The organism is Psychrobacter sp. AOP7-C1-14, assembly GCF_052376135.1.
In the GTDB taxonomy this organism is placed as follows: domain Bacteria; phylum Pseudomonadota; class Gammaproteobacteria; order Pseudomonadales; family Moraxellaceae; genus Psychrobacter.
In genome coordinates this window covers 1-57,671 of sequence record NZ_JBQSVH010000019.1, presented here as the reverse complement: position 1 = coordinate 57,671, position 57,671 = coordinate 1, and the positions used below count along the sequence as shown (strand labels likewise).

Sequence of the window (57,671 nt, the reverse complement as noted above, 5' to 3'; positions counted from 1 at the left end):
CAGCTTATCAAAAAACTATAAAAGCCAGTGCCGCATGTCAGTCTTAATAGCTAGGTCACTTGCTCCGATAGTAAGGTCTGTAAAGCAGTCAAATATTCAACAGGCCTTAGTATTAACAATTTTGACAATCAACGCTTAGCAATAAGCAATAAGCAATTAGTGACAAGGATGTCTTTTATGTCTTCTATCCAGCATACAGATACTGTACAACAAGTGACGTTTCGTTTGATGCGTGAACTTAATATGACGACAGTATTTGGTAATCCCGGCTCTACTGAGCTTAATTTCTTGAATAACTTTCCTGAAGATTTTGAATATATATTGGCTTTACAAGAATCATCTGTTGTGGCGATGGCGGATGGCTATGCTCAAGCATCTGGTAATGCTGCTTTTATAAATCTGCACTCAGCAGTAGGGGTTGGCCATGCCTTGGGAAATATATTCACAGCATATCGAAATCACACACCTTTGGTCATAACGGCAGGCCAGCAATCTCGTAGCATTTTACCATTTGCACCTTATCTTGGCGCAGATCACGCTGCCGACTTTCCAAAACCGTATGTTAAATGGAGCATCGAGCCTGCGCGTCCTGAGGATGTGCCATTGGCAATCGCTCAAGCGTACCATATTGCGATGCAGCATCCACGTGGTCCAACCTTTGTATCGATACCTTCTGATGATTGGGATAAAACGACCTGTATGCCTCACTACTCAAAAGTGATTGAGGGTACAATACCAACGCCCGAAGCTATTAATCAGCTCTTGGAGGTACTCAAAAACAGTCAAAATTTAGCTATAGTTGTTGGTGCAGATGTCGATAGGCAGGGCGCATTTGATAATGCTGTTAAACTGGTTGAGCGGCTACAAGCACACGTTTGGGCAGCACCGTATTCGAGTCGAGCCAGTTTTCCAGAAGATCATCCTCAGTTTGCAGGGTTTTTGCCTGCGCTTCCTGAGCAGCTGTCAGAAAAATTGTCTGGGTATGATGTAGTTCTAGTGATTGGCGCCCCTGTGTTTACGCTACACATTGCAGGAGATGTGACGATATTTGATTCAGCAGTCAAAATATATCAAATTACCGACGACCCAAAGTATGCGGCATTTGCCTCTGCAACCACCACTTTATTCGGTTCAATCAATCACAGTATTAGTGCCATGTTGGATAAAATCCTTCCTTTATCTGACTTTCAGAGTGACAAATTTGTCATGCCACTGCGTCCTGCTGCGCCCAAGGTAACTGGAGCGACCCCTATTCCAGTGGAATATGCCATTGATCTGCTGTCGCATGCACGACCATCTGAATCTATCGTCGTCGAAGAAGCGCCTTCTCATCGCTCTGTTATTCAACGTTTTTTGCCCATTACACAAGCGCAAGGCTTTTTTACGATGTCCAGTGGCGGTCTTGGCTATGCACTACCAGCATCAGTAGGAGTCGCATTATCCACCAATAAACGGGTTGTATGTTTAATTGGTGATGGTTCTTCTATGTATTCCATTCAAGCTGTTTGGACGGCCGCGCAGTTGAATTTGCCGGTGACATTTATTGTGCTAAACAATTTTGGGTATGGTGCCATGCATTCTTTTGGCAAAATTATGAGGAGTCAGGCTGTACCAGGGCTTGATTTGCCCAATATCGATTTTGTGCAATTGGCCAATAGTATGGGGTGTGAAGGTGCCCGTATCAAAGAGCATGAAAATCTGCCCGAAGCAATCCATAAAGCGGTCAATGCATCGGGCTGTTATCTGTTAGAAATTATTGTTGATGCGGATACTGGCAATATTTAGCGGCTATTTGTAATGTTGTGAGTTCCATTTAATAAAAAAGTATAATTTTAGACTTATACCTATATAAATATGAGTGTGAAAAGTTTTTTGGATTACTTGAGTTAGGTGGATAAACTTAAAGCCATTAAGAAGTAATAATTCATTGATAAGGAAATAGAAATGAAGAATGTTATTCCAGTATTAGGTATGATTGCTTTAAGTTGTAGCAGTCTTGTGCACGCTGATACATATATAGTTAATAATTATGCTGATGATAATTCACAAGGAACACTACGCTGGGCAATTGAACAGTCTAATACTAACAACACACAAGGAAATGAGATCTTAATCCAAGCTGTTGGTAGAGCACCTTATATAATTAAAGCTAGTAAACCATTGCCACCAATAACATCCTCAGTGAAAATTGTTGGAACGGAGTGGGCTAAAACAGGAGAGTATATTGCAATTGATGGTTCGCAATATATCAAGGGCGAAGGCGCGAAAGCGTGTCCGGGAGCTAATCCTAAACAATATGGAACAAATGTACGTACTACAACATTACCAGGATTGGTTATACAAGATGTTGATGAGGTGACGTTAAAAGGTTTAGATATCCATCGTTTCTGTATTGGTGTGCTAATTAATCGTTCAAGTAACAATCTAATTCAACACAATCGCATAAGTAATAATTATGGTGGTTCTGGTGTTATGCTTACTGGTGATGATGGTCAAGGTAATCCAACTTCAACGACAACTAATAACAATAAAGTGTTGGATAACTTGTTTATCGATAACGGTGACGGTTTGGAGCTTACACGTGGTGCGGCGTTTAATCTTGTGGCAAACAATATTTTTACTTCCACTAAATCTAATCCAGAGCCTTCGCAAGGTGTTGAGATTTTGTGGGGCAACGATAACACTGTAGTTGGTAATAAGTTTGAAAATTATTCTGATGGGTTACAAGTTAACTGGGGAAAACGTAATTACATCGCATATAATGAACTAACCAACAATTCAATTGGTTTCAATTTATCGGGTAATGGTAATATTATTGATAGTAATAAAGTGCATGGTAACCGTATAGGTATAGCAATACGCTCAGAGAAAGATAGTAGCGCACGTACTACCTTAACTAAAAATTTAATTTGGAACAATAGTAAGGATATTAAACGTTGCGAAGCGGGTGGTTCTTGTGTACTGAACCAACATTTAGGCGCAATTATTTTTGAGGTTCCTGGACTGGAGCATGCTGATTTTATTGGGTCTCGTGGTGGGGGTGTAGTAATTGAAGATGCGAATCTTCAAAAAACTTGTGCTAAGTCAGATAAGGATAATTGTAACAGTATTCCCAATCAAGCAATTCAAACACCGAACTTAAGTGTAAGTAAAGGGGAGATTGTGGCAGAGATTAAGGCACAACCAAACCAGCGTTATCAGCTAGAATTTTTTGCTAATAGTCGAGTAGGTTTTCAAGAGGCCGAACAGTATCTTGGATCAAAAATGGTAGTAACTAATGCTAGAGGAAAAGCAAAGGTGTCTTGGAAGCCTATAACTGGCGTAGCAACAGTGACAGCTACATTAACTAATCACCTAGGTGCAACTTCCGAACTTAGTCCTGCTGTAGTTGTTCCTTAATGTCGTATTTTTTACTTAGAAACCATTATAAGCTTTGATTTGAAAGCTCTCACCTAGGTAAAATTCACGGTTTTCAAAACCTTTCAAGATATCAGTTATAAAGCTTGAAAGGCTTTTTTGTATTTTTAGGATGGTGGATTATTTTTATATCTTGAGGAGGTATCGAGATTCTAAGTACTTTGAAATAAAAATCTTTGGCTTACAATATATTTTTTAATAACATGAATATTATTAACTGTTGTACGTAATATAGTGAATAATATTAAAATAAAATCAAAAGCTTCTAGTGTCAAGTAAGAACATTCTAGTTATCCATAATCATGCTTGAAAGGCTTTTAATATTTTGCATCAATTTAGATCGAAAACATCGGATACTAATATGCATGTTTTGAATGATTATTATCATCAGATTACGTGACTAAAACCTCCCAAGTTTAATTATACGGATTTGACGGCAGGGATCACTCCAAAAAAAGTAATCTAGTTAAAGCTATAACGGGTATTACACAGCAGATTAAAACTGCAAAATCAATAATCGAAGGTATAGAGCAAGAGATAGACGATCTTTCGCAGATACCAACTAATACTGTAACGGCGGTTCAGGATATAAATGCTTCATTATTTTCTTTTGGTTTTACTGGATTTAGCATACAGCCTTTTAAGCAAAACAGGTATCAAACCTCAATTTTTACAAACTCGCCTGAGTAAATTTCCAAACCCAAAAAGGGTACTAACAATATGCCGTATATATCGTTAGCATCTTTTTTCTACTACCTATATCTAATCATTATCGATGTTTATTTATTACGCTAATAACCTTAAACCCTCGTTAACAAGACTATAAGCATCTAAAAAATTACTACTTAATCCATAAAATAATTTCACCAAAAGCGTAATTATTAGTGAGCTTTAGCACTAGTCAGATGTTCAAAGACTAATAAACACAATGATAAATACTAAAAGGGCGGCTAATGCGCCGAAGCGAATTAGTGCAAGATCACTATGATTAAACCCGTCAGTATGAATTTATGTCGTAAATTATCGATTACGATAGTAAGGATATAGAGCAGCTAACTTTCTATGCTCGCCATTTGCAACCTATGCTACGTAAGAGGCTCGATAATGATGAGGTTTATCTCAGTAATATTATCATGAGTCACTACCGCTTTTCCAAGCTACGCCAACAGGGTTTAAAGCTGTAGGAGGGTAGTTTCTATCCGCTAAATACTAGTAACGGTGGAGCTGATAATGCTAAGAATAAACAAGAGGGCTGGCTATCAAAAATAGCCGCAAGGTTGAATGAGCTATTCGATAATGAAAATCTGACCGATAGATACCTAATGACTTACTCGCATACTATCTGGAATAAAGTTAACGAAAACCAAATCGTCAAGAACACGAATAGAGTTAGTGTTTTAAGTGAGAGGGATTTATTATGTCAGATAAAAACATCAGTTTTTTAGCTGAAATTAGATCTGATCATTTATTTGCTAATAAAGTCACTTCTCCTCATAACATACTGCAAAAAATCAACAATCTTTTGTCCGTATTAGGCGATATCAATAGGACAGGTGCTCCTACAATACTCATAGCAAACATGGCATTGGCTTATAGTTTCAAAAAATGTTTGCGATCTAATATGGTGTTTTTTGACAAAGCATACGCACATAATCTAAATAGTTGGTTTTATGATCATAGACCCAATAATTTTCACAGATCATTTAACAACATTGCAGAGGTGCTAGTAGGTCTTAACAAGCATTTAATAAAGATATAAAAACTATGTATGATAGGTTTTTAAAGGGCTTGAGGTAATGCGAGGTTATGTCTAAATACAATGATTGGTGCGCCCACCAAGACTCGAACTCGGATCGATCGCTTAGGAGGCAACTGCTCTATCCTGTTGAGCTATAGGCGCATCATGGAGTGACATTGTAGGAAAAAGCAGTCATAAAAGCAATCAACAAAAGATAAATAAAGACAATTTATTCTTACTCACCATTACTAAGCGCGTCAGTGACATCTACAGCATGATTACCTGACGCATTTTTTGCCTGTGAGGTTGGTTTAAATAAGTCATTTACACTGTTCTGATAACCACTGATATTTTTATAATCATATTTTTTTAATATATCTTGACCTGTACTCGACAATAAAAAACTACGGAAATTAATGGCAGTCGTATTGTCTGTCAAAATGACACCTTCAAGAGCTTGTTCATCTTTTAGAGCATATTTGAAGGGATTTAGAGTCTGTATCTCTTTATATTCATTGTTTTTCTGACTCTGAATATTTCTATCTTGAGCTTGTTGCAATTCTGACTGTAGGAGTGATATCCGCTCTGTAGACAGACTATCGTCATTGGTAATAATCAGATCTGTATTAAAAACAAAATTAGAATTTTTGTCTTCGTCATGGTTACCGCTTGATACTGTGAGAATGTCGTTAGAAGGTACATAGCTCGCTAAAACCTGCACATGCGGATAACGAGCCTCAAAGCTCACAATGACATCATCCAAAGGTATCTGTAATTTCTCCTCTGCTTGAATATATAGCACACTGTCAGCAATTTCTCTTGGCTCATCACTCTTCGTATTAGAATTTGATTCACTTTCATTTGCCATGATTGGCAATGGGTCTGTGTTTTTGCGATTATTGGTCCATAACCAAATGCAAACCGCGATAAAGATTGTGAGCAGCAGCAAGACTAGCCCAGCTAGCAGTAGTTTGTAGTCTTTCATATATTACTGCTCTTTTATTAATTGGTTCATGGCAAAGTTTATATACAATGTGTTATCTATTTTTTAAAGCTTTTGTTCTAGTACTTCATCGGTTAACTCAGCCAGCATATCAGCAAAGATATCTGTGTCTGCAGAAGGGATCGATGCTTGTTCTTCATTATTTTTCTCAGCATGGTTATCGGATTGGCGATCTATTACAGAGTCAGGTTGGTCATTCAATACCTTAGCAGGCGTAGTAGTTTGTTGCGCTGCTAACGGCGATTCACCTGCTAATAGTCTGTCTTTTAACCATTCAAACCCATGCGCTTCCCACCATGCTTCAAAACGTGGCAGCGTGCTACCACGTACTGCTATAGGTAAATCTAGCGTTCTCAGTTTCTGCGCAAGTACAGGATCGCTAATAGCTTGATGGATACTCAGATAAAGTGAGCTACTATCATCCTTATAGGGTCGTCTATTCTGCCATGACCTGTCATCGATCTTCATACGTGGCAGTCGCCACAACTCACCGCGATAATACACGACGTATAAACGTTGTTTTGGGTGGACAAAAACAGCATCAATGGGACGCAATGGCATAGTATTAAGTAATCCCGTCAATAGAAAGTGTAATTTAGATACAGGTTGTAAAGGTCAATTCAAAAACCGTAATGAAACTTATTTCCTAGTATATATGAGTGATAGTATAAAACGACACTAAATGTCGCAAGCTTATTATAATATCGGCATCTACACTAGTAAACGATAACCATCAATGGCACACTGATAGCAAATTCGGATGTCAAAATTATGAGTGGGTATGTAGAATTTGCTACTATGGTTTTTTTTATTTGTGGCGTTCATGCTAGCAGAAATGCATCATCGTAACGACCACCAAACATGGATTTATGAGTAGCGATTTTTGTTTTGTCTAGACGTTTTATAGCATTTTTGACATTGGATACAGACATTCCATCTATAATTGAAGCCTTTTTTTATCAGTCCTAATATCTCACCTTTATTGCAATCAGATTATTGTCTATGTTCACTATTATTCAGTCGCACCGTACCGAAAACCTCGTTGATCAATTGCTTGTACAATACCAGTCCAAGGATCAGCCGGTTTTTGAACCTTTTATTGTCATTGTTCCGTCAATGGTATTGGGTGATTGGTTGGATAAAACCATTGCTAGCCGTGCTGGTATTAGTACCTTGGTGCGTACTAAATTTTGGGGTCAGTATCAATGGACGCTGATGCAAGATGTATTGACCCGCCATAATGCGTACTTACTGGCGCAAAACCCTCAGGCGACAACCCTAAACGTGCCTGAAGTGGCGGTGTTGTCACCGACAGTGATGCAGTGGCGATTGTTTGGGTATTTGACTTATTATCAGGAGTCGATCGTTGCAGAGGAAAAGCATCCAGTTCATCCGTTGCTAGCGTCTTTGATTGATGACCCACAGGTCATTGAGCAACAAGACAGCTTACAACAGGACAGTGTTCGACAGGATAAGGCGCAACAAGATGCGCGTATTTGGCAGCTGGCAAGTGATTTGGCGAGAGTATTTAACCGTTACTTGACCCACCGTGAGGATTGGCTAGCATTATGGTCGCACAACAAGCCGCTGAATGTAGATGAGTTGATAGCGGATAAAGATGCCTTGTCCCTTCGCTTTGATAAATATGCGCGCGGCACGCCTGAGTGGTTGGTTGAGCATTATGTTGAGTTAGAAATTGCCCAACGATTTTTATGGTCGCATTTATTCGCCGATGTTCATCTACATCGTGTAGCACTGGAGCGTGAGTTTTGGTCGGCTCTAAAAGATAACAAGGCCAATGAGCGCGACCAGTTACCCAAAGTACTGCGTATATTTACCATTCAACAGCTGCCACAGACTGAGCTTGATTTTTTGCAAAGCTTGTCAAAATACATGGATATCACGCTATTGCATTACAACCCATCAAAGCTGTTTTGGGCAGATATCGTCGATAAATCTTGGCTACAGCGCCAGCAGATTATCAATCCTGAGAGTGTGTTTTTACGTGATTATGGTCATAGTTTACTATCGCGTTTAGGCAAGCAGTCGCGCGATGCGTTTGCCATGCTTGCCAATTTATCAGGTAATGAACAATATGACGACGCGCTGGTAGAGTGGCAAGATAACTTCGATAGTGGTGTAGGTGATGCGCTCGTTTATGACATGTATGAAAGCGTCGCCCCTGTTGAAGACGCTGTCAGTACTCAAGATGCGCAAGGTGACCTGAGCTTATTAAAACGTTTGCAAAATGATGTGTTGATGCTTGATGAGCAATCTACCCAGCAAGCAACGGCTGCTACAGTCTCACAAGCGGTAAGTCAACAAGTAGAGCTAAGCTTTGATGAAGAGAAGCAAGAAACGGCTTGGTATGAAGATGAAGCGTTAGAGAATAAGCGTTTTGAGAAAGACCGTTTTTGGGCAATCTCCTCACAAGATAATAGCCTAAGCATTCATTCATGCCATAGTTTACAACGTCAGCTTGAAGTGCTGCGTATCATGATTGGCCGTTGGTTAAATGAACCTATCAAACCGGGCGAAAAAAAGCGCCATATCTCTGATATTGTGGTATTGCTACCGGATGTTGAGCGTCATCATGCTCTGATTGGCTCTATCTTTGTCAATGGTAGAGGTCAGGATGGTTTGACTTTGCCTGCCAAGGTGACGGGTGTTGTCGATGCGGACATTCGCCAGTTATGGGAAGCGATTATTGGTTTTTACAAACTATTGGGTAGTCATAGCGCTCGTTTTGAAGCGGCTGAAGTACTAGACTGGCTCATGTTGCCGCCTTTATTTGAAAGCTTTGGACTGACTCATGAGCAAATGAGCCGTGGTTGTGATTTGTTGGTAGAGGCAGGTTTTATCCGTGGTTTTGACGAGCTGCATCTCAAGCAAACGTTAGACAGTAATGATTACGACTATCGCTTTAGCTTTGCACAGGCACTAGACAGACTAACCCTAGGTTTAATCATGCCAGAGGCTGAGCTAAGCAACTGCTTATATGCTCTAAATGACGATGAATGGCCAAGTACGGCATTACCAGAAATGACCTTGCCATTGCCACAAGTTAGTCTAAATGATGCGTTAATTGTGGAAGCGCTCTGCCGCATTTATACCGGTTTGGTTGCACGTCGTGATGACCATACACAAAAAATGAAGGCGGAAGATTGGCTCGATCAAATTGAGACACAAGTTATCCATCGCTATTTTGGAGATGTAGATCAAACGCGTACCATGCGCGCCATCTACAATGCGATGAATGGTTTTAAATCAAGCCTACGAGCTAATCGTCATTATAGACAGTATTCTAGTGGTGCTATCGACAATAGAGAAGTAGAGCAGAGGCTGGCAGGTGTAGAGCAACTACCGCTCAAATTGAGCTTTATGCTAGACAGTATTGAAGCGGAGCTTGAGAGTCAGCAGGTCAGTGCCGAGCCCACCGGGGTAATCACCTTTGGTCGATTCGGTGCATTAAGAAATGTGCCGTTTGAGTTGGTAGTGATGCTCAATATGGATCTATCCGAGTTCCCTGCGCGTGATCGTGATAACCGCTATGATTTGATGAAAGCGACCAATGCCCGACGCGGCGATAGAGTTAGTGAAGATGATGACAATGGCGCATTTTTAGATGCGCTGCTGTGTGCGCGTAGTGCTTGCTGGATGTTTTATAACGGCCAAAGCTTGACGGACACTCATGAGCATCTGCCAGCCAATCCTGTGAGTGAGCTATTGCAGTTCCTGCAAGGAGAGGTGCAATGGCAAGTGAACTCGCTTGAAGAGTTAGCAGCATTGCCCGAGAGTATTGATCCAACCACCGAGAGTCTCAAGCGCTATCTGCCTAAATTAATTAAGCAGTGGCTAGTGACTGAGCATCCTGCATTACCTTTTCATGAGAGTCTGTTTGAGGCAGAAATTGAAAGTGATGATGTTTCTGAGCAAGCGTCTCTTAATAACAATGACAACGTTAATATTAGTGCTCAGGATACCAACCCAGTCGATATGATTGATGAGTTAGACGCGTTGTTAAATATGGCCATGCGTAAAACTAAGCTGGCTCAGAAAAAGCAGTTTCCGCCTGCACCGATTTGGCAAGCAGTTTTTGATACATTAAAAGGTAGAGTTTCTAGTGAGTACAAGGAGCTGGTTGGCCTGCCCACAAAAACACAGTATGAATCAATCGCGCAGGTGCTTGGTCAAGGCTTGGGACAGTTAGGCCAAGTAGATAGTCACACTTTGTCTGCATTGGTTGATCTGTTGACACTAGATACGGCTGCTGATGCTAGCGATGTCAATAGCATGACAGAATCGCTCGTCCAAGCACTATCTGATAGCGTATTTGATATTGGGGAAATAGATATTGAAGGGGCATTGGCTTACCAAGTGCGCCATCCTGCCAAAGCGTTCTTACGGTCTCAAAAGGTGCATGTAGTGCAAGGTGAAGAAGCATTGTCACACCAAGAGCCGCTATTTTTAGATAACCTAACTACCTATCAAATAAAAGATCATTTGATTAAACAGTTGGTTACTGATGAAAGTAAAAATAACAATACAGCGGCTGAAACCGTCACTCCAATTTTGATGTATCAAAAAATTATGCCAGCTGGTGTCGCTCGCCAAACCACATTACCCAATCAACAACAGAAACTGCAACAGCAATGCGTAGAGTTTAAAGAACAATTAATTGCTAATGGCTTTGATGAAAGTAATATTCTCGACGAGAGTGAAGCAGATAGCGCTAGAGTATTACAGCTATTGACGCCAACTGCCGAGCACCCTGTTCAAATAGAGCTAAAAAACATACTAAATAGCACTAATAGCGATTCAAAAGACCAAACAGATATAGAAGTGCTTCTCAAGCTATTGCCAAAAATCATTAAAATAAAGGGCTCAGTACCGACATCCATACCGATAGATACGTACAGCAGCCACTCTCATATTAAGCCAGACGTGCCTTATGCTAAGCAATCACCTAAGCAGTGGTTGAATATCTTGCCCAATTCTGCCAGTCCTAGGCATTTACTTAAGTTTTGGTTGTCACATTTGTATTGGCAAGTGGCCAGACATACAACTGCCGAACAAGTGGCATCAAATGACGGTATGAGTATTTGGCGCTTTAATAAGGCCAGCTCACAAGTTGGTAACTATAAAGATATAATCGCATTTAAACTAAGCCCAATTGTCTACGAAGACGCAGTAATTGAGCTGATAAAATGGGCTGTTTTTGGCAAATTAACGAGTCAAGTTCCTATCACGTTACTGCCAGAATATGCACTGAATTACCTTGATAAGTACCTAGTAGCTGAAGCAGGTGACGGCAATAGCTACTGGCCAAAACGTACCGACTTCTCAGACTGGTTAAGACCTAACTATAACTCAGACACGGTATACGATACTTGCTCGCAGCATGCCATTTGGCAATATGTGCTACGTGACCAAGATGCGTTTAAGGCGTTATCAGCGGCGTTGACTACATTAGCCCAGCCACTGTATGAGCCGATGTTTGATGCGTTAGCTAACTTAGATAGCTAATAATTCAGAAAAGTCTTTTTGCTCTCTTGCTCTAATAGATAATAATTAAAAGTATGCGCCCATATGACAGACCCTACCGACTCAACCAATACTATTGACTCGTCTACACAACCGAACTTATTTGATGAATATTCAAATGAGTTGCCTGTGTCTGCTGAGCCTAAACATAAAGCTGATGTCATACCGGCAGTTGACGTCGATCTAACGGGCAAGCACCTGATTGAAGCTTCAGCTGGCACTGGTAAGACTTGGACGCTGACAGGTATTGTACTGCGCCTACTGATTGAAGCGCGACGTGCGCCAGAGCAAATCATCGCCACAACCTTTACTCGAGCGGCCGCGGCCGAAATGCGTCAGCGTATCCACGATCGTTTGGTAGATTTTTATCAGTTACTACAATGGATCAATAGCATAAGTGCTGACACTAGTAACAAAGAGAGCCTGTACCCCAACGTACTGCAAGTCATGCCTGAAAATCATGCTGAGGATATACAAACAGACAGTGATTCAGACGCAAACGCAAACGTTGAAACGGGCATTGACGAGTTAAATCAAGATCTTGCTACTGATAAGCAAGTGGCTGCTGAGAAACGTAAACAAGTAAAAAAAGACCGTGAAGATTGGCTAGTTAATCAGGCCAAATATGTACGTTTAGATAGCATGATGCAAGATCCTATTAACTTGCATCTCGTCGGTTATTTATTAGATCACGTATACAGTTACCCTATGTCGGAAGCTATCAGGCGTACGGCACTGGTACTAACGACCCTAGATAAGCTGTTCGTAGGAACGCTAGATAGCTTGGCGCAAAAATGGTTGACGGAATACAGTAGCGAGACTGGTCACCAGCAAGGTATGGGTATTATTGAAGACAGCAGTATTGAGCAGGTGACTGACAGTATTATCCATGATGAGCTACGTCAGTTTCAGAGCCGCTTATATTATGAGCAGCCTAGACTTTACGCGCTAATGGATCAGCAAGGTAAGCTTTCTGCAGTGGGTGATCATAAGAAATATGTGACGCGCTCGCTTAACTTTATTTCTGCACCGATTGATGAAATAAGGCATGAGAAAAGCTTTGATTTTGATGCATACGAAAAGCTAATCAATGAGTTTTCTCAGTTAGATTTAGCAGATATCCAGCCGTATTTGAATCCTGATTATAGAAAGTCTCAAGGCTTCAATGGACGTTCTAACTTATTTAAACAGTTTGATGCCGTTATCGATGTACATCGAAAGATATCGCAATATCAGCTGACCTTTAATAGCTATTTAAATGAGAACGAAAACAAGATTTTGACATCATTGCAGGATGCCAGACACCCTAATGAAGATGGCAAAATTAAGAACTTTAATAAGAATAAAGAAAAGGAACATCAGACACTTTTTGAGCTAGAGACCATTAGTAAATTAATGGCTATCTTAGACATGCTTGACAGTTTAAATCAGCATATTTTGTTGGTATTAGCCAATTTGAACCGTCATATTGTGCTGGCTGTGCGTAACAGGCTGCCAGTCATTTTAGAAGAGCGTGGCGAGACAACATTTAGTTTGCAAATGGTACGCTTAAACCAAGCATTAACTGGTCGTCAAGGAGATAAGCTGGCGCGTTATATTCGTCATCATTACCCTGTGGCATTGATTGATGAGTCGCAAGATATCAATGGTGAGCAAGCCATTATGATTGAAAGCATTTATTTGCCAAAGAACAAACGCAAACAGTCGGATGGTGATAAGCAGGCAACTACTAAGAAAGCCAATCATGAGTTTCTATTATTGGTTGGTGATCCTAAGCAGGCCATTTATGGGTTTCGTGGCGGTGATGTGGCCAACTATAATTACATGAAAGCCCAGTTTGATAAAAGCGCGCTTTGGACGCTTGATATCAACCGCCGTTCAAACGCCGGTGTGATTAACGCATTGAACTGTTGGTTTGGTATGGCTAATGCCACAACTGCTGAGAATAAGCTGTCGCAGCTAGGTACTGGGATTCATTACCAACATATTACAGCAGCAAAACCGGAATATGAGCTATCTTGGTTTAATGCGTCAAATAGTTTGGATGATGTACTGGTGACAGAGGTGCTCTCTGCTCAGCCAGTAAGCTTATTGCACTTACCTTATGACAAGGAAAAAGAGTTTGATTACAACGAGCATGAAATCACAGCTCGCCATATAGCCACTTTGCTTGCTAGTAGTCAGACACTTAAAGGCAAGCCGATTCAGCCCAGTGATATTGGGGTACTGGCACGTGCCAAAAAGGATTTGAAACGAGTTGAAGATGAGCTAGTAAAACTTAATGTGCCGACCTTGACCACCAGTGATGTCAGCATTTTTGAGACTATTATGGCAGAAGATGTGGCAGCATTGCTGAGTGCTATGTTATACCCGTATCGTCATGACATGATTAATCGGGTATTGACCAGCCACCTATATGGACTGAGTATCAAAAACATCAAAGCCATGATGACAGACCATGAATCAGGCATTACCGAAGGTAGCAGTGCACCAAGCGCCCATTCAAACAGTTCTAACTCGAAAGGCCTCTCAGCTAACGACGCTACTGACAATAAAAAGAGCTATCAAGACTTTATTACCTATCTAAAAGAAGGTGCACAGCGTTGGCAATATTTTGGCATATTGTCAGCGCTGCATTATTTACTAGATAAAAGCCCCGTACAGCCGCAAGGCGTTTGGCAAGCCTTAGCTGCGCATCCAGAAGGTGACCGTCATATTATGGACTTGCGTCATGTGATGGACATCTTGGCGCAATACGGTTTAGGTATGGGCGAGTATGAGTTGCTGGCTTGGTTCAGGCAGCAGATAGATACAGCGCCCAACAGTGATTGGGCTAAGCAATATCCCCTGCCGACAGAGTCTGGCGTGCAACTAATGACCATTCATAAGTCAAAAGGGCTTGAGTTTCCTATTGTCTATGTATTGGGGATGGGCGATGCCAGTAGGAAGTCTGGCAATAAAGAAGACTATGGCCTGTATTTATATAACGCGCAACAAGCGCCTTCAGCGCTAGTACAGCAGTCGATAGACAGTCAATCAATGGGAAATCAGCGCCGCTTCTCACCATTGCAAGGCTCTGCTACGGATGAGGGCTATTATACTGATATCGAGACACAAGAAGGTTTTGATGAGATAAGGCGGCTTGGTTATGTAGCATTTACTCGTGCTAGTGAGCAGCTTTATGTTGTGCTGCGAGATCCGAGTAACAAGACAGGGTTTGAGCTAAAGCCAGTATTTTATTGGTTTGAATCTGCAGAGGCAAAGTTTGAACTACCTGATAGGCTCAAAGGTATCGTAGGTATGCTCAGAGGTCATAAAGTTAATGAGTTTTATGACAATAATTACGTAAACAATGGTGCTAACTCAGCAGGTATAAATGACAATGTTCAGCTAACCGAAGCCAAGTCAGGTACTTATAAGCCCACGACAGAGGCTATTGAATACGCGCCATTTGCAGAGGTGATGAAAACCAATTATTTTTATGGTTGGGCCAAGACCAGCTTTACCGCTTTGGCGCGTCAGCTAGATGAATCTACACAAGCAATGGCGATAGTGGATGAGCGTATTGATGATGCGATAAATATTGATATGACAGCGTCTTCAGTTTCGAAGATATCTTCACTTAATAACGACGAATCTCTCGAACAAGACAGTGAACTCAGTCTCAAGCCAGAAGATGATATCCGCTTTACCTTTGTCAAAGGTGCCAATGCCGGTACGTTTTTGCATGAGATATTTGAACAGATAGATTTCGCCAATAAAGCACAGTGGTCTCAGGTAATTGATAGAGCGATTAATAGCTATCAGTTGCCGCTCATATATAGTAGTGCGGAACAACAGGATCGTAGAACACAAAGTAAGACACCAAAAAATCGCGATGGATCCAATCTTGAGTCAATAGATACAACAAAACATGAGGCATTGATTAATTGGATCGAAGAAGTGCTTCATGCACCGCTATTAGCTTCTAATCAACCCTTGATTGCTCTTGACAAAGGTAAGCGATTTGCCGAGTTAGAGTTCAATATGGGGCTGTCAGAGAATTTTAAAGCACAGGATATCAGTAATCTTTTTCAACAGTATTTACCTGATGAGATAGATAAGCACGTCACTCTAGTGCCACAAAACAAAGCACATCTATATCGCTATCTAAGAGGTGAGATTGATTTAGTGTATGAGCATGCTGGCAAGTATTATGTGGTCGATTATAAAAGTAACTTTTTAGGAAATAGCCTAAGCGATTATAATAAGAATACACTCAAGCAAGCGATGTCCAAAGCAGGGTACTGGTTACAAGCAGCAATCTATCAAGTAGCATTACATCGGTTCCTTGCGATGAGAATCAGTGATTATGTAGGTAACGAAGATAAGTATTTAGGCGCCGTAGAGTATGTATTTTTGCGCGGTGTGTATGACCCAAGCGCACAGGCAGCTACTACCTCTATATCACAAGATGAAGTTCAGTCTAATCACGATAACTTGAGTAATAGTAGCTGTTATGGACTGGTTACTTGGGATATTCCTATCGCTTTTATCAAAGGTTTAGATGCATTGTTTGGCCTACCTAATTAATAAATCTCATATAACAATCACGTAACCAGAAGTTATTACAGCAGTTAATTAGATTAACAAAGAGATCAGTATAAGATGAGTAGTAATAAAAAAAGTAAGTCAGCCATTAGCCTACAAGAGAGCTGGGCAAATAATCTGAGTGATTATATTTTGCTACGCCGTCAACAGACGCATGTAGCGTATGACGCAGCAGATGCAAACACAAATGATGAAAGCAAAAAGGTCGGTAAGTCAGAAGACAGTGATTTATTTACTACTCTATTTGTTATTTTAGCGGCTTATTTGGAAGAAGGGCATACTGTATTAACCATTGATGCAGCCGATCATGAAGCTCCCATGCAAGGTCAAATTAATGGAGAAGACGTCACATTATATGCATGGCAGCAGCAATTATTAGAGATATTAGCAACACCAATTTTTGCACTGATTGATACTCAGATAAAAACGCAAATAGACACACAACCAGACGATGATACGACAACGGAGGTATCGCTATTTGTATTACTAGATACTCTATTTGGTCAGCGAGAGTACCTGTGGGCGCAGCTAGTACTTAGTAACCATGAAAAAAAAATGTTGCTCAAACGTTTTGATGCGATTACTCTATTGTATCAGCGCTTAAAAAATAGCGACTTAAGTACTTTCATCCATTCAATTTATGAGCATGCTTTATTTGCTAATGTTAATGCGAATACTGATAGTGATAACTATCAAAATAGCCTAAGCAAAAAAAATCAACCAATTATTTATAACGTAGCTAAAAATGAAGAGACTCAAAGCTCAAAAATCACGTTTTGGCTACATCGCACATGGCAAGCAGAGTTCAATTTAGCACAGCATATCAATCATATTTTAAGTCAGCAGATAGTGCCTTTAGACATCGTTATGCCTGAGAACTTAAATGACCAGCAGATAGCCGCTATCAATGTGGCAAACAATAATGCATTTAGTATCATTACTGGTGGCCCAGGGACAGGTAAAACCTACACCGTTGCTCAGTTAGTCATCGCGTTGCAACAAGCAACAGAAAGTAGGGGAGATCAGTCTGAACACATTAAGTTTAGTACGGACAGTGCTAGCCTAGCATTAGCAGCGCCAACGGGTAAGGCGGCCCAGCGTATGCAAGAGTCTCTGCAGTCGGCTCTAGACGGCGCAAATGTAGATCTGCAATTACAAGAAGCAAAAACCATCCATCGTCTACTAGGTATTGGTCGAACAGGTAGACCACGTTACGATGCCAAAAACCCACTAGGTGAGAGTATTATCATCGTTGATGAAGCGTCTATGCTCGGAGTTGAGTTGGCCAACTATCTTGTGAGTGCAGTAAAGCCAGGTGCTAGACTGATATTATTAGGAGATGCGAATCAGTTGGCAGCCGTCGATGCAGGAGCGGTATTGGCTGATCTCTGTCGCATTCCGCTACTGCAACCCATTCATGCAGAGCTGACTGAGAGCCGCCGATTTAGCGCCGAGTCAGGTATTGGTAAATTGGCGGCTCAAATCAATAGAGCAGAGACAAATCTTCAAGCTATTTGGCAGTTATTAAGGCAAGACGCTGCCTTAAATTTCCAATACGTTAATACGTTACAAGCGGAATTTACATTAAATAACCAGGTAGAAAATAGCCTAAGCAAAGAAAAAAATATACCAAAAATCTCAAATAATTACCAATCATACGTAAGTAAAATTAAAAATTTACTAGAGAGTGGGATGGAAAAATCCGTGCCAGAGTCAGTTAAAAATACTATTTCTTCACTGGTAGACGTATTTAATCAATTTAGAATCTTAACTGCTGGTCATAATGGTGAGTGGGGCGATCATTATATTAATAACTATCTCACTCAATGGCATATTACAGAGTTAAAGTTACCATTGGGTCAAAATACATGGTTCCATGGTCGACCTGTTATGGTGCTACAAAATAATTATGAGCTTGGATTATTCAATGGTGATATTGGTTTCTGTTTACAAACATCAGATAAAAAAAACCAATTAGAAGTTTTCTTTGAAAATAAGACACAAGGGATAGCTGTTAATTTGTTAAATGAAGAGGTAATAGCTACAGCTTATGCAATGACCATTCATAAGTCGCAAGGATCTGAGTTTGATCATGTTGCCATCACTTTTGATAATAGTCATGCAAGGTTGTTGAGTAAAGAGCTTATCTATACGGCAGTGACTCGTGCTAAAAAGCAAGTAACAATATATAGTACAAAACATGCCCTAGAAAAAGCAGTTCAAACACCGACTGAGCGCCATACTGGTTTGGCATTACAATTCTAATAATTCGTTCAGGTTATTATTAGCGCAATAAATCAGACCAATAAAAAAGCATCCAAATTGGATGCTTTTTTAGGAATTAACTATTCGATAAACAAAGTTTAATACTTAAACTTTATCTTCTTTGATTGCATAGATACCTGGCAGGTGACGCAAGTAACCATGGAAGTCCATACCACAACCATAAACATAGCGATCTGCAACATCAATACCCACAAAGTCTACGTTGAAATCTATAACTTTGCGATCATGCTGTTTATTAAGCAACACGCAAGACTCAAGTGACAGAGGCTTTTCTTTACTTAGTTCTTCAACAACTGCTTTTAAGGTAACGCCTTCGTCAAAGATGTCATCGATTAGCAATACGTGTTCACCTTCGATACTAACATCAGGCTTAAATTTCCAATCAAGATCGTTAGTACCTTCGTTATCACGATAACGGGTTGCATGGATATAGTGCATGCGATGATAGAACGTAAGGTGTGTCAATAGTTGACCAGCTGGGATCAAGCCGCCGTTCATAACGACCATAACGATTGGGTTTAGACCAGCATAGTGTAGATTTAGCTGAGCGGCCAAACGCTCATAAGCAGCAGCTACTTCGATACTGCTGATAAGGCACTCTGAGTTGCGTAATGTTTTTTCAATTTCTTGGTTACTGATTTGGGTCATCGGGTGCGCCTTTGGTAAAAAGTGCCGCTTATTTTAGCAAATTTTAAAAAAATTTCCCAATAGCATATGACTGTTGAGACAAAATTATTCCAAATTTTAGGGTTATTCTGGCTTTTCTATAATAAATGGACGGTAATAATTAGCCAAACGATTTAATGAGCTGTCAGGCAAGTCTGGTAATAGCTTATTCAGTGCCATGCTCATGCCTTTATCAATTGCCGATTTGGCAACTGGCACTGATTTACGCTTAATCATACCGAGTTTTAAAGTCTCAGCATAGTGACTAACAAAATGGGTCAATGTTTCTTCGTTCATGGTTTCGAGTGCTGTTTTAAACTTGGCTCTATCTACATGTTCAGGTGTGATAGCAGCAAAGCCTTCAACGATAGTTTTGGCATCTGTTTCTGACAGCTTGAAGCCAACACGTTTAACACCTTTATTGTCTGTAAAAGTTGCATGATCTCTTAAAAAGTTAAAACTTGGCAATACGTCTTTATTATTTTCTTTACCTAGTAATATATTAAGTAGAGTGTCTGTTGCACGTTCAATCGTACCAACAATTTTACGCATAGAAGCTTGACGCTCAGGATTTGGAATAATTTCCACCAAACCAATCAATAGGTTGTCGGTAAGGTCACGTGCTGTCTGATGAGTAAGGGCATCGCGATAAGGGTAGTACTCTATATTTTCATTTGAAGCAACGACTTGTTCGGCCTCGCTAATTAAATCTTTTAGTTTGTCCGAGGGTACGAATCCAAAATAATGTGCCATTGTACTTCCTTTATTTGTTGTTTTTTATGTTTTACTGACGTTACATTTATCGTTAAATCGGTTATTATTTGCACAAAGTGACAATCTTATACTAAATGACAATCAAAGACTCATCACATCAGACGCTAGTTAGTGACATGCCTTAGTTATAAAATACATGATTTTGTTGATTGGGAACAGTTTAGCGAATTGCTAAAATTTACCCAAATGACAGGTGAGCTGAGTCACTCATCGCACACTAATTTAGCATATTTTCCATATTTTAATCCAAAAAGCTTGAACTTATAAGGCTACCGACTACTTGTCTAGGGAGAGATAAGATGAATAGTGCTATTGTACTACTATTCGGCGTTGCCGCCATGCTCTGCGGTTACGTGTTTTATTCAAAATTTATTGCCACCAAAATCTTAGCATTGGACAGCAGTCGTCCTACCCCAGCACATACGATGAAAGATGGGATCGACTATGTTCCTACTAATAAATATGTACTATGGGGGCATCATTTTACATCGGTGGCAGGGGCTGCGCCAATTATTGGCCCCGCAATTGCAGTAATTTGGGGCTGGGTACCTGCCGTCCTTTGGGTGGTTTTCGGTACTATTTTTATGGCTGGTGTACATGATATGTCAGCTATTTGGGCAAGTATGCGCAATAGAGGCCAGTCGATTGGTTCTATTGCGGGTAATGTCATGGGCACCCGTGTCCGCAGCTTGATGATGGTTGTTATCTTCTTATTACTACTGATGGTCAATGCTGTGTTCGGCGTGGCTATCGCTAATATGATGATTAAGACACCATCTGCTGTATTACCAGTTTGGGGTGCCTTAGTGGTTGCCTTTATCATTGGTCAGTGTATCTATCGCTACAATATGAATTTGATCTGGGTATCAATTATCGGGGTCAGTGCTTTGTATGGGTTGATCTATCTTGGCCCTATGTTCCCTATTGTGTTACCTGAAACCATTATGGGTTTGCCTGATAATGCGGTATGGATCTTGATTTTATTTAGCTATGCGGCTATTGCGTCGTTGTTGCCCGTATGGATGCTGCTTCAACCTCGCGATTACATTAATGGCTTACAGTTATTTGTCGGTTTGATTTTGTTATATACGGCTATTTTTATTGGTACCCCTGATATTGTAGCACCGGCTGTTAACACGTCACTGCCAATGGATACACCTTCATTGCTGCCATTGTTGTTTGTGACGATTGCTTGTGGTGCCATATCTGGCTTCCATGGTTTGGTCGCAACGGGAACAACCTCTAAGCAGATTGATAAAGAAGAAGACGTTCGTTTCGTTGGTTACTTCGGCGCATTGGGCGAGGGTATGCTGGCGCTTGGAGCAATCCTTGCGGCTACCGCAGGTTTTGCAACTCTTGGTGATTGGCAAGCGGTCTATCAAAAATTCGGTGATGGCTCTATCGGTGCATTCATCGACGGCGGTGCGACCATATTGAATGCAGGTGTTGGTATCGACATGGTGCTATCACAGACCATGCTTACAGTAATGGCAGCGCTATTTGCTGGTACTACGATGGATACAGGTGTACGTTTACAACGTTATATTTTCCAAGAATTTGGCGAGTTTTATAATTTACCGATATTAAGTAAGAGTGTCGTCGCAACATTACTAGCCGTTGGTACTTGTTTACTACTAGCATTTGGGGCTGGCGGTATTGATGGGGCTGGTGGTATGATTATTTGGCCGCTATTTGGTACGACCAATCAGCTGATGGCTGCATTAACCTTGATGATTGTAACGGTTATCTTGTTACGTAAAGGCAAGCCTGTCTGGTTTACCTTAGCACCGTTGTCGTTCCTATTAGTGATGACCGTATTTGCACTATTGATTCAGCTTAAAACTTTTTTCACGGATGGAAATTGGCTGCTTATCATTATGGACATTATCATCTTGATCGCTACTATTTTAGTGACTTTTGAGAGTCTGTCTGTGCTACGTAAAGAATGGTCATTGCATAAAGGTAAAAGCAGTGACGTTTAAATATTAAATTATATTAAATGCCTATTTAATAAAAAACGCTAGCAGCAATTGCTGGCGTTTTTTGTATCATATAGGCATGATAGATAATAAGAGTTAAGTAGAATGCGAGTACATTATGGAAAATGAAAACAAATTGAATGAGATAGAAAACGTTCAACCGTTAGAAAGCACCCAACCATGGTGGCAACGGTTTAAGCATGGGTTAAATGAGTTTTATCATGCACCTTATCGTCAAACGATGGCACGCGCAGCACGTGATGAAGAAGATTTTTTTATGTTACTCATGTTTGCCGAGAGCTTAGGTATTGATAATCCTGCCAGCTTTTACACTTTAGAATTACAGCCATTATTTTTAGAGAACTTTCACGAATGGCACACACGTATGGGGATGGATAGATGTCCGTTCGACCACGTAGGCTGTTGCTAAAATCGCAGTGATAGAACAGTAGCTATAAAAATAATTTAAGCATTGATTGTATAAGAAGACAAGAGACGAGATAAAGCTATGGCATTACACCCTTTACATGGATTGGTAGAGCAGTTAGAGAAACAACCAATTATATTTATCGGTGGCAAAGGCGGCGTAGGGAAGACCACTACTGCTGCTGCACTAGCCAGTTATTATGCAAGCCAGCAGCAAAAGACCTTAATAGTCTCAACCGATCCGGCACATAGTTTGGGCGATGTACTGAATGTGCGGCTCAATAATGACAAAACAGTAGTATCCCCTTATTTGGATGCCATTGAGTTAAACCCTGATGTAATTGTCGATGAACATTTTACTCAAGTTGAACGTACGATTAAAGCTTACGCCAATCCAGATATGATGCCCAAAATTCGTGAGCATTTGCAGCTATCAAAATCAGCTCCAGGTGCCCAGGAAGCTGCGATGCTTGAATCTATGTGTCACCATTTAGTCGAAGCGGCAGATGCTGGGTATGAGCATATAATTTTTGATACCGCACCAACAGGTCACACCTTAAGATTGTTGGTATTACCAGAAATGATGGGTGCGTGGACGGATGGGCTACTTGCACAGCAGCGACGACAGGCCAAGCTGCGCTCAGTGGCGAACCATTTGGACAGTCACAATCAAAAGAGTAGTCAAATAACTAGCACTCAAAAGAACGACGTGGCCAATCCTTTCGCAGCCAAAAAATCAGATCGCTGGGAACAAGCCGTATCTGTATTAGAGAAACGCAAGCAGTTATTTCGTCAAGCAGGGCTACTATTACATGACCGTACACAAACAGCGATTGTGTTGGTGATGACCGCTGATGTTTTACCATTGGCTGAGACCAAGCGCGCTATCGAGCAATTGGAAGATAGTAAGCTCATGCCAGCAGCAATCGTTATTAATCAGTTGATATCAACCACGCAGTCGGATGAGTTTTGGCACCACCGCGCCGAGCGTCAGCAGCATTTGCTACAGGAGATCGAACAAAACTTTTCTAAATACCCGCTGTATCCAATCTATCTACAGCAGACAGATATACGTGGCACAGATGCATTAAGCGCATTGTTAAGTGCATAGTCAATAGCAATTTATGATTCATGCTTATATGACTGTAACTTACCTGATAGCGACCACGCCATGTCTGTGCGTAATAACTGAGCTTGTTCGGACTTGCCACTGCTGAGCGATGACCATTGCGGTTTACCACGGGCTTTTTTTAGCTCACTTGGTAATTTATGAGCTGGCCATACAGTCATTGGATTGTTATCCTCATCTGTATTATCACTATCGTCAGTTGGTGAAGTACCAAGACTGCTATTTTCGCCTTTATATAATAACTGAGTGGCGTCTGTAGCAGCATGACCACGATGACGTAAGGCCGTAAGTAAGTCTAATGCTCGTGTTGCTAATAGCGTCAACGTAGCAGGATCGATATATAGGCGTTTCACCCCAGTAATCCTATCGGCAATACTGCTAGTGTTTGATAGCAACCCGCCTGCAATACCACCTATTGCGGCACCCAATCCCAGTGTCGTACCTAATGCTGCTGCATCGATACCTAGTCCTAAAAGCGCACCAGCTGCTGCACCAGAAGTGGTACGAATACCGTAGCTCTTGAGAAGTTCAGGATCAAATGGGTCTTGTTGATAGGCTTGTAGTTCAAGCGGTGTCGCAGCGACCGCGTTATCATAAAACTTATAAAGATTGAGTAGGTTGTGCTGCATCGCACGCTCGCTTTGCCTTACCGCTTCTTGCATCTGCTGTAACACAGGCAGTGGGTCATCATCGTCATTGATCTCGTGTACAAAGGCGGCGACATTCAATAGAAAGTCAGCGATGATGATATTGGCCTCATCATAAAGCTGGGCCCAATCCTCAGTCCGCCGTTGCATCAGCTGCTCAAGCATTTCAGAGTGAGTAAGCATTGTTGCTAGGTTTTTCCATAGCCGCATCTCATCTTCAAACTCAAACGCGACCGAATCAAAACGCGTTGAAATATGCAGATTGCGTCTTGCCAGCATCGTCTGCCAGTCGTCGATATTGGCATCCTGACTGTCGGTAAAATTAAAAACAGGCATCACAGGAATCGCAGCCCAAGATAAAATAGCCAGCTCATCTTTATATTTACCCAATACCGGCTCACGAGCATCTACCACGTAGATGGCCATATCGCTGGTCAGCAGCTGACGGATGACTTTGGCTTCTTGACTATAATCATAGGGCAGGTCATAGCTATCCGAACCTTGAGCGACATCCGCTGCCAAAAACTGTTGCAAGCGCTCAATACCATCACGGCGACTGGCAGTATTATCCTCTAGCCAATCCATAAGTCCTGAAGCATCTTCCAAACCAGGCGTGTCGTATAATGCAACTAGCACCTCTCCAGTACGACTGTCTGTCAGTTGTGCTTGTTCGACGTGACGTGTGGTCGCCGCTTCGTTTTTGACTTCACCAAAATATACGTCACGCAATAACGTGCGCAATATAGAAGTTTTTCCCGTATTGGTATGACCGACGACCGCTAATTTTAGCGGTTCACCACTGGTGATGGTTTTCTTTGTCGTTCTTGATGCTGGTTCTTCTGTTGTTGATAACTCTTCTGTTGATACAGGTTGATTGTCTTGAGTAGATTTTAAAGTGGTGTCTGAAGGATGATTTGAGACATCAGATGTTGGCTCATAGGCCTTGTCCGCAAAGAGACCTGCAGGCTTGTTATTTTCATGATTAGTTTTATTGTCATTATTCATAGTAACGTCTTATATTTTTTGATAGCCAAAACACATAGTAGCCATTTATTGTAAAACAAATCTGATTGAGTATCGGTTATGAATGCGTATTGTCCATCTCATAGACTGTAATCTACACATTTATAATAATACTCTAGTCGGTTCAATATAATTTGGATACAAGGAAGACGAGTGAAAGCACTACAAATAGTAGGCTAAGCAAGACTGACACCGTATCCAATTTATAGAGAATTGACTGTATTAGACTGCACTAGGTGGCCGCAGCAGTACCTTTAGCTTTTTCTTTAACCCTTTAGCACGAAAAAACCGCTGCCACATCCGGTAAAAAACACCAAATATCAGCCCAACAATATTATCATGACTGGTTTCACCAACAGCACCATATTTGACAGGGTTGTTGACGGTATCTTCTTCTACATAAGTGCCAAACCAGCGATCGAAGATAATGAGAACGCCGCCGTAATTTTGATCAATATATTCGTCGTTGGTTCCATGATGGGCACGGTGATTGGATGGCGTGTCAAAGACATACTCAACCCATTTGGGAAATCTTCCTACGGTTTCAGTATGGATAAAGAATTGATAAATCAAATCTAGTGCATAAAAGAAGAATACCCAGACAGGATGTACGCCCAACATCATCAGCGGAACAAAAAATAACCACCAACCCGTCACTGAATACAACAGGCTTTGCCGCATCGCAGTGGATAGATTCATATGGTCATCTGAATGATGCACGACATGCGCAGACCAAAACCAATTCATACGGTGTGACGCGCGATGGAACCAATAGTAGCTGAACTCAACCGCGACAAATATAGGGATAGCGGTGAGCCATGTTACCTCAATGGTAAATAAGCGATATTGATATAACCATAAGCAGATAGGTATAACAACAAGTGCTTGGACAATCAACTCAAACCCTAAATAAGAGCCACCCAAGCTAAAATTGGTCATTGCACGGCGCCAGCTAAAGCGATTACCGTTGCCACGCTTGGACTGATAGAACCATTCTGCTAAAAATAATAAGAAAAATGGACCGCCAGCCAGCGGTAGTAGCCACTCTTGCCAATACGCGGGTAGAATACTCGCCAGCATTGGCTGCCACGACTCTGGCGCAGCCATTAATATACTTTGGTTTAACGCCTCTCGGTAACCATCCAATAATTGACCATACTGACCTAGGGTCATAAGGGAATTGTCTGCTGCCATCTTGGGCTCCTAGCCACTATAAAACATCCTTGTCATAATAAGCTTAGAGGTTGTTACTATATTAAGCATTAGAATTTATTGAGCGCTTGAGTCAACCAATCCAATTTTTCGTGCAGAGAGTGCTGTTTGCCACTGCTGATATCGAACTGCTTGTTTGTTCAGTGGCTCGTCATTGGTACGTACGTCAGATAATCCTGAAGCACTGTTGTCGCCAAGCAGTTGTATGATAAGACCATCTTTTGCATGAGTAGCGATTTGATCGAGTTTGCGTAGCGTACCGCGGTCGGGCAGTGCGTTGCTATGAATGCCGAGCAAGACTTGCACAGGATGCGCATCTAAGTAATTTTTAAGCCGTGCCATATCATCACGGTCGTCGATGATACCAAAATTCTCAACCTCACTTGAACTTTCAAAACCATGATTGCTGTTATCTAAACCTGACTGCCACCATTTGTCCTGATCTGCAGGGTATTCAAGTAGAGCAACTAACTTCTTACCAGCACTGACCGTAGCCTTTGGGGCGATAGGAGCTGGCGCCTCAGTAAAGTCATCAGCATCCACCACGTGCCGTTGCCAAAAGTTTAGGATTTTTTGATAATACGGTTGTTTAATGTCCAAACGCATTTTTTTGCGGCGGAACATCAATGCACAAAACGCCCACGCTATCGCTCGCAGTACAATACCGTACATCAGCAAGCTACCTACTAGCAATCCTGCCCATTGGCGTGCAACAGACAGTGGCATGGCATTTGTCACCAATCGACTTTGCGCGATAGCCTCACTGTCTGGCACTCCAAACCCCACCATACTCGGTAGCCATCCTAGTATCTGAGTCAAGCTCACTAGGGCCTGATCAGAGAGTAGGGTTGACTCCCAGCTAAAGCTATACTGACGTACTACCAGTAAAAATATAATCGCAAGCAGCATACCGGTCAATGTCGCAAGCCATAACTGATGGCTAAATCTACCCAAATACCAACGCATACCGCTGTGCTGCAACTGGCGCTCATACAGATCGACGGCAGCCTTGGTCACATCATCCTTACCGCGTATGAGATAACTCGGACTGACAAAGCTTGCAAACCAACTGGGGGATTGCTGATCTCGATTGACAAAGGTCATGACAAGCCAGCCACCAAGCATAATGGTATGAAAACCAAGTAAACAAACCAATACGTAAAAGAAGTTCACAACATTAGACTGCAATAGAGTAAACAATCCCAAAAATCCCGAGATACACCACACCACACTCATGACAATCATGATGCCCTTTATACGGCCATCAATTTTTCCCAGCACACGCGCAAGCGCCCCATTGCTGTCTATACGTGACGCCCGTCTATGCAGCTTTTGAATAGGTGTACCGTCCTCGCCCTGAAGTTTTTCCGTGATTAATAGCGGGTCAGTGGCAAAGACGTGCTGATCGGTCTCTAAGGATCGTACCAGCTCGGTCAGTTGATCTTGTGGTGGTAGCATAATGCGATAATATCCGTATAAAAGCGTCAATATAAGAAAAAACAGGTGTTTTAATTTTTATAGATTATTGTAGCGTATATAGAATAAAGATGACCTGTATTATTTTTATCATAGTAAACGCTCAAAAAATCAGCCAAAATGAATACATAAAACCAAATCATATTAAAAAGATGTATCAAAAAAAGGAAATGACATATGGGTAATAGAGTAAATAATAAAACTTATCTTATCATCGGCGGAACAGGTGGTATTGGTCAGGCCATGGTGCAGCAATTAATACAAGCAACGCTTGTGAATCAAACGGATAATCAATCTGATCAAAGCCATCGCACACAAATATTTGCTACTTATCATCGCAATGAGCCGAATATTGAAGCGGAAAACCTGCATTGGTTACCGATGGACGTTAGTGATGAGGAGAGCATCAAAAAAGCTGCCGAGAGCATCAAACAGGCGGTCGGTCATGTGGATTGGGTAATCAACTGCGTGGGGTTATTGCATACAGAGATGGCACAGCCAGAAAAGGCCTTGCGTCAGATGGAAACAGAGTTCTTTTTGCAAAATATGCAAATCAATGCGCTAGCCAGTTTGCTGATAGCTAAGCACATCAAACCGTTGCTTGCTAAAGCTAATCGCAGCACCAATCAACCTGCTATTTTTGCGACCGTTTCAGCTCGCGTCGGTAGCATCACTGACAACCAGCTAGGCGGCTGGTATAGCTACAGAATGAGCAAGGCAGCGCTCAATATGGGTATGAAAAACCTAAGTATCGAATGGGGTAGATCACTTAAAGATGTGTGCGTGGTCGTTATGCAACCAGGCACTGTTGACACTCAGCTGTCCGCACCGTTTCAAGGCAATGTCGCTGAAGGGCATCTGTTCTCGCCAGCGTATAGCGCAGAGTGCTTATTGGAAGTATTATCTGGTATGACTGCTTCCCAGTCCGGCAGTTTTGTCGATTGGGCAGGAGAGTCGATACCTTGGTAGTCGTTATTTTGACAGCATAGTGAGCCATAAGTCTAATACGCTGCAAACAGCGACATAAAATCATTAACCGGCGTCTGTTCTAGCCTTTCTTGATCGTCACATAGCGCAATGATTTGCTGACAACGACTGTCGATAAAGCGAGTTGCCAAACTGGCATGGAACTTTGCCTCTAAAACAGGAATGCCCTCAGCACGTCGGCGTTTGTGCCCGATGGGATATTCAACAGCCACTTTTTCCGTACTGCTGCCATCGTCAAAGAAAACTTGAATGGCATTGGCAATAGAGCGCTTACTGGGGTCATGGTAATCTCTTGAATACTGCGCGTTTTCTACCACTACCATTTTGCTGCGTAGCTCATCGATTGACAAATGCTGTTCGTGATAGTCGTCTTCATAATTCTCTGCCATCAGATCGCCTGTCAACAGTGGCACAGCTACCATATACTGCAAACAATGATCTCGATCCGCTGGATTGGCAAGCGCACCTTCTTTTGAGATGATGCGAATGGCTGAGTCGTGCGTAGTCAGGACAATTTTTTCGATATCATCAATTCTTCCTTTCACATGCGGATGTAAAATGACCGCGGCTTCACAGGCAGTCTGTGCATGAAACTCAGCGGGAAAGCTTATTTTAAATAGAATATTTTCCATCACGTAACTACCAAAATCACGCTGGAATGTAAAACGGCGCTCATCGTTAGGCTTAGTGGCCAAATCCTTATTGGTGTGGCTGAACAGCACATCATAGAATCCCCACTGCGGTGCAGTCAATGCGCCAGGGATACCCATTTCACCGCGCGCTGTTATATCTACTAGACGTACTGCACGACTGGTCGCATCGCCTGCCGCCCATGATTTACGGCTACCAGCATTGGGTGCATGACGATAAGTACGAAGCGCCTGACCATCGACAATGGCTTGTGAGATAGCTGCCATGATACGCTCACGTGGCATCTGATAAAGTTTGGCAACAACTGCTGTCGATGCTAATTTGACCAGAAATACATGATCAAGACCCACACGGTTGAATGAGTTCTCAAGTGCCAGTACGCCTTGAATCTCATGGGCCATTATCATGGCTTCAAGTACTGCTCGCATGGTCAATGGCGTTTGTCCTTGGCTGATATTTTTCTGACTGATATAGTCGGCAACCGCCAAGATACCACCCAGATTATCAGAAGGATGACCCCATTCGGCAGCAAGCCACGTATCGTTATAATCAAGCCAGCGCACCATACAACCAATATCAAAAGCGGCCTTGATAGGGTCTAGTCTATAGGAGGTGCCAAGGACGCGAGCACCGTGTGGCGTGATTTGATCGGGGCAATTAGGCCCTAAGTGCTTAGTACATTCAGGAAAGCGTAATGCCAGCAAACCACAGCCAAGCGTGTCCATTAGACAGTGGCGTGCGGTATTCCATGCATCAGCAGGGTTTGGTGATTGCTCGTCTATTGAGTAATTAAGAACGTAATCAGCGATTTTTTGAATTTCATCGTCATATTCTGGGCGGACGTTGCTTTCTACCGTCGCATCGTTTGTATTTGAACTGGCTGTATCTGAATCAGTATTTGACATGGTTGGTTCCTCATCCTGAGTGTGCTACTTCCTTGACTGATTATCTCAGCCATCCTTTTAAAGGAATCATCATTTAAAAGTAGCATACTCAATATGGAACAACCAATTTGAATTGTGTTAAGAATTAAGACGTTAATGACCGTTTAAATCATTAAGTACAGCAGACCTAAAATAAATAGCGCTGCCATAATAAACAACAGGAAACTTAAAACTTTGGTCGTGGTTGACGCGGTATCTGTGTTCTCTTTTTTGATTTTATTCTTCTTAGTAACGTACAGCACCATTTTTACATGCTCGATATTGTCCTCGAGATAATGCTCGCCTTCAGCTACAAAACCTAGCGACTCGTAAAAGTTGAGTAAGTAAGCCTGTGCCGAGATGATAATCGGGCGCTTTTTACCGTACTTTTTGCGGCACTGTGCAATAGCCTGATTCATCATTTGTCGTGCTAGGCCATCACCTCTGTGCTCTGATAGCACAAGAACTCTACCGATGGCAGGCATCTCAGTATGATTGGTCTTAATGGCAGGATCAGCTACTGACAAGTTGGATTTCAGCTTATTAAACTCAGGTGGAATGATACGGCAATAGCCTACCAATGCTGCGTTTTGATGAGCGATTAGGTGCAAACAATCAAAATCCACTTCATCCATATCTTGATAGGCACAGTTTTGTTCGACGACAAACACTTGCGAGCGCGCCTTTAAAATATGGTAAAGATCAACTGAGGTCAGCTCGTCAAAGGTTTTTAGAGAAAATTCACAAGTCATAGTGGGCTAGCTTCTGGCAATAGGCGGTAAAAGAGTGGCATTATAACGATTTAGGTCGGTATTCACCATGCCTAACCGTTTAGGGTCTGGCTGATTTTATCTAAGTTTAAGCTATCAGACATAGCGCTAAAGATCTCAAAGTATTTGCCGCGCTGAGCATAAAGCGCTTCGTGCGTACCTGTCTCAACCACTTCGCCATTTTCTATCACGACCAAGTCATCGGCATCAATGATTTGAGCGATATTGTGCGAGACCATAATGACGGTACGGTCTTTTTTGATCAAATCTAAGCTTTTTTTAACCTGTTGACTGGCGATAGCATCGAGGCTGGCCGTCGGCTCATCCAAAAATACAATAGGCGGATCTTTTAAAAACATCCTTGCCAATGCGATACGCTGCTGCTGTCCACCTGATAGGGACTTGGCCGTACTCTCGTAGCCATCAGCCAACCCTATAATCTGCTCGTGTATAGAGGCTTTTTTTGCAGCAACGATGATATCATTTTCGCTAGCATTCATATTCCCATAGCGGATATTTTCACTGATCGTCCCTGAAAAAATATGATTACTCTGCAGTACCAGACCGATGCGCTGACGCAACTCGTGAGTATCACAATCGGCCAAATCATGCCCATCTAGGCAGATCGTGCCAGCGTCTGGCGCGTAGAACTTGACCAATAAATTAATAATCGTGCTTTTGCCAGCGCCAGAGAGACCAACCAGCGCAGTGATACGATTGGGCTTAATGGTGAAACTAACGTCTTTGAGCGCTTGCGTGCCATTAGGGTAGGTGAAGTCGACATTTTTAAGCTCGATATGGCCTTTTAGATTCTCACTACTAATACCATCGATATTTTCAACCTGCTTATCATCTTCTAAAATATCAAAAAACCCTTCGGCATAGGTTAATGCATTATTGATCTGGTCGTAGATACGGTGTAATTGACGGATAGGGGCGGCGACGTTTTGAAACAGCATGACATGAAACAAAATCATGCCAATGGTCATCTCACCTTGCAGCACAAAATAAGCGGTAAGCAAGATAATAACCACGACACCAATCTGCTCGATAAAGGTTTTGATAGCGTCATAAACAAAACCAATACTGCGAATACGCAGCTGATTATCCGTCATTTCTTTTTGAATGGCTAAGTGCTTCTCAGCTTCGATAGACTCACGAACGAAAGATTTGACGACGCTGATCGAATTGATCAAGGAGATTACCAAACCACTTTTGGCTTCGCGAAACCCGCGCATCTGCCGACGAAAGCCTTGCAGACGGCGTGCTTGCTTTTGGCTGATAAAAAAGTAAATAGGTATGATGACAAGGCCGACCATGCCAACCCAAAAATTGGTCGAAAACATGATGATAAGTGCCACAATCGCATTGGCAAATAGCGGTAGCATATCGATAAAGAAGTTTTGCACGAGGCTGGTTAAACTATTAACACCGTAATCAATACGGGTTTGCAATTTACCACTGTCGTTCTCACTGCTGGTATAAAACGCCATCCGATAGGTCAGGATGCGTTCAATGATTTTTTGGGACAAATCACGAGACAAGTTGATGCGAATTTTTTCACCAAAAAAACGCTGACCAAAAGAGATGAATATCGACAGTATCTCTTTGGTCAGCAATACCGCACTAATAATGCCTAGCATACGCAGACCTGCCTGCCATGGCTCGGCAAGCGTGGCAATCTCGGTCAAGGTATCGACGGTATAACGCAGTACAAATGCATTGACCTGTGCGGTAAAGGAGCCTAATGCGGTCAGCGCCAAGGTAGCGATAATAAGCAAGCGATAAGGTTTAGCAAATACCGCCAGTTTTTTTAGAATATCCCACAGCAGCGCCCGTCGTTCTTTTTTCTCGACGGGAGGTTTTTTATCTAATTGCACACGGCGTGGCTGGGGAGATGTTGGCATAAAACTCTATCGTAAATTAAAATAAGCCATGGCTACGCTTAAAATGCATCCGCTGGTACAAAAACTTCACCAATCATAATACGCCTTGCTGAGCGACTCATCGACACTTTTTTGGCTTGCCAGCTTCCATCGACCAGTTCGGTCTTACCGCCGACGAGCAATGTCCCTGATGGATGACCAAAACGTACCTCTGACAAGTCACCACCACCAGATGCCTTATTAACAAGCGTGCCTTGTGTAGTCGCTGCTGCTGCAATCGCGACCGCGGCTGTGCCCATCATCGCATGATGCAGCTGTCCCATACTCATGGCACGTACGACTAAGTCAATCTCGTCTGCATCGACCGATTTACCACTAGAGGCCGTATAGCTCTGTGCTGCACCCACCCAAGCAATTTTAGGAATGTGTTGGCTAGTCTGTGCTTCACTTACGCTTTCAAATAATCCCATCGCCACGCCGCCTGTGGCACGAATTTTCTCAAGGGTGGCAAGTAGCTCGCCATTGCTATTGATGTCGCCTTGTAATTCAGTACCAGTAAAACCCAGATCTTCTGCGTTCATAAAGATGGTTGGTATACCTGCGCTGACAAAGGTGGCTTTGACGCTGTCAGAATTTAGACCACAGCCCGTCACATCGAAATCATCGACCAAGTTACCAGTAGGGAACATGTCGCTGGTGGCATCTACAGGATCGATAAACTCAATTTTAACTTCAGCCGCTGGAAAGGTCACACCATCTAATTCAAAGTCGCCCGTCTCTTGAACCTGTACTTTATCATTCATGTCTTTATAAACTGGGACATGGGCAATGATGGTTTTTCCGATATTCTCTTGCCAAATGCGTACTTCACAAATGCTGCTGTCTGCATGCTCATCGATGCTATTAGCAATCTTGTCGGCAGCGACTAGCCCCATGTTAATGGCGCAAGCACCAACGGCTGCGGTTAAGTTGCCGCAGTTACCCGCCCAATCAATCATAGGCTTGGCAATATTGACCTGCCCGAACAGATAATTCACATCGTGATCTGGTCTGTCAGAGGCCGATAAAATAACTGTTTTTGAGGTGCTAGAACTACCATTGCCCAAGCCATCGATTTGCTTACCATAAGGGTCGGGGCTACCAATGACGCGCAATAAGAAGTTATCACGTGACTCACCAGCAACTTGGCAGCGTTCAGGTAGATCAGACAATTTAAAAAACGTCCCTTTTGAGGTACCACCTCGCATATAGGTAGCCGGAACTGATAGTTGCGGGGCAAAAGAGGGCTTAGATTTAGGATTGATTTTAGAATTGGTTTGAGCCACTGTATTAAGTCCTTTTTATATTGTTATAAGATTGGGTGCGGTGTCATTAGCAAGTAAGTATGAACGACTAAGAGCACTCGTTAATAATGATAGCGACAAGAGATAATCGTCAGATAGTTGTCATCGACGGCGTATACCAACCGATTGGCATTATCGATGCGTCTTGACCAAAATCCGGATAGGTTCTCTTTTAGAGGTTCAGGTTTGCCAATACCTTCAAACGGATTACGCTTACATTCGGTTATGAGTTTGTTAATACGTTTAAGTGTTTTTTTGTCTTGGGTTTGCCAGTACAGATAGTCCTTCCACGCAGCATCTGTCCAAGCTAGTTGCTCACTCATTATTAGACCCTTTGAGTTGATTAAAGTCTTTGAGTTCAAGAATTTTCAATATCGCTATCCGTATGCTCATTGTCATCGCTGCTTTCTGCTGTATCAATTAGCTCACGTGTGACAGTCTTGCCAGCTTTATATTGGGCAATAGATTCCGCTAAGTGCGCCGCATTAGCAGGAGATTTGAGTAGATAGACGGTTTCCATCAGGCTATTGTAATAATCAAGCGACATCACAACCGCATCATTAGCGTCACGGCGGGTTACGATAGTAGCGTTGGCATCATCGTTTACCGTATCTAAGACGGACTTTAGATGCTTTCTGGCTTCTGAAAAACTAACGACTCTCATGGCTCACTCCTCTCATGATGTACTTTGTAACTTGTACAATATATAGTACATATTACGCCATTAATTAAGCAAACTCAATATTTAGCTACTACCTAATATTTAGATACAAATGAGGAAGCCAATGTATAGAACGTGAAAGCAAATAAAAGCCGATGTCATATAAACAAGTTATACAACATCGGCGACTTTTATATCTTGCTATTCATCATGCTAAAACCTACAGGATAATGCTAGACAATATCTAGCGTACCTTCGATAAACTCTTTAGCAAAACGTTGTAGCATACCACCAGCATTATACATTTTTACTTCATCAGCCGTATCTAAGCGGCAGATAATAGGTGTCTCAGTGGTACTACCATCGGCACGATGAATCACTAGAGTCATCAATCCACCAGCAGAGACTTCACCTGTGACATCAAAGGTTTCTGTACCATCGATATTTAACGTGTTGCGAGTCGTACCTTCTTCGAACTGTAGAGGTAGGGCGCCCATGCCAACTAAGTTTTGACGATGGATACGCTCAAAGTCTTCAGCAACGACGGCTTCTACGCCAGCGAGACGCACGCCTTTGGCAGCCCAGTCACGACTTGAGCCTTGACCATAACCATCACCTGCGATGATGATAAGCGGCTGCTCACGGTTCATGTAGGTTTCAATCGCTTCCCACATACGCATGACTTGGCCTTCTGGCTCGACGCGCGCCAATGATCCTTGGACAACTTCACCACTTTCATCACATACCATTTCGTTCAATAGTTTAGGATTGGCAAAGGTGGCACGTTGCGCAGTTAAATGGTCGCCGCGATGGGTGGCGTATGAGTTGTAATCTTCAGCAGGCAAGCCCATGGTATCTAGGTACTCGCCAGCTGCTGATGAGCCCAGAATGGCGTTTGATGGTGACATATGGTCGGTTGTGATGTTATCACCAAGTACAGCAAGCGGACGCAGGCCTGATAGTTTATTTTTCTTAGCCATTTTGCCTTCCCAATACGGTGGACGGCGGATGTAAGTGGTCATTTCACGCCAGTCATACAATGGGCTTAATGCATTACCTGTATCTTTTTTGGCTTCATCAAACATTGGGATATAGACCGCATCAAACTGCTCAGGCTTAACAGCCGCAGCGACGATGGCATCCACTTCATCATCATCAAACCAGATGTCTTTTAGATAGACGTCGTTACCATCTTGATCTTTGCCCAGTGAGTCTTTTTCGATATCAAAACGGATGTTTCCAGCGATAGCATATGCAATAACCAGTGGCGGTGATGCCAAAAATGCTTGTTTGGCATAAGGATGGATACGTCCATCAAAGTTACGGTTACCTGAGAGTACTGCCGTGGTAAATAAATCATTGTCGATGATTTCTTTTTCGATATCAGGATCTAGCGCACCGCTCATACCGTTACAGGTCGTACAGGCAAAGCCAACCACGTCAAAGCCAATCTCTTGTAGCTCAGGCATCAGACCAGCTTCTTCTAGGTACATTTTGACCGTTTTTGATCCGGGTGCTAAGGATGACTTCACCCAAGGCTTACGTAACAATCCTTTGGCATTAGCGTTACGAGCGACGAGACCTGCGGCAACCATATTGCGTGGATTTGAAGTGTTCGTACAGCTGGTGATAGCAGCGATAATCACGGCACCATCTGGCATCAAACCGTCTTTTGGTTCAGGCAATTTTTCATCAGGAGCATGAGCGATACCTTTGGCAACCAAATCATTGGTTGATACGCGGGCATGTGGACGTGACGGGCCTGCCATATTGCGGCCTACTGATGACAGATCAAACTCAAGCACGCGTGCGTACTCAGCTTTTTCCATACCATCAGCCCATAGGCCTGTTTGCTTGGCATACTGCTCAACCAGTTTAATCTGCTCTTCACTGCGACCAGTCAGACGTAGGTAGTCAGTGGTTTGCTCATCGATATAGAACATCGCGGCAGTTGCGCCATATTCAGGTGTCATATTGGAGATAGATGCGCGGTCACCAACAGTCAGCTGGCGTGCACCATCACCAAAGAACTCTATATAGGTAGAGACCACACCTGCATCACGCAAGAACTCAGTCATCGCCAGTACTAAATCCGTACCAGTAATACCTTTTTGCAATTTACCTGTTAGTTTTACACCTACGTAATCTGGCAGGCGCATATATGATGGATTGCCAAGCATCACGCTTTCGGCTTCTAGACCGCCAACACCGATTGAGATCACACCTAGCGCATCGACCATCGGCGTGTGGCTGTCAGTACCAACCAAGGTGTCGGCAAACGCGACTTCTTCACCTGATTTATTGTGGACGACCTGTACGACAGGCGACATTTTTTCTAGGTTAATCTGATGCATGATGCCGTTACCAGGTGGCACGACGTTTACATTGTCAAAAGCATACTGACACCAGTTGATAAAGTGAAAACGGTCATCGTTGCGGCGCTCTTCAATGGCACGGTTTTTCTCAAATGCGTCATCTTCGAAGCCTGCATGCTCAACAGCCAGTGAATGGTCAACAATAAGCTGAGTTGGCACAATAGGGTTTACTTTAGAGGGGTCACCACCTTGCTCAGCGATAGCATCACGCAAACCTGCCAAGTCAACAAAAGCCGTCTGACCTAAAATATCATGACAAACCACGCGGGCAGGGTACCAAGGAAAATCAAGGTCTTGCTTGCGGTCGATATGCTGTTTGAGTGCATTGGTTAGCTCTTCTGGTGGGCAACGGCGTACTAGGTTTTCACACAATACTTTTGAGCAGAACGGTAGTTTGTCATACGCGCCAGCTTCGATACTCTCGACAGCTTCGCGGGTATCAAAGTAATAAAGGTCAGTATCGGGAAGTTGTTTTTTGAACTTTTCGTTCATGGGTTGTACTAGGGCGTTGTCCATAAGTCACCTTTGGCTGTTGGCTAATTTTAATAAATTGTTAGTCGTCGATATCAGGTAAAAATTTATTCCTTTAGCAAAATCATCGGCTGTTGTAGACTTTGCTAAAGAAACGCAATAAAAGAGAAGCGCAGATTTATATGATGGGTATAAAAAAGAGCGTATGATTATTAAGCCCAAACCTAAACACGATCAAGGCTTAATTATCGTAACACTAGCATCTAGCAACATCGTTAGATGCTAATCAAAAGCTTAACGAGCACTCATATCTGGTACTGGACGTAGCTCTTCACCCGTATATTCGGCACTTGGACGAATGATACGATTGTTAGCACGTTGTTCAAACACATGGGCTGCCCAGCCAGTCAGGCGCGAACAGACAAAAATTGGTGTGAACAGTTTGGTTGGAATACCCATAAAGTGATAGGCAGATGCGTGGAAGAAGTCAGCATTACAGAACAGCTTTTTCTCACGCCACATGACTTCTTCACAGCGTACCGATACGGGATATAGTACTTCGTCACCAACGTCAGCAGCTAGCTTTTCAGCCCAACCTTTAATCACGACATTACGTGGATCTGACTCACTATAGATCGCATGACCAAAGCCCATAATTTTATCTTTACGAGCCAGCATACCCATCATCTCTTCTTCAGCTTCATCAGGTGAGCTAAAGCCTTCAATCATATCCATCGCCGCTTCATTCGCGCCACCATGCAATGGACCGCGTAGTGAACCAATTGCACCCGTGATACAAGAGTGAATATCAGATAGCGTAGAGGCACACACACGAGCGGTAAAAGTCGAGGCGTTGAACTCATGCTCTGCATAAAGGATAAGCGAGACATTCATGACTTTTTCATGCAGCTCGTTTGGCTTTTCGCCTTTGAGCAGATGTAAGAAATGACCACCAATGGTAGCGTCATCCGTATCGGTTTCAATACGCACGTTGTCATGACTGAAACGATACCAGTAGTTAATGATTGATGGGAATGTTGCCAACATACGGTCAGTTTGATCGTTCTGCTCAACAAAGTCAGTCTCAGTCTCAAGATTTCCAAGCATAGAGCAGCCCGTACGTAGCACATCCATTGGATGCGCATCGGCTGGGATACGTTCAAGCACATCTTTTAATGCTTGTGGTAGGCCACGTAGTTTTTTGAGCTTGGCCTGATAGGCATCAAGCTCACTTTGAGTAGGCAAGTTACCGTACAGCAGTAAATACGCCACTTCTTCAAAAATACACTTGTCCGCTAGCTCTGATACATCATAACCACGATAAGTCAAACCAGAGCCTGATTTTCCGACGGTAGATAGAGAGGTCTTGCCAGCGACTTGTCCGCGTAGGCCTGCGCCTGAGAGTTCTTTCTGTGCTGCCATGTTTACATTCCTTTTGTTGGTAGCTTTTTGAGTTGAGAAAATAATTACTTATAAAGAGAGTTCTTATAATTTATTTATTCAGTAATCCATGCATTGATGAATTACTGATATAGCACTGATTAATCATTGCTGAGTAGTATTTGGACCACCTAAATCAACGTTACAACGCTCAAATTCAGCTTCAATAGGGCCATTTAAAACTTCCATTGCGCTGCCTTCACCTTCTTCATTGTTGATCTCCATATATTTGACACCAAGCGGAGATTCCATAAACGTCTGAATTTCTGCCATTTCTTCTGGGGTAGGCTCCGCCATTGGCGTTGCCATTTCTTCACCATTCATGACACGCAGTTGCTCATTGCCAAAAGCAAGCATCTTCTTGCCCACGTCTGATGTATAAAAGTCATTCAACTCTTCCAATTCTGCATCGGTAAACTGACTCTTATAGAAGCGATCCACCTCAGCTTTACCCAGATTTTTGTCACGCGACCTGAGGCAGCTGACTTGCTCTTCACTAAACGCACCACTATTGATGATGGGTGCAAACAATAAGCTGTCTACAGTATCCAGCGTAATCGTGGTCATGATCAATTCATCTTGAGCATCAGTCTCTGATGGTGCAGCTTCGCTAACAACCGTTTCGCTTGTATCACTGGTGGTATCATCAACGGTTTCGGGTGTTTTATCACAGCCTGTCATCAATAACAGCGCCGCAAGCGTGCTACTAAGTAGTGAAGACTTAAAAACTGTATTGGCAGTAAAAAATGACATAAATAGCCTAAAAGTAAATGAAGACGGGTTTTGAAACGATAAAGTACTTACAGGTATTTATCGCTTCTCGTTGCTAATTAGCAATTATTAGTTATTAACTACTTATTATCAGCAAACAGCTTGTCTAGTGTCTGCTCAAACTCATGATAGTTCAAGAAATCATAGAGCTCCATGCGAGTCTGCATGGTATCGACGACTTTGTCTTGCGTGCCATCATCTAATAAATGTTGATAGACGTTTAATGCGGCTTTATTCATAGCGCGGAAGGCTGATAGTGGATAAAGCACCATCTCGACACCCACACTATACAACTGGTCAGTGGTATATAGATCTGTCTGACCAAATTCTGTCATGTTTGCCAATACTGGAATATCCAATACATCAGTGAACTTGCGATACATCTCGATATCAGTTAGCGCTTCTGCAAAGATCATGTCTGCGCCAGCTTCTTGAAATGCAACGGCACGTTCAACAGCAGCATCCAGCCCTTCTACTGATAGGGCATCTGTACGAGCCATTACCACAAAGTCAGGATCAGTTTTTGCGTCCAATGCCGCTTTTAGACGATCTACCATCTCTGAGATACTAACGATTTCTTTGTTAGGGCGATGACCACAGCGCTTTTGCGCGACTTGGTCTTCGATATGTACTGCAGCGACGCCTGCTTTTTCCATTTTTCTGATGGTTTGAGCGATGTTAAACGCGCCACCGAAACCAGTGTCGATATCAACAAGCAGTGGTGTATCAACTGCATCAGTGATACGGCGCGCATCTTCTAATACGTTATCAAGGCTAGTCATGCCTAGATCAGGCAAACCAAACGAGGCGTTGGCCACGCCAGCACCAGAAAGGTAAATAGCTTGGTGACCAACTTGAGTCGCCATCATCGCTGTGTAGGCATTGATAGCGCCTGCAATCTGTAGCGGTTGGTTGTTATCGTTTTTTTGAGTGAGGGCATTGCGAAAGCGTGCACCTGCTGAAGATAAAGTCATATGATTGTCCTTACGTAGAGGGAGAATATTCTAATTGTTGTCATTGATTATACTCAATTATTTGTCCCTGAAAAGCTTGGATAATTAGCTATTGATTAAATAAGCTAATAAATAAATACACTATTTTTAATAGTATTCGTAATTTAAATAGCATTATGCATTTATCAATACTTTCATATAATAACTATTCATATTGCTTAAAATTCTAACCTTGAAAACCTTGTGCCTTTTACATTTAGTTACAATTACCAAGACTATTACATCAGGGCTTTGCGATGATTCCCACTAAAAAGCCCTAATAGCTGAGCTATTAGGGCTTTTTTCTGTTTGAATAGTGAGTAGGGTGATTAAGCCTTGAATCTTATATTAAGTAAAAGCTAAGCAAATAGACCAGCAAGATTGGCTAAAAATAATAACGCAACACCGCCTAAGAATAATAAGCTTACAATCGAATATATATTCATACCTACTGATAGTTTTTGATGGTTCTTGACCAATGAATAATTCAACCAACCAAAAATAGGGGCTGAAACAAACGCTGATATCATAGCGAACTTAAGCATAGCGCCTAACTGTCCCGTGAAGAAAGTAATAATCACTAGACCACCACCGATGGCGTAAGTTGTCCAAAAAGCGATTTGTTTTTTATTAATCTCGCTTCCACCTTTGAGCAAACGCCAACATTCAGCATTGGTACGGCCATAACCATCAGCACAGGTAATGGTAGTACCAAACATGCACATAAAGGCGACGAAAGCGACCAGTAGTCTGGACCATTCACCGATAGTGGCAGTATACATATTGATAAGCTGATCAATATAAGCAACACCAGCAGTTTGGATTTCTTGTCCAGAGCCATACTGAACGAAAACACCTAAAGATAAAAAGAATAACGCTAAAATAGCAGACACCAAAAAACCCACATTGAAATCAAGTAAGCCTTGCTTATGAGTAGTATGATCGGTTTTTCGCTTCGCAGACGTCCACATCGAAGTAATAGCTGCAAATTCAAGCGGCGCAGGCATCCAGCCCATCAGTGCCACAATAAATCCTAACGTCGCTAAATTCCAAGGAGAAGTAGGAATAAAGTCAGGAGTCATCACCGTTGGCTTGCCAGCAGCAATCAGTACCGCTAATACGGTGGCAGAGACAAGGGCAATCATAATCCACTTAGTTACACCGTCTAGCAACTTATAGTGACCAGCGATCAAAAAGAACCATGAGACCGCTACGATGATTAAGGACAGTGCCATCGTCGACACCCCCATAGAGTCTGGGAGCATAAAGCCTAGTATCACTGCGGCAAGTAATGTCACTGCCCCTGTGCTAATCACCGCAGATAGGATAGACAAAACAAAGTAAACCCACAGGTACGCTTTTGAGCGTTTAGCATAACCTGCAATTAAACTTTCGCCAGTATCATAGACATAATCAGTGCCAAAGCGAAAGAAAGGGTACTTAAAGACATTGGCTAAGATGATCATAATGGCTAATTGCCAGCCATAGATAGCACCCGCCTGTGTTGATGAAATCAGATGCGAACCACCGATGGCAGCAGTTGCCATTAAAATACCTGGGCCAAAGATTCGCCAGCTAAAACCCTCTTGTTGCGAGCCAACGGTATCGTCAGGCGCAGCTGGGTTGTTGAGTTGTTGTGTGGTCATGAATACCTCGAAATGGTTAAAACGGCAAATTATCACTTACCTGTGTCAGCTTGCCAATGATCAGTAGAGAACCGCTTTAGACAGCGATAAAAATAAAACGATTCATCTTGAATCGACTTTAGCATATCAGCACTAATAAGGAGAATGATTATTCTAGTTATTATTACTATTTGTTTGCATTACCATTCTTATTGGTTAGCATACTTATAAAATAATATCAATATTTAAAATCAATTATTTTTGGCGGTTCTTTATAACACAATATTCATCAGATATCTGCTCATTTAAGCTTGTGACACAAAATTTTGCTGCCGATAAGTGATACCTCGCTGCTCGTAGACATGATAAATTGCCGTTAGCAAGTCCGGTATTTTTGGATGGACAAAGTCTTTGAGGGTATGTAAGTAGATAGGGGAGGTAACGTTTTCATGAATCAAACGTTGGTAGCTGATCTGTTCTGTACGTACGGTTTGCAAGCTGGCAGGCACCAATGTAATACCCTCGCCTGCAGCGACCAGTCCTAATGCTACTTGCAAATCACTAACTGTCGTAGTCATAAAAGGTGAGATGCCATACTGCGCAAACAGATGTAATAATGGTTCGGTAATCGGCTCGCTAGATGATGCTTCACGGGTGGCATTAGGGTTTTCTGTACTCGAGGACAGCTTATTATTTGCTGCCGCCATCGTTGACGATACTGGTAGATGCGTCTGATGGTATAAAATTAAGCGATTGTTTGCTAGGTCTATCAGGCGTTGCTTACGTATATGAGCTAGAGGATGTGACTTTGGCAATGCCACCACATAACGCTCATGACGTAGTAGGATTTGCTGAATCCATGGATCTCGATGGGCAAAACGTCCAAAGCCAATATCAATTTCACCAGACTTGAGTGCGTCCATTTGTTGATATGAGCTGATGTCTTTTAAATTAACGTCAATATCAGGGCTGAACTGCTTAAGCGTGGCAATGATTTCAGGTAGTAGTCCGTATAGTACTGATGGCACAAAACCTATATTTAAAACATTACTTGGTGCTGATAGACGCTGGGTCATACTAGTTACAGTGTCAATCTCGGTCAGTATGGTGCTTATTTTATCGTAAAAAAAACTACCTGCTTCAGTTAGGTTCAGCGGTCTGTTATAACGATCAATCAGCACCACGCCCATGTCAGTCTCAAGTTGTTTCAACAAGCGACTCAAGCTTGGCTGTGATAATCCTGTCTTGGTGGCGGCAGTGCTAAAGCTGCGTAATTCTGCGACCGCAATAAATGCATTAAGCTGTTTTAAATCCATACTATTGAGCCTGTCATAGTCTATGCTATACATAGATTAGTTCTTAAAATAGTTCAGTTCTTAAAGTTGATTTATCGTATTATTTAGAATAGTTCTTATTCATATTAGCGCTATCCCATAAATTGTGCTTGAAGATAAAGGATTGAGCAATTATATTGATGGCCAATAATACGGTTACACCATAGTAATAATTTTCATTTTAGCAGTCATTTAACACCAGCAGAAAAAACTGGTTTGGTATTGTTCTATGAGCGACGAAAAAGAAGGCGATGGCATTGATTTTGAGGGTCAGCTGGCCAAGATCATTAACCAAAAGTCGCGTAAGCGTAACAACAATGATATCTATGAACGTTTTATCAATCGAGTCCATGGCTCTGAAGAAAACGATCAACCTGACTTTGAAGCATTAGAAAGTTCAAAAAATCTTGCTGCTTTCGAACCGTTAAGTACAGAAGAGTTGCAATTGTTTGAAGATCAAAGCAGTGAGCAAGAATTGCTGCTAGAAACAGAAGAAACCACAATAACAGATATTCCCTCTGACGCCTCAGGTATAGATGTATTATCTGAAAATGATGTGCTGAGCATAGATGATGATAGCGACAATAGTAGTGTAGATGCTGTCAGTGCAAATACCAAATACTCAGAACATATAACTGGCAACAACGACGCAGAGTTAGCTTCTGCGGTTGATTATGGTAAATCTACAAATATTGGGTCAGATGATGACTCCTCAGATATTGAAGGTACGTCTGAATCAATTGTCGAAGCGCCAAACATCAAAAATAAAGCGATAAAAAAGAAACTAATTATTAAACCAGCCATTATTATTATGGCGGTTGGTTTAATAATATTGGTGGCTATTGTATTAGTGCTAGTATTCTCGGGCATACTATCGACCTCTACTGTTGCTCACACAGATAACAATACTAATGACAACGTAGCAATAGAGAGTGCACCAGCCGTTAAAGCTGAGCCAATACTATCTACCGACAGTCAAACCACTATGAATGATGCTGGATCTGCAAGTGAGCAATCAGCCACTACGACCCAACAAAATGTTTCAGATGATAATAAGCAAGACATGCCAACCGCTAATGAGTCAGAGTTAAACCCTCAGAGCTCTACACCAGAAGATGACGACACTACCATAGCTACCGAGGAGGCGACTATCACTTATGAAGATTTCAGACAAGAATCACAGACGACCTTATATCGCGAAATCAAAGATTAAAGGTTTGACGTTTTGAGTCGTTTTAGACAGTAAGACAACCGTTTATCAAACTATTAGAGACGTTCATACTGAAAAATGTTGTAATACAACAGATAGTACGTATCATTATGTAAAGGATACGGTCGTGTACCGTTGATGATCTGAATTAGATGGTACGTAACTATGAATGAATCAGAAAAAGTGAATAACGACACTGAGCCAAAAAGCATCAGACCACGCAGTCTTGTTTTTACTATTATCAGTGTGATCTGTATTGTTCTGATATCTGCTTTTTATATGTCTAACCGTATCTCTTCCACGCTATCTCAAGCGTCGACTACCCATAATGGTTTAACAGTGAGCAACATCACCAAAGAGGCTAGTCCTCATCAGGTTGTACAGCCGCATTCGGATAGCCAAAATCAACCTAGAAAAACTATAGTTACTGACAATCATGAGAATGATGCTGCCATTAGCTATCATGACTTTAAGCAAGAAGCGCAAAATGTATTATTCCGTGAGGAAGAAAAGATCATACAAGCCAAATACAACAAACATTATATGACAACGACTATCAGTACTGAAGATTTTAGAGTAGAAGCACATAAAACCTTATATCGTGAATCTAGTTATTAGTGTTGCCATCAAAACTATATTGATAGGTATGAGTTAGTAAATGAATCGAATTAAGCCCCATTCCTCTCACTTTAGAGGAGTGGGTTTTTTTATGCTCTCAACATGCCATGCTTTGCTGTATATCATCTGTCGCACTCAATGCTACTGCCACAAAAGCAGCGACCGTCGCGCTGTTGTTATTTTGCTTATATTGAATATGCACAGGAATCTGTGTGCTGACATGGTTTAACGCCATAAAATGACAGCCATCACTATATAGTTTACGTACGCAATAGGGTGCAATCGCCACGCCCAGTCCTGCTGCCACTTCGGTCACCAACGTCTGCATGTGCTTAGGTTGGCTGATAATATTGGGTGAAAACCCAGCTTGCTTACATAGCGTGATGGTTTCATCAAATAAACCAAGCGCTTCATCGCGGTTAAAAATAACAAACTTTTCGTCTTTTAATTGCACCAAATCAATGGTTTGCCGATCGGCTAAAGCATGGCTTTGGTTCACAATCGCCACTAATTTGTCGATATAAATATTGTGGCTGATAAAGTCATCAGCAATGGCGCTCGGTAATGGCCGTGAAAACCCAATGTCGATACGGTCATTATTAAACGCTTCTATCTGTTCGGTCACCGTCATCTCAAACAACGAGACGTGTACGTGCGGAAATTTTTCTTTATAACTGCGTACCAGTGTGGTCATAAAGGTCAAACAAGCTGAGCTCAAATGCGCGATATTGAGTGTGCCTATTTGTCCATCATGTGCTCGCTTCACTTGTATCTTTGCTTGTTCTGCTAAGGCTAAAATAACAGCACCGTCTTTCAGTAATTGCTCGCCAGCAGGCGTGATAGTCACTTCACGAGAAGTACGGTTGAATAGCACAACACCCAACTCTGTCTCTAAGGATGAAATCTGACGACTGATGGCAGGTTGTACCGTATATAGCTCACGCGCTGCTTCTGAAAAGCTTTGGTGCTTGGCTACGGCCATAAAGCTTTTGAGTGTTTTTATATCCATATTAGCCATACCTTTTGTCAATTTGTCTTATCAGCTCATCGCTCAGTCTTAACTTTTATATCTATACATTATTTGTATGGATTCAATCATATACTATCATTTTTGTTATTGATTGCTAAGCTCTATACTGGTGGCATGATTTATTAAGCTGAGAAAATAATGGATAAGCCTGTACTAAACCAACCATCAAGCCAGTCGTCGAGCCAATCATTAAGCCGATTTATCCTGCTGTTAATGACCGCTGCCATCGCGGCAACGGCGGCGAACTTATATTACAACCAGCCTATTTTACCGCTCATTGGTGCTGAGTTTGATTTGACCGACGCGCAACTGGGTAGTATTCCAGCATTGACGCAGTTTGGCTATGCGTTTGCTTTGCTATTTATCTCACCATTGGGCGATTCTATTGCGCGTAGGCGTTTGATTGGTATCTTATCCTGTTTATTGGTGGCCGCATGCGGTTTTGCTGCCGTGTCACCAAGTTTGCCTGTACTGTTACTATCCGTATTTTTAATCGGTGTTAGTGCCAATATTACCCAGCAGCTCATTCCATTTGCTGCGTCCATGGTATCGCCTGAAAACAAGGGTACAACGCTTGGCACGCTGATGATGGGACTAACCATTGGGATATTGTTATCTAGAACCTTAAGTGGGTTTGTAGGAGAGCAGTTCGGTTGGCGCAGTGTGTTTGTGATGTCTGCGGCGTTTGCTGCTATCTTTGGGGTACTGCTGCGGGTGTTTTTGCCAACCAATACACCGCATACCACGCTGCGTTACTTTCCACTTATCAAAAGTAGCTTATCACTATTTGTAAAACATAAATCCCTGCAAAAATTTACTTTGGCAGGTGCATTTTGGTTTGCCTCATTCAATGTGCTGTGGGCGACGCTAGCGATTTATGTCAGCGAAGCACCTTTTAATTATAATGCGCAGCAGGCGGGACTATTTGGTGTGATTGCGCTGGCAGGAGTGATAGGGGCTAAGTCTTCTGGTAAATGGGTCAATAAATTGGGCTCTAAAACGCTAGTGATGATGGCATTGACACTAGCAGCGACAGGCTTTGCTATTACAGGGTTGTTTGCAGGTAATTTGGTGTCACTAATTGTCGGGATTATTTTAATCGACTTTGCTGTATTCAGTGCGCAAGTGGCCAATCAGGTTCGGGTCTTTAGTATCGATCCCGCCGCTCAGAGCCGCATCAACGGTATCTATATGCTGGGTTACTACACAGGTGGGGCATTAGGGTCTATGGCAGGTGTCAAAGCATTTGCCTTGTACCAATGGCCAGGGGTAGTGGTGGTCAGTATCGTCTTTATCATCATCAGCGCCATATTCAATGCATTCGCCAAAAAATAAGTGATATCAGTACAGTTATATCAGTACATAGATATCGATTAGTACGAGATTATTGATAAATCGATATTATTTCTTATCGACTAAGGACATATATGAACCAGTTAAAAATCGCAGGCAGTTTTACCTTATTGTGTATTGCCAGTTTGACCATTATGGTCGGCACGTTACTAGCACCTGGCTTGGTTAGCATTTCGGCAGGTTTGGGTATTACTGATAACAGTGTGCTGCTAATCACTTTACCGTCATTAGGTGCGGTGGTGTTTGCGCCACTAGCAGGAAAGCTCATCGATAAATATGGCGCGTACAAACTCTTGATCATCGGGTTGTCTTTGTACGGGCTTGTAGGTGCCAGTGCTTATCTTTTACATGGACCGGCGCAGGTGTTTAGCAATCGGTTTTTATTAGGTGGTATCACGGCGGTCGTCATGGCGAGCTGCACGGTACTCATCTCCACGTGGTATCAGGGAGAGGCACGCCTAAAAATGATTGCTAAACAAGGCATGTCCATTGAGCTTGGCGGGGTCATTTTCTTGTTTTTGGGTGGCTTGCTTGCATCACAGTTTTGGGCATTACCGCTATCAATTTATTTGGTGGCGTGGGTGTTCTTAGCCATGCTATTACTGTTCGTACCGCGTAATCATGCAGCTACAGCAGAGAACGCACAGATAGTAAAAGACGATAGCAAAACCATTATTAGCGGTCTGACTCTAAAAAATGTGTATCTTATCTCAACCTTAGCAATGACTATATTTTTTACGTCAACCGTATTATTGCCCATCACTATGACTGAGCTTAGCTATAACGAATCGCAAATCGGTCAGCTGCTGGCCTTTATCTCTTTGGTGGCGGTGGTTACCGCAGGTTTTATGCCCAAAATAATCAAATGGTTGAATGAGCCCAAAGTACTGGCGCTGGCATTCTTAGCATTTGCATTGTCGTATGTTTGCTTTACGCAAGCCAGTACCTTGATATTAATAATAGGTGCGCTGTTAATCGGCATTGGCTTTGGCTTTAGTATTCCGCTGTTGAACCACATGACGGTAGAGTTAAGCGCTGCCAAAGTACGTGGCCGTAATCTATCGTATTTTACGATGGCAGTGTTTTCGGGTCAGTTCTTCACATCATTTATGGAGTATATGCCGGGCGGCGCGCACAATGTGTTTATTCTATGCAGTGTATGCAGCGTCATTATTAGTGGGGTGTTGTTTATGAGAGGGGGCAGAACTGCCTGAGTTAGTACTTGTAATTGTAAAAGAGAAATATCTTAGCATCGTTGATAGACACTGAGCCAAGCACTGATGCTACTGTTCTTTGTATCATAGCATCGGTTGGCTTGCGGATTATTTTAAGCCAGTTGCTTTTTGAGCGTGCGTAAGCGGCTTTTAAATTCTGATCTATCAACATAACAGCCTTTTAGACGACGTTCTCCAACATTTTCATCAAATGCGTTACGCCCATGTAAGACTCGGCGATTATCAAAAACTACCATTTGACCTGCTGTCAGTTTTAACTCAATCTTATAGCGGCTGTCTTTTAAACGAGCCATCAACTCTCGATAGGCAAGATAGTAGTCGTACATAATCTCGCTTGGCAAATCAAAAATATCTGCAAGATGTGCGTTGTATTTGATTTCGACAATATTGCCAAAGTTGTCTAGATTGATGACGGAGTGGTGCTCACGAATATCATGGGCAGTGTCATGAAAGCGAAAGGGAATGGCATATTCGGCAAGTAAGCGAAAATACTCAGGCTGATCTTGTCGTAACTCTTCTAGTACCTTTAGCCCATCTACGAAAGTAGACTCACCGCCTATGCTTTCATTGCTTAAAAAATGCAAGAATTGATAGCCTGGCGGTAGCTCTTGATTTGGCAAGTCAGTATGTAGAGGCAATGAGAGCGAAGTATAAGCCAAATTGATCGGCGATTTTTCTGATATCACATCGAATGTCATACCAAAGTTAGTCTGACGCAGATAATCAACTCGCATGGCTGTCCGTACGCCAGCATCAGAGTCATCTGGCATATTATCAATGATAGTAAGCCCATATTTATCCAACGCATTCATCCAGTCGTATAAAGCGCTGTCGCTGGTCATGATGTCTGGTTGATCGTACCTCGGAATATGATCAACAAACGTGCCATCCCAGCTTTCATAAGAACTGCTATGATCCTTGGCCAATGTACTAGAATACCCAAACTCACGTAACCAGCTTTGCTCAAAGTGGCTGGTATGCTTTTGTTCTGACCACTCAATTGTCAGCGTGGTCTTATCAAACAAGACGGATAGTGGATGGATGTCTTTTGAGACGCTCAGTAAATCAAAACTACGCTCGCCAGTTTGAGGATGAAAAGCCGAAGGACAGTTGTCGCGCAGCCAGATATAGTGGTAAGTGCTGTCGATACCATCACTCCAGCGTATTTGAATAGCACGCTCAATGAGCGTCACCGATTCTATTTGATAGTCATCTGCTACTAATACGTCTAGAGAGGGTTTTAATTGGGACATTTCCATTGAAGTAGGCCATAAACATACATGAAGTAAACCTATATTTTACGGCATCCTGCTCAAATTACTTATTCAAACAATGAATTATCAATCACCCAATAAGAAACATTAGGTAAGAAGTACTAAGTGAAATGCGGCTTATCTCATTATAAAGCGTCCAACTAACAACCGTATTTTGGCAATATAGTGTTCATACGCCTTCGCCTTGATCTATTAATAGCTCAATACTGACCTGAAAGTAGTAGTCCTCTTTGATTGTAATACTGATGCTACCTTTATGAGCATGTGCAATAGTTTGCGCAATCGACAACCCCAAACCTGATCCTGACTGCATACTATCTACCTTATGATGTCGATAAAAACGCTCAAACAGTTTGTCTGCTTCTGCTTGAGTCATTGGTTCATCTAAGAGGTTAGTTATCATGAGTGTAAAGACAGGATGGTTCAATACAGAAAGCGATGAATTCTGTAGGTTAGTACGCCTAGTAATATGAGTCGATATGGCCGCTTCAGGGACTAAAGCCTCAATTGATATGGTGCTGTCACTCGCTGCATAATAAATAGCATTTGATATCAGGTTAGAAAACAGCCTTTGCAACAAACTGCCATCTCCCAGTACGGCAGGAAAATGTCCTACTTTTTCCAAAAAAACACCACGGTCTTCAGCTATTAGCTCATAGTATGAGAGCAGTTTGTTTAGCATAGACTCAGTATCAATATGGTGGAGTTGTGAGTTGGATAGACCTTTTTTGGTTTTTGCCAGTAGTAGCATATTATTGATGAGCGTAGACATCTGTTTGAGGGTGTCATGCTGACAGTGTAGCTGTTCTATGTACTCACGACGCTCTCTGTCTTTGCTTAACATGACTTGAGTATGAGTGCTAAGCGTGGCGATCGGGGTGCGTAATTCATGGGCGATGTTATCTGAAAAACGGGACAATGAGTCAAAATTGCTCTCAAGTGTCTCCATCATTAGATTATAAGATTTCGCCAATGGTCGCAGCTCGCTTGGCATATTTTTAACAACCACTCTCTCATCCAAGTGTTCAGGATTAATATCTTTCATTTTTCGCATAATGGTAGATAAAGGCGCAAAACCCCAATATACGCTCATGGCGGCAACTGATACGAGTAGTAGTGTGATGATCGCTAAAATAACACTTAATTGACGATTGAAATGTAGCAGGTATTGCCGATGAACATCGGTAGGCAAAGCGATAAGTGCCAAAGTTTGATTGTTCTCAATAATTAAGACACGGTAGTTCCTAGCTTTCAACGTCAGTGAGAACTGCTGCTCACCGTGCGTTGTCCATAATGGCAATATATTGAAGTCTTTTGGTAAAAAACTTACAAAGCTACTAGGAGCACTCGAGAGTAGTACGCCATTTTTATCAAATACAAGAGTTTTTAGATCGTAATCGAGCCAAGAAGCGTTGAGGTAATCTGTATCTGCTGGTGAAGATAACGTCAACACATTGGATAACGTTGCTTGTTTATCAAAGGTGTTCACACGCTTGCGCAGGTTAAATGCTGCATGAGTCAACATCTCTGTGTCCATTTGATCAAAATGATCACTAACAGAACGCTGAACCCATATGTAGATGACCACTTGAGAGATAACGACAAATATCGTGAGTAAAAAAATAGTACGCCAAAGCAAGGGTAGGCGTTTGCTTTTAAGTATGTTTTTCATGCTACGAGTGCTCAGCAATTGTGTCTAGCATCTCTAATTTATACCCCATGCCTCGTATGGTATGAATCAATTTGGTGTCAAATTCATCATCAATTTTTAAGCGCAAACGACGAACGGCAACATCAATGACATTGGTATCGCTGTCAAAATTCATATCCCATACGCGAGAAGCAATAACAGATCGAGGCAGTACCTCGCCACGGTGCTCTAAAAAAAGCTGTAGCAAAGCAAATTCTTTAGCAGTAAGCTTAATCATGGTCTGGCCTCGATGAACCGTTCGCTTTGAGAGATCCATTTTTAGATCTGCTATTTGTATCAGGGTGTTTTTATAATCTGATTGAGCAGCGCGGCGCAGCAAGCTTTTCATTCTTACAATCAACTCAGCGAAAGCAAAAGGTTTGGTCAAATAATCGTCGCCACCAATTTCAATTCCTTTAATTTTGTCGCTCAAGCCATCTTTTGCGGTCAAAAATAGTACAGGCGTGTGTCTTCCAGCTGCTCTATAATTGCGGATCAATTCAAAACCACTAACGTCCGGTAACATTACATCCATCAAGATGACGCTAAAATCGCCGGTCATTAATGCATGATGACCGTCTAAACCAGTCATATAGTGATCCACAATAAAACCCGCTTCGGTCAATCCTTTTTTGATGTATTCCCCAAGCTTCGCTTCATCTTCAACCAATAGTACTTTCATATGTTCTCTATTTCGAATGGGTTGTGTTTTTAACACATTACGTTTGTATGACACTATGCTTCTCTATGAGGTCGAGGTCAGTGTAACGCATTAAGACCAGATGACACCAACATGACAAAATTGTCATGTTGGTGTCATCTACTAGTCAGAATCAACAACGTATGATTCATGCTGATTTAATAAGCTTAAGCATCAGTCAAATCACTAGTCAAATCACTTATCTTTGACTATCAAAAAATAGGAATGAATTATGTTGTCACTAAAATCAATCATCGCTACCGGCATTGCTTTGACCATATCAACTGTAGCACTGGCAAACGAGCCAAATATGCATACCGAAAAAGACAAAACATGCTGTGCAAAAATGGATAAAGACATGAATATGAAAGATCCTGCTATGATAAAAATGATGGATAAGATGAAAGCCATGGATGATAAGTGTTGTGAGAAGAATGATAGCGAACAATAAAACGTATTAGCTATCGAGTGTTACTTGATTGCCCCAATAGCAATAGAACTTAGCACCAAGCAAGTGCTACTTAGTGAATATCAGTATGACAATGACAATATCTATAGGTGAATTTATGACGCGAAGCAGTACTATGTATAGGCACAAAGGCCGTAAAATGTTTAACCATGTTTGTTTGCTATCGCTGACCTCACTGCTTTTTGCCTGTAGCCAGCCAGAATCAGATGTTGATCAAAAAGTACAGACTGAAAAATCAGCAACTATTGATTCGAAAGCTACACAAATAAGTGAAACAAAGCCAGTGATGCTTTCTCAAACAGAGTCGTCCACACTACTCAAAAATGTCTCAGCAACTGTGTACACAACAGAAAATTGTGGATGCTGCGAACAATGGGTAGCAAACACAAAAGAGCATGGTCTGCGGGCAACCGTGCAGCATCCTGATGACTTGTCTTTGTTTAAAGACCGCTATGATGTTCCACAGCAGATGCGTACTTGTCATACTGCAGTCACTACAGATGGTTATGTGTTTGAAGGCCACGTACCAGCAAAACATATGGCACAGTTTTTAGCGAATCCGCCTAAACAGGCAATGGGTCTTGCTGTACCTGGAATGCCAGTAGGTAGTCCTGGTATGGAGCAGGGCAATCAGTTTGAGCCGTATCAAGTAATGCAAATGAACAAAGATGGTACGACAGAAGTGTATGCCAACATCGAGTCACCTCAGCAGCAACTGTAGCCTGAATATATGCGTTTGAAGTGAGCTGAGAGCCGATAGCAATAAAAAAATATACTTAAGATGATGCCTTCGGATATCGAATAAAATACCCATAGCACTCATTTTGACTTACGGAGACTTATTATGATGAACAGTAGTATTATGGATGGAACAATGATGCAAGGTATGGGCGGAATGATGGTGTGTATGCTATTTGCATTATTGTTTTTTATCGTACTTTTATTAACGGTATTTGCTCTTATAAAATACTTACGCCAACCTACGAAAACTTTTCAATAAACAACTGCTGGTTGCCGTGTGATTCACTATCGTATATGTGAAAACAATGATTAGGCAACGACTGTATTTTTTTAGGTTTACCTAAAGCACCGCCCTAAAATATTATGAATAACTACATTGAGTACAATTAAAAATCAAATAAGGCGGCCAATACCATTTTGCCCGCCTCATTTGTAGAATAATTATATTTAGTAGTAAGTCATTAACCTGTATTACGCAGACCCGCTGCCAGCGCATTAATACTACGGATTAATGGATCTTCGACTTGTAGGTTTTCACTGTCATCTGAGCCCTCTGCTTGTCTAGCACGCTTTAACAGCTCAATCTGTATATAGTTAATCGGGTCTAGATAAGCGTCACGCCACTGAAGAGATGCCGCCAAATTCTCTTGACTAGACAATAATGAGTCTTGCTCCAGCAGCGAGTTTAGACCTGAATTGGTCAGTGCGTATTCATCCGTGACCGCTTTCATAATCTGTTTACGTAGCGGCTCATCATCACACAACTTGCTGTAGGCCTCAGCAATATTCATATTGGCTTTGGTAAAAGCCATCTCGATATTGCTCATAAACACACTAAAGAACGGCCACTTAGCATTCATCTCTTTCATCAACGCTTCATCTTTTTTGACACTATGCAATGCACTACCTACACCATACCAAGCAGGTAGGGTAAAGCGCGCCAATGACCAACCAAACACCCAAGGGATCGCGCGTAATGTGGTTTTACTTGGCAGGCCTTTTTTACGGTGGGCAGGGCGTGAGCCAATATTCAATAAAGAAATCTCTTGTACTGGCGTCACTTGTGAGTAAAATTTATAAAACCCTTCAGTATGATCAGTCAGCTCGCGATAACGCTGCTCACCATCATCTGCTAAGCGTGCAAATAGTGCTTCATAATCTGGTAACTCAGTAGGTTGTACCACAAACCTTGACGAGCAGGCTTTGAGTGTCCCTGTAATACCCATGGTGAGCTCAAATACAGCGGTGTCGGTATTGGCGTATTTGGCATATAGCACTTCACCTTGTTCGGTCACTTTAACCTGACCATGCAGCGTGCCGGCAGGTTGGGCGGCAATCGCCTTGTGTGTTGAGCCGCCACCACGGCTCACAGAACCACCGCGACCATGGAACAGTCGTGTTTTGATGCCATATTGCTCAGCAATATTGTTAATGGTTTGCTGCGCGCTATAAAGCTGCCATGCTGATGTGATGATACCTCCATCTTTAGATGAGTCTGAATAGCCCAGCATGATCTCTTGCGTGTTATCGGTGTTCTGTAGTAATCCACGATATAGAGGATTGTCTAACACGGCAGGTAATATTTGGTCGATGTTTTTAAGATCTTCGATGGTTTCAAACAAGGGTGCGACGGGTAGGTCAGCAGACAGTTGACCATCAGCATCAACAGTGCACAAGCCTGCAAAGCGCATTAATAGCAAGACTTCTAGCAATTGACTGGCATTATTGGTCATCGAGATGACATAACTACCAAAGGTATCTGGCCCGACCAGTTTACGTAAGGTCGCCACAGAGTTCATCAGCGCCAATTGTTCGCGTGTTTTGTCACCTAAGTTATCGGTATAGATAAGCGGTGTGCCTGGCTTTTCGAGCAAGCGTGTGAGCCACTCTTGGCGTTCTGTTTCACTGAGCTTTTGATAATCAGGCAAGTTGGAGGCACTGGCAAAGATATCGGCAATCACTTCGCTATGATAAGACGACTCTTGACGGATATCGAGCGCTGCCAAATGAAAACCGCAGGTCTTAACCAGTCGAATCACATCTAACAATAATCCTTCTGCATGTGCGGTATCGTGCGTATTTGTACTTTGACGAATAATACGCAGGTCTTCTAATAGCTCTTGTGGGTTGCGGTAAGCGTCCTTTTCTGCCTCGACATCTGTACCTTGGCTTTGGATACGGCGATTGGTGGCTTTAACTTTGGTCAGGATGATAGAGATCAATCGACGATAAGGCTCATTGCTATAATCGTCGGGGTTGTAATCAAATACTCGCTTATCAAGTTCGCCATAGCTCTCAATTTTGGCATAGACCTCAGGTTGGATGGTCACAATCGTATCGCTATGGATAAGCTGACGGCGCAATTTTTTGAGCAATACTTGATAATGACGCAGTACCGTATCCGCATGCATCAATACGGCACGTTCTGTGGTTTCAAAAGTCACAAATGGGTTGCCATCTCTATCACCACCGATCCAAGAGCCAAAGCTGATAAATGCAGGCAGTGGATAGTCGGTCAATTCTGGATAGATATCGATAATGGCTTTTTTGATATTACGATAAACCTTAGGAATGGCACTAAATAAACTGGCATTAAAATAATGCAGGCCGTTATTGATTTCATCATAAACCAGTGGCTTACGTGTACGCACTTCATCAGATGACCACAGCAAATCAATGGTTTGAGCGGTTTGCTCTTTGGCTTGCTCGTAGGCAAAACTGTTTTCAGTTAGATCATTTAACGCATCACTGTGTGTGAATAGGCTTTGTAATATATTCATCGTTGTACGGCGACGCGCTTCGGTAGGGTGCGCGGTGAACACAGGCATGAATTTCAGCTGATCGATCAGTTCTTGCATTTGTGCAGGTTCAATATTACGCTCACGACACTCGAGTAGCGTACGGCGAAACGAGCCTTCCCAGCTTTGTTCTGATTGGAGACGTTGCGCCTGGCGTTGTTCACGCAAATAGTTCTCTTCGCTTAAATTAGCAAGGAAAAAATAGATAGAGAAGCCACGTATAACGTTCTTTAAGGTTTGATTATCCAAAGAAGCAATAAAATCGATCAGCTGCTGTTTATGTGCCTCAGTTGGCTCACGGCGCTGCTGAATAAAGCCTTTGCGCAGTGTCTCAATCGTATCTAGCGTCTGCTCCCCAGATTGGCGAGAAATGGCATCGCCTAGCAATGAACCTAACAAGCTGGTGCGTTTACG

The 57,671-nt window shown here is 42.2% G+C and carries 42 protein-coding genes and 1 tRNA gene (1 of these 43 running past the window's edge); 18 read left to right on the top strand and 25 right to left on the bottom strand.

All coding sequences use genetic code 11. The features are described from left to right. The 4 genes from ACT3QN_RS11510 to ACT3QN_RS11495 all read left to right on the top strand — a co-directional run. Positions 1-47 carry the final stretch of a TRAP transporter substrate-binding protein gene (locus tag ACT3QN_RS11510; RefSeq protein WP_444522596.1) on the top strand. 997 nt of this gene lie to the left of the window's left edge, so only the last 47 of its 1,044 coding nucleotides appear in the window; its start codon lies beyond the left edge, outside the window; its stop codon occupies positions 45-47. 130 nt (positions 48-177) lie between these two features. Further along, positions 178-1,785: a benzoylformate decarboxylase gene (mdlC, locus tag ACT3QN_RS11505; RefSeq protein ID WP_444522508.1), complete on the top strand. Its 1,608-nt coding sequence runs from the start codon at positions 178-180 to the stop codon at positions 1,783-1,785. A gap of 159 nt (positions 1,786-1,944) precedes the next feature. After that, positions 1,945-3,399 (top strand): NosD domain-containing protein, encoded by a 1,455-nt coding sequence (locus ACT3QN_RS11500; protein ID WP_444522509.1) that lies wholly within the window; start codon positions 1,945-1,947, stop codon positions 3,397-3,399. 1,435 nt (positions 3,400-4,834) lie between these two features. After that, positions 4,835-5,176, top strand: coding sequence for a hypothetical protein (locus tag ACT3QN_RS11495; RefSeq protein WP_444522510.1), 342 nt, complete (start codon positions 4,835-4,837; stop codon positions 5,174-5,176). A gap of 65 nt (positions 5,177-5,241) precedes the next feature. Here ACT3QN_RS11495 and ACT3QN_RS11490 read toward each other — a convergent pair. The 3 genes from ACT3QN_RS11490 to ACT3QN_RS11480 all read right to left on the bottom strand — a co-directional run bounded on the left by ACT3QN_RS11490 (position 5,242) and on the right by ACT3QN_RS11480 (position 6,719). Next, positions 5,242-5,317: transfer RNA gene (locus tag ACT3QN_RS11490), tRNA-Arg, on the bottom strand. Positions 5,318-5,390: 73 nt separating this feature from the next. After that, the gene (locus tag ACT3QN_RS11485; protein WP_444522511.1) at positions 5,391-6,140 is read right to left on the bottom strand and encodes a hypothetical protein; all 750 of its coding nucleotides are present in this window, start codon (positions 6,138-6,140) and stop codon (positions 5,391-5,393) included. Positions 6,141-6,203: 63 nt separating this feature from the next. Next, positions 6,204-6,719 carry a hypothetical protein gene (locus tag ACT3QN_RS11480; protein ID WP_444522512.1) on the bottom strand — a complete coding sequence of 172 codons (516 nt, stop codon included), beginning with the start codon at positions 6,717-6,719 and terminating at the stop codon, positions 6,204-6,206. 441 nt (positions 6,720-7,160) lie between these two features. Here ACT3QN_RS11480 and ACT3QN_RS11475 point away from each other — a divergent pair, with 441 nt between their 5' ends. The 3 genes from ACT3QN_RS11475 to recD all read left to right on the top strand — a co-directional run bounded on the left by ACT3QN_RS11475 (position 7,161) and on the right by recD (position 18,557). Further along, positions 7,161-11,684, top strand: coding sequence for an exodeoxyribonuclease V subunit gamma (locus tag ACT3QN_RS11475; protein WP_444522513.1), 4,524 nt, complete (start codon positions 7,161-7,163; stop codon positions 11,682-11,684). 63 nt (positions 11,685-11,747) lie between these two features. Next, the gene (locus ACT3QN_RS11470) at positions 11,748-16,274 is read left to right on the top strand and encodes a UvrD-helicase domain-containing protein (protein WP_444522514.1); all 4,527 of its coding nucleotides are present in this window, start codon (positions 11,748-11,750) and stop codon (positions 16,272-16,274) included. Positions 16,275-16,349: 75 nt separating this feature from the next. Then, on the top strand, positions 16,350-18,557 hold the full coding sequence (gene recD, locus ACT3QN_RS11465; protein WP_444529216.1) for an exodeoxyribonuclease V subunit alpha: 2,208 nt from the start codon (positions 16,350-16,352) through the stop codon (positions 18,555-18,557). 105 nt (positions 18,558-18,662) lie between these two features. Here recD and ACT3QN_RS11460 read toward each other — a convergent pair whose 3' ends face one another. Next, entirely contained in the window at positions 18,663-19,226 is a 564-nt protein-coding gene (locus ACT3QN_RS11460; protein WP_444522516.1) for a hypoxanthine-guanine phosphoribosyltransferase, read from the bottom strand. Positions 19,227-19,328: 102 nt separating this feature from the next. Further along, on the bottom strand, positions 19,329-19,997 hold the full coding sequence (locus ACT3QN_RS11455; RefSeq protein ID WP_444522517.1) for a hypothetical protein: 669 nt from the start codon (positions 19,995-19,997) through the stop codon (positions 19,329-19,331). A gap of 320 nt (positions 19,998-20,317) precedes the next feature. On the opposite strand from ACT3QN_RS11455, the gene ACT3QN_RS11450 reads away from it, so the two are divergent. The 3 genes from ACT3QN_RS11450 to ACT3QN_RS11440 all read left to right on the top strand — a co-directional run bounded on the left by ACT3QN_RS11450 (position 20,318) and on the right by ACT3QN_RS11440 (position 23,534). Next, entirely contained in the window at positions 20,318-22,000 is a 1,683-nt protein-coding gene (locus ACT3QN_RS11450; RefSeq protein ID WP_444520435.1) for a carbon starvation CstA family protein, read from the top strand. Between the two features lie 115 nt (positions 22,001-22,115). Continuing rightward, positions 22,116-22,427 (top strand): cory-CC-star protein, encoded by a 312-nt coding sequence (locus ACT3QN_RS11445; protein WP_444522518.1) that lies wholly within the window; start codon positions 22,116-22,118, stop codon positions 22,425-22,427. 78 nt (positions 22,428-22,505) lie between these two features. Then, positions 22,506-23,534, top strand: coding sequence for an ArsA family ATPase (locus tag ACT3QN_RS11440; protein ID WP_444522519.1), 1,029 nt, complete (start codon positions 22,506-22,508; stop codon positions 23,532-23,534). Positions 23,535-23,545: 11 nt separating this feature from the next. Here ACT3QN_RS11440 and ACT3QN_RS11435 read toward each other — a convergent pair whose 3' ends face one another. The 3 genes from ACT3QN_RS11435 to ACT3QN_RS11425 form a co-directional block, all read right to left on the bottom strand. Beyond that, positions 23,546-25,204 carry a DUF3482 domain-containing protein gene (locus ACT3QN_RS11435; protein ID WP_444522520.1) on the bottom strand — a complete coding sequence of 553 codons (1,659 nt, stop codon included), beginning with the start codon at positions 25,202-25,204 and terminating at the stop codon, positions 23,546-23,548. A 240-nt stretch (positions 25,205-25,444) separates the two neighbouring features. Beyond that, positions 25,445-26,416: a sterol desaturase family protein gene (locus ACT3QN_RS11430; RefSeq protein ID WP_444522521.1), complete on the bottom strand. Its 972-nt coding sequence runs from the start codon at positions 26,414-26,416 to the stop codon at positions 25,445-25,447. 75 nt (positions 26,417-26,491) lie between these two features. Beyond that, on the bottom strand, positions 26,492-27,892 hold the full coding sequence (locus ACT3QN_RS11425; protein ID WP_444522522.1) for a DUF2868 domain-containing protein: 1,401 nt from the start codon (positions 27,890-27,892) through the stop codon (positions 26,492-26,494). 195 nt (positions 27,893-28,087) lie between these two features. Between ACT3QN_RS11425 and ACT3QN_RS11420 the strand changes: the two genes are divergently transcribed. Continuing rightward, entirely contained in the window at positions 28,088-28,879 is a 792-nt protein-coding gene (locus tag ACT3QN_RS11420) for an SDR family oxidoreductase (RefSeq protein WP_444522523.1), read from the top strand. Between the two features lie 32 nt (positions 28,880-28,911). Here ACT3QN_RS11420 and ACT3QN_RS11415 read toward each other — a convergent pair whose 3' ends face one another. From ACT3QN_RS11415 to ACT3QN_RS11360, 12 genes are all read right to left on the bottom strand, one after another. Beyond that, complete coding sequence (locus ACT3QN_RS11415) at positions 28,912-30,453, bottom strand: bifunctional 2-methylcitrate dehydratase/aconitate hydratase (protein ID WP_444522524.1); 1,542 nt, start codon at positions 30,451-30,453, stop codon at positions 28,912-28,914. Positions 30,454-30,596: 143 nt separating this feature from the next. Then, positions 30,597-31,223 carry a GNAT family N-acetyltransferase gene (locus tag ACT3QN_RS11410; RefSeq protein ID WP_444522525.1) on the bottom strand — a complete coding sequence of 209 codons (627 nt, stop codon included), beginning with the start codon at positions 31,221-31,223 and terminating at the stop codon, positions 30,597-30,599. Between the two features lie 71 nt (positions 31,224-31,294). Next, entirely contained in the window at positions 31,295-33,148 is a 1,854-nt protein-coding gene (locus ACT3QN_RS11405) for an ABC transporter ATP-binding protein (protein ID WP_444522526.1), read from the bottom strand. Between the two features lie 38 nt (positions 33,149-33,186). Beyond that, the gene (gene prpF / locus ACT3QN_RS11400) at positions 33,187-34,452 is read right to left on the bottom strand and encodes a 2-methylaconitate cis-trans isomerase PrpF (protein ID WP_444522527.1); all 1,266 of its coding nucleotides are present in this window, start codon (positions 34,450-34,452) and stop codon (positions 33,187-33,189) included. Between the two features lie 80 nt (positions 34,453-34,532). After that, positions 34,533-34,793, bottom strand: a complete 261-nt coding sequence (locus ACT3QN_RS11395) for a Txe/YoeB family addiction module toxin (RefSeq protein ID WP_444522528.1) — start codon at positions 34,791-34,793, stop codon at positions 34,533-34,535. A gap of 35 nt (positions 34,794-34,828) precedes the next feature. Beyond that, complete coding sequence (locus ACT3QN_RS11390; protein ID WP_444522529.1) at positions 34,829-35,134, bottom strand: type II toxin-antitoxin system Phd/YefM family antitoxin; 306 nt, start codon at positions 35,132-35,134, stop codon at positions 34,829-34,831. 230 nt (positions 35,135-35,364) lie between these two features. Continuing rightward, complete coding sequence (acnD, locus tag ACT3QN_RS11385; protein WP_444522597.1) at positions 35,365-37,998, bottom strand: Fe/S-dependent 2-methylisocitrate dehydratase AcnD; 2,634 nt, start codon at positions 37,996-37,998, stop codon at positions 35,365-35,367. A gap of 273 nt (positions 37,999-38,271) precedes the next feature. Further along, a complete protein-coding gene (gene prpC / locus ACT3QN_RS11380) occupies positions 38,272-39,399 on the bottom strand; it encodes a bifunctional 2-methylcitrate synthase/citrate synthase (RefSeq protein WP_444522530.1) in 1,128 nt (375 codons plus the stop codon). 123 nt (positions 39,400-39,522) lie between these two features. Further along, entirely contained in the window at positions 39,523-40,170 is a 648-nt protein-coding gene (locus tag ACT3QN_RS11375) for a DUF2059 domain-containing protein (RefSeq protein ID WP_444522531.1), read from the bottom strand. 98 nt (positions 40,171-40,268) lie between these two features. Further along, positions 40,269-41,162, bottom strand: a complete 894-nt coding sequence (gene prpB, locus ACT3QN_RS11370) for a methylisocitrate lyase (RefSeq protein WP_444522532.1) — start codon at positions 41,160-41,162, stop codon at positions 40,269-40,271. Between the two features lie 377 nt (positions 41,163-41,539). Then, complete coding sequence (locus tag ACT3QN_RS11365) at positions 41,540-42,826, bottom strand: NRAMP family divalent metal transporter (RefSeq protein ID WP_444522533.1); 1,287 nt, start codon at positions 42,824-42,826, stop codon at positions 41,540-41,542. 284 nt (positions 42,827-43,110) lie between these two features. Beyond that, positions 43,111-44,121, bottom strand: coding sequence for a LysR family transcriptional regulator (locus ACT3QN_RS11360; protein ID WP_444522534.1), 1,011 nt, complete (start codon positions 44,119-44,121; stop codon positions 43,111-43,113). A gap of 247 nt (positions 44,122-44,368) precedes the next feature. Here ACT3QN_RS11360 and ACT3QN_RS11355 point away from each other — a divergent pair, with 247 nt between their 5' ends. Together ACT3QN_RS11355 and ACT3QN_RS11350 are read left to right on the top strand one after the other, a co-directional pair. Then, on the top strand, positions 44,369-45,352 hold the full coding sequence (locus ACT3QN_RS11355; RefSeq protein ID WP_444522535.1) for a hypothetical protein: 984 nt from the start codon (positions 44,369-44,371) through the stop codon (positions 45,350-45,352). Positions 45,353-45,514: 162 nt separating this feature from the next. Beyond that, positions 45,515-45,967 (top strand): hypothetical protein, encoded by a 453-nt coding sequence (locus ACT3QN_RS11350; protein ID WP_444522536.1) that lies wholly within the window; start codon positions 45,515-45,517, stop codon positions 45,965-45,967. 97 nt (positions 45,968-46,064) lie between these two features. Here ACT3QN_RS11350 and ACT3QN_RS11345 read toward each other — a convergent pair whose 3' ends face one another. Continuing rightward, the gene (locus ACT3QN_RS11345; protein WP_444522537.1) at positions 46,065-46,976 is read right to left on the bottom strand and encodes a LysR family transcriptional regulator; all 912 of its coding nucleotides are present in this window, start codon (positions 46,974-46,976) and stop codon (positions 46,065-46,067) included. 159 nt (positions 46,977-47,135) lie between these two features. Between ACT3QN_RS11345 and ACT3QN_RS11340 the strand changes: the two genes are divergently transcribed. Both ACT3QN_RS11340 and ACT3QN_RS11335 read left to right on the top strand, forming a co-directional pair. Next, a complete protein-coding gene (locus ACT3QN_RS11340) occupies positions 47,136-48,332 on the top strand; it encodes an MFS transporter (protein WP_444522538.1) in 1,197 nt (398 codons plus the stop codon). A 92-nt stretch (positions 48,333-48,424) separates the two neighbouring features. Then, positions 48,425-49,564: an MFS transporter gene (locus ACT3QN_RS11335; RefSeq protein WP_444522539.1), complete on the top strand. Its 1,140-nt coding sequence runs from the start codon at positions 48,425-48,427 to the stop codon at positions 49,562-49,564. A 113-nt stretch (positions 49,565-49,677) separates the two neighbouring features. Here ACT3QN_RS11335 and ACT3QN_RS11330 read toward each other — a convergent pair whose 3' ends face one another. The 3 genes from ACT3QN_RS11330 to ACT3QN_RS11320 all read right to left on the bottom strand — a co-directional run bounded on the left by ACT3QN_RS11330 (position 49,678) and on the right by ACT3QN_RS11320 (position 53,231). Next, a complete protein-coding gene (locus ACT3QN_RS11330) occupies positions 49,678-50,844 on the bottom strand; it encodes a TauD/TfdA family dioxygenase (protein WP_444522540.1) in 1,167 nt (388 codons plus the stop codon). A 184-nt stretch (positions 50,845-51,028) separates the two neighbouring features. Then, the gene (locus ACT3QN_RS11325) at positions 51,029-52,531 is read right to left on the bottom strand and encodes an ATP-binding protein (RefSeq protein WP_444522541.1); all 1,503 of its coding nucleotides are present in this window, start codon (positions 52,529-52,531) and stop codon (positions 51,029-51,031) included. Between the two features lies 1 nt (position 52,532). Then, positions 52,533-53,231, bottom strand: coding sequence for a heavy metal response regulator transcription factor (locus ACT3QN_RS11320; RefSeq protein ID WP_444522542.1), 699 nt, complete (start codon positions 53,229-53,231; stop codon positions 52,533-52,535). Between the two features lie 250 nt (positions 53,232-53,481). Here ACT3QN_RS11320 and ACT3QN_RS11315 point away from each other — a divergent pair, with 250 nt between their 5' ends. From ACT3QN_RS11315 to ACT3QN_RS11305, 3 genes are all read left to right on the top strand, one after another. Next, on the top strand, positions 53,482-53,700 hold the full coding sequence (locus ACT3QN_RS11315; RefSeq protein WP_444522543.1) for a hypothetical protein: 219 nt from the start codon (positions 53,482-53,484) through the stop codon (positions 53,698-53,700). A 115-nt stretch (positions 53,701-53,815) separates the two neighbouring features. After that, positions 53,816-54,439 (top strand): DUF411 domain-containing protein, encoded by a 624-nt coding sequence (locus tag ACT3QN_RS11310; protein WP_444529215.1) that lies wholly within the window; start codon positions 53,816-53,818, stop codon positions 54,437-54,439. Positions 54,440-54,562: 123 nt separating this feature from the next. Beyond that, a complete protein-coding gene (locus ACT3QN_RS11305; RefSeq protein WP_444522545.1) occupies positions 54,563-54,718 on the top strand; it encodes a hypothetical protein in 156 nt (51 codons plus the stop codon). 202 nt (positions 54,719-54,920) lie between these two features. Here ACT3QN_RS11305 and ppc read toward each other — a convergent pair. Beyond that, the coding region (gene ppc / locus ACT3QN_RS11300) for a phosphoenolpyruvate carboxylase (RefSeq protein WP_444529214.1) at positions 54,921-57,671 on the bottom strand (2,751 nt) is incomplete at its 5' end.

Excerpts from the sequence above, each read along its gene's own strand:
- mdlC (WP_444522508.1), top strand. The coding sequence starts at position 178 with ATGTCTTCTATCCAGCATACAGATACTGTACAACAAGTGACGTTTCGT.
- ACT3QN_RS11500 (WP_444522509.1), top strand. The coding sequence starts at position 1,945 with ATGAAGAATGTTATTCCAGTATTAGGTATGATTGCTTTAAGTTGTAGC.
- ACT3QN_RS11495 (WP_444522510.1), top strand. The coding sequence starts at position 4,835 with ATGTCAGATAAAAACATCAGTTTTTTAGCTGAAATTAGATCTGATCAT.
- ACT3QN_RS11485 (WP_444522511.1), bottom strand. The coding sequence starts at position 6,140 with ATGAAAGACTACAAACTACTGCTAGCTGGGCTAGTCTTGCTGCTGCTC.
- ACT3QN_RS11480 (WP_444522512.1), bottom strand. The coding sequence starts at position 6,719 with ATGCCATTGCGTCCCATTGATGCTGTTTTTGTCCACCCAAAACAACGT.
- ACT3QN_RS11475 (WP_444522513.1), top strand. The coding sequence starts at position 7,161 with ATGTTCACTATTATTCAGTCGCACCGTACCGAAAACCTCGTTGATCAA.
- ACT3QN_RS11470 (WP_444522514.1), top strand. The coding sequence starts at position 11,748 with ATGACAGACCCTACCGACTCAACCAATACTATTGACTCGTCTACACAA.
- recD (WP_444529216.1), top strand. The coding sequence starts at position 16,350 with ATGAGTAGTAATAAAAAAAGTAAGTCAGCCATTAGCCTACAAGAGAGC.
- ACT3QN_RS11460 (WP_444522516.1), bottom strand. The coding sequence starts at position 19,226 with ATGACCCAAATCAGTAACCAAGAAATTGAAAAAACATTACGCAACTCA.
- ACT3QN_RS11455 (WP_444522517.1), bottom strand. The coding sequence starts at position 19,997 with ATGGCACATTATTTTGGATTCGTACCCTCGGACAAACTAAAAGATTTA.
- ACT3QN_RS11450 (WP_444520435.1), top strand. The coding sequence starts at position 20,318 with ATGAATAGTGCTATTGTACTACTATTCGGCGTTGCCGCCATGCTCTGC.
- ACT3QN_RS11445 (WP_444522518.1), top strand. The coding sequence starts at position 22,116 with ATGGAAAATGAAAACAAATTGAATGAGATAGAAAACGTTCAACCGTTA.
- ACT3QN_RS11440 (WP_444522519.1), top strand. The coding sequence starts at position 22,506 with ATGGCATTACACCCTTTACATGGATTGGTAGAGCAGTTAGAGAAACAA.
- ACT3QN_RS11435 (WP_444522520.1), bottom strand. The coding sequence starts at position 25,204 with ATGAATAATGACAATAAAACTAATCATGAAAATAACAAGCCTGCAGGT.
- ACT3QN_RS11430 (WP_444522521.1), bottom strand. The coding sequence starts at position 26,416 with ATGGCAGCAGACAATTCCCTTATGACCCTAGGTCAGTATGGTCAATTA.
- ACT3QN_RS11425 (WP_444522522.1), bottom strand. The coding sequence starts at position 27,892 with ATGCTACCACCACAAGATCAACTGACCGAGCTGGTACGATCCTTAGAG.
- ACT3QN_RS11420 (WP_444522523.1), top strand. The coding sequence starts at position 28,088 with ATGGGTAATAGAGTAAATAATAAAACTTATCTTATCATCGGCGGAACA.
- ACT3QN_RS11415 (WP_444522524.1), bottom strand. The coding sequence starts at position 30,453 with ATGTCAAATACTGATTCAGATACAGCCAGTTCAAATACAAACGATGCG.
- ACT3QN_RS11410 (WP_444522525.1), bottom strand. The coding sequence starts at position 31,223 with ATGACTTGTGAATTTTCTCTAAAAACCTTTGACGAGCTGACCTCAGTT.
- ACT3QN_RS11405 (WP_444522526.1), bottom strand. The coding sequence starts at position 33,148 with ATGCCAACATCTCCCCAGCCACGCCGTGTGCAATTAGATAAAAAACCT.
- ACT3QN_RS11395 (WP_444522528.1), bottom strand. The coding sequence starts at position 34,793 with ATGAGTGAGCAACTAGCTTGGACAGATGCTGCGTGGAAGGACTATCTG.
- ACT3QN_RS11390 (WP_444522529.1), bottom strand. The coding sequence starts at position 35,134 with ATGAGAGTCGTTAGTTTTTCAGAAGCCAGAAAGCATCTAAAGTCCGTC.
- acnD (WP_444522597.1), bottom strand. The coding sequence starts at position 37,998 with ATGAACGAAAAGTTCAAAAAACAACTTCCCGATACTGACCTTTATTAC.
- prpC (WP_444522530.1), bottom strand. The coding sequence starts at position 39,399 with ATGGCAGCACAGAAAGAACTCTCAGGCGCAGGCCTACGCGGACAAGTC.
- ACT3QN_RS11375 (WP_444522531.1), bottom strand. The coding sequence starts at position 40,170 with ATGTCATTTTTTACTGCCAATACAGTTTTTAAGTCTTCACTACTTAGT.
- prpB (WP_444522532.1), bottom strand. The coding sequence starts at position 41,162 with ATGACTTTATCTTCAGCAGGTGCACGCTTTCGCAATGCCCTCACTCAA.
- ACT3QN_RS11365 (WP_444522533.1), bottom strand. The coding sequence starts at position 42,826 with ATGACCACACAACAACTCAACAACCCAGCTGCGCCTGACGATACCGTT.
- ACT3QN_RS11360 (WP_444522534.1), bottom strand. The coding sequence starts at position 44,121 with ATGGATTTAAAACAGCTTAATGCATTTATTGCGGTCGCAGAATTACGC.
- ACT3QN_RS11355 (WP_444522535.1), top strand. The coding sequence starts at position 44,369 with ATGAGCGACGAAAAAGAAGGCGATGGCATTGATTTTGAGGGTCAGCTG.
- ACT3QN_RS11350 (WP_444522536.1), top strand. The coding sequence starts at position 45,515 with ATGAATGAATCAGAAAAAGTGAATAACGACACTGAGCCAAAAAGCATC.
- ACT3QN_RS11345 (WP_444522537.1), bottom strand. The coding sequence starts at position 46,976 with ATGGATATAAAAACACTCAAAAGCTTTATGGCCGTAGCCAAGCACCAA.
- ACT3QN_RS11340 (WP_444522538.1), top strand. The coding sequence starts at position 47,136 with ATGGATAAGCCTGTACTAAACCAACCATCAAGCCAGTCGTCGAGCCAA.
- ACT3QN_RS11335 (WP_444522539.1), top strand. The coding sequence starts at position 48,425 with ATGAACCAGTTAAAAATCGCAGGCAGTTTTACCTTATTGTGTATTGCC.
- ACT3QN_RS11330 (WP_444522540.1), bottom strand. The coding sequence starts at position 50,844 with ATGGAAATGTCCCAATTAAAACCCTCTCTAGACGTATTAGTAGCAGAT.
- ACT3QN_RS11325 (WP_444522541.1), bottom strand. The coding sequence starts at position 52,531 with ATGAAAAACATACTTAAAAGCAAACGCCTACCCTTGCTTTGGCGTACT.
- ACT3QN_RS11320 (WP_444522542.1), bottom strand. The coding sequence starts at position 53,231 with ATGAAAGTACTATTGGTTGAAGATGAAGCGAAGCTTGGGGAATACATC.
- ACT3QN_RS11315 (WP_444522543.1), top strand. The coding sequence starts at position 53,482 with ATGTTGTCACTAAAATCAATCATCGCTACCGGCATTGCTTTGACCATA.
- ACT3QN_RS11310 (WP_444529215.1), top strand. The coding sequence starts at position 53,816 with ATGACGCGAAGCAGTACTATGTATAGGCACAAAGGCCGTAAAATGTTT.
- ACT3QN_RS11305 (WP_444522545.1), top strand. The coding sequence starts at position 54,563 with ATGATGAACAGTAGTATTATGGATGGAACAATGATGCAAGGTATGGGC.